The following is a 57671-nucleotide window of genomic DNA, read 5'->3' as shown; positions in this document are numbered from 1 at the left end:
CGGCCGCCGCTAGTTGCCACGGCCGCCGCTAGTTGCCACGGCCGCCGCTTGTTGCCGCGGTCGCTGCCGTTCGTTGCTGGTCGCCGCGGCGGCGAGCCGTCTCTAGGTGAACCCCGCCGCTGCCAGGGACGCGTCCCACAGGCGGGCCGCGCGGGCGGGGCTGGTTGAGCGCGGTGTTGCGGGGAACGGTTCGCGGAGGAAGTAGTAGCCGCCCGGGGTCAGGTCCCGCGCCGGGGCGTCGGCCAGCCACTGCAGGGTGCCGGCGGCGCGCTCGGGCGAGGTGAACAGGACCGGGATGAGTTTGCCCAGCATGAACAGTGGGCTGCTCGATGCGAACCGGCTGCGTACCAGGCCCGGCAAGAACGCGGTCGGCAGCACGCCGTGGGGAGTCCAGCGCCGCGCGGCCTCCAGGGTGAAGAGGAGGTTGGCCTGCTTCGACGAGCCGTACGCCAGCCAGCGCGCCCGGTGCCAGAGTGAGTTCCGCAGCGGGGCGTCGACGTCGAGCACGCCCCAGGCCTCGGCCAGCGACGCGGTGGTGATCAGGCGCGAGGTGCCCGCGGCGCGCAGGTGGTCCAGCAGTTCGTGGGCCAGGACGAAGCCGGCCAGGTGGTTCACGGTCAGGGACCGTGGGCCGCGGTACAGGCCGCCGGCGTTGTTGATCAGGACGTCGATGTGGTCGCAGGTTGCTCTGATCTCGGTGGCGGCGGCTCTCACCTGGGTCAGGTCCGCGAAATCGGCGCGGATCGGCGTGGCGTTCGGGAGCTCCGCGGCTATGGCGGCCAGGCGGCGTTCGTCGCGGCCGAGGAGGATCAAGCGGGTGTCCGGCGCGGCCAGGCGGCGGGCGGCGGCCTGGCCTATGCCCGCGCTCGCGCCCGTGATCACGATCAGGCGAGACATGCGATAAATCCGGAAAAAAGCGGATGTATCACGAGACCTCCCGTACGTGGCGCACCGCAGTCAGGACCACCCACGCCGACACCGCTACCAGGGCCGCCCGCTCCGTCACGCCCGTGAACAGCGAACGGCCGACGAACAGGATTCCGCCCGCCGACAGCAGTAACGGCGGATAAGCGATCAGCACGCCCAGCCAACCCGTCCAGCGATGCGGCGGCGGAAGCAGGCAGTACAACAGTATGGCCAAGGCGCACAGCGACAGCGCCGCGATTGCGGCCGCGGCATGAACCAAGTCCCGAACCGTCGGCGAGTCGTACGGCGGCAGCGGACACCCCGGGCTACAGCGCACCGCCCCCGACGTGGCCGCCATGGGGGCCGCCAGCAGCAGTGACGCCCCGATCAGCCAGCACACCCGCCGCGCGGGCCCGGCGAGGAGGGCCAGGGACAGGGCCAGCAGGACCATGCTCGCCGCATACAGCGTGGCGTGCGGCGCCCCCGGTACCCCCGCCTCCGAGACGTAGGCCGACGGGGATGAGCCCGCCACCGCCGCCGTCAGTCCCGCGGCCCCGAAACAGCCGGACAGCGCCGAACCCAGTGCCGCCCAGCGGATGATCACCGCCCCAGCCTAACCAGGGAGCGGTCCCAGCCTAACCAGGAGCGGTCCCGGCCCGACCGGGGAGCGGTCCCGGCCCAACCGGGAGTGAGGGATTACCCTCGCCCTGCAGAAAACGGCACGCCTCAATATCTCCAGGCCTTCTGCCAGGGGCTCCGCGGCCCTACCGTCTCAGTATGGAACTGGAGCTGCGGCATCTGCGGGTCGTGTGCGCGATCGCCGACGCCGGCAGCGTGACCAAGGCCGCGTCCGTGCTCGGCCTCGCTCAACCGGCGCTCACCGCCCAGCTGCAGCGCATCGAGCGCGCACTCGGCGGGGCGCTGTTCGAGCGGGACCGGCGCGGCGCGCGGGCGACGCCGCTGGGGGAGTTGGTGCTGGCCCGGGCCCGGGTGCTGCTGCCGGCGGTGAAGGGGCTGCAGGACGAGGCGACGCGGCTGGCCAGCGCGGCCGAGCGTGCGGGGCGGTACCGCCTCGGCGCCGTCAACGGGCCAATCCTGGGCGGTCTGGTCCACCGGATCACCAGCAACCACCCGGCCGCGCAGGTCACCACGCACGCGTCGTGGTCGTCCTCCGAGCTGGGCGACCTCGTGCTGGCCGGCAAGCTGGACTTCGTGCTGGTCGGCGCCTGCGGGGACGCCCCGCCGGCCACCGACACCGGGCTGGCCTGGCGCGTCGTCGCGGCCGACCCCGTCTTCCTGCTGCTGCCCGAGGGGCACGAGCTGGCCGGGCGGGACGAGGTGGAACTTTCGGAGCTCGCCGCGGCCCAGTGGGTGGCCGCGCCCGGGGACGGGTGCTTCTCGTCCTGCCACGCGGCGGCGTGTGCGCGGGCCGGGTTCACGCCGAAGGTGCTCTTCGAGACCGAGGTGCGCGGCGCGATCGACCTCATCGAGTCGGGCGACGCCGTCGGGCTGTGCCAGGCGACGTTGCGGCCGATGGCGGGGTTGGTGACGGTACCGATCGCGGGGGCGCCCCTGCATTGGCGGCAGATGGTCGGCTGGCTGCCCGACGGGCCCGCGGCGAACGTCGCCGGGCAGGTGTGGGCTTACGCGATCGAGTCCTACGCGGACGCCGTCCGGCGCAACGAGCGCTACTCGAACTGGCTGGGCCGACACCCCGACCGGCGAGGCCTGGCGTTGTAAAGCAAGGCTCGACCGGCGAGGTCTGGCGTTGTAAAGAGCGAGGCCTGGCGTTGTAAAGCAAGGCTCGACCGGCGAGGTCTGGCGTTGTAAAGAGCGAGGTCTGGCGTTGTAAAGAAAGGCCGGAACGACGAGCTTGCCAACACGGATACGCTCGCACCGTGGAGGAAGCAAGGGGCACGCTGGTGCAGGAGGCGGCCCGCCGCTGGCGGACCCAGCTGATCGATCTCGGCGGCCGCAACACGCTGCTGTACTACCGCGACCTGCGCGCGGGCACCCTGGACCTGAGCGCCACCGACCCGGTCGCCCTGCAGGCCCTGCTCGGCGGCCGCACGCTGCCGCTCGGCCAGCTCTTCGCCGACCGCGACGCGCACGCCGCGGCGATCAAGCGCGCCCGCACGATCCGGAACAAGGCGCGGGAGCTCACCGAGGAGCGGGGCATCGAGACCTGCTTCGCCGCGATCGGCAGCGCGACCTGGACGCCGGCCCCCGGCTCCGGGGCCGCCCCCGCCGCCCCGGTGCTGCTGCGCTCGGCCCAGCTGCGCGCCCGCGGCGCGGCCGAGGACGACTTCGACCTCACCCTGCAGGGCGACCTGGAGCTCAACCCGACGCTGCTGCAGCTGTTCGAGGAGGACTTCGGTGTCCGCGTCGACGCCGACGAGCTCGAGGAGCTGGTCAGCTACACGGCCGGCTTCGACCCGCTGCCGCTGTACGAGCGCCTGACGAAGGAGGCGGCCGGGCGGGTCCGCGGGTTCGCGATCAGCCCCCGCTTCGTGCTCGGCACCTTCTCCTACGCGAAGCTGCCGATGGTCACCGACCTGCGGGCCGGGGCCCGGGCCCTGGTCGAGCACGACGTCATCGCGGCCATCGCCGGCGACCGCGACGCCCAGGCCGCGCTGCGCCCGGCCAGCGGTATCGCCCTTCGGGACCCGGACTGGATCCCGCCGGAGGACGAGTTCCTGGTGCTCGACGCCGACTCGTCGCAGAACTACGCGATAAACGCCGTCCTCGCCGGCGAGCACAGCGTGATCAAGGGGCCGCCCGGCACCGGCAAGAGCCAGACCATCGCCAACCTCATCGCCTCGCTTGTCGCGCGGGGCAAGCGGGTGCTGTTCGTGGCCGAGAAGCGCGCCGCGATCACCGCCGTGACCGACCGGCTGACCCGCCGGGGCCTGGGCAACCTGGTGATGGACGTGCACGACGGTACGACATCCCGGAGAAAGGTCGCGGCCGACCTGAAGGCCGCGCTGGACTCCGCGGCCCGCATCGCCCAGCCCGACCTTCTGGTGCTGCACGAGACGCTGGCGGCCCGGCGGGCGGCGCTCAACGACCACGACGAGGCCATGCACCAGATCCGCGGGCCGTGGGGGGTCTCGGCGTACCAGGCCCAGACCGAGCTGATCCGGCTGGCCGCGCTCGTCACCCCGATGACCGCCGTCCGGCTGCGCGGCCCGGTGCTGGCGAACCTCGACGAGGCCGGCGCCCGGCGCGTCCGCGAGCAGCTGCGCGACTATGCCACGGTCGGCGGGTTCCAGCTGACGGAGCAGGAGTCGGGCTGGATCGGGGCCACCGTCCGCACGCCCCAGGAGGCCCAGGCCGCCTTCGACCTGACCGAGCGGCTGTCGGGGCGCACCCTGCCCGGGGCGCGCCCGGCGCTGGAGTACGTCGCCGCCCAGACCGGCCTGCCCCGCCCGGTCAACGTCACCGGCTGGCGTGCGCTGTTCGCCTTCCTCGACCAGATCGCCGCCACGCTCGGCAACTTCGAGCCGGAGGTGTACCGGGAGGATCTGAGCGCGTTCCGCAACGCCGCCGACCTGGGCTGGTGGGCCCGGCGCAAGCTGCGCAAGCGGGCCGCCCGGCTCTGGCGCGGCCCCGGCCACCCGAGCCCCGAGGAGCTCTTCGAGGGCCTGGCCCGGGCCGAGCGCCAGCGGGAGCAGTGGGGCGGCGAGCCCCGCCTCCCGGCCGACCTGCCCCGCGCCCGCCAGGCGTTCGACGGCCTCGACCGGGAAGTGCAGGAGCTGCAGCGGTACTGCGTGCACATCCCGCTGCTCACCATGGACCTCGACCGCCTGGCCCGGGTGCTGCAGTCCCTGGCCGCGGACGAGCGCACCCTGCGCCGGGTCCCGCGCCTCAACGAGCTCGCCGAGGCCTTCGCCGCCGCCGGCCTGCACCAGCTGGTCGAGGACCTGCAGGCCCGGCGGGCCGATGCCGAGCGGGCCGCGGCGGTCTTCGACGCGTGCTGGTACGCCTCGATCCTGCAGCACCTGAACTTCACCGACCCGCGGGTCGGCGCGTTCGACGGGCCCCTGCACGCGCGGACTGTCGCGGAGTACCGCGACGCCGACCGCCGGCACATCGACGCCACCGCCACCCGTGTGCTGCGCGCCGTCGCCGAGCACATCACCCGGGTCCGCGACGAGTACCCCGACGAGAGCCGCCTCGTCGAGCACCAGGCCAACCTCAAGCGCCGCCACCTGCCGATCCGCCAGCTCTTCGCGACGGCGCCGCACATGCTCACGGCGCTGCGCCCCTGCTGGGCGATGAGCCCGCTCGTGGTGTCCCAGCTGCTGCCGGCCCAGGCCGACCTCTTCGACGTGGTCGTCTTCGACGAGGCCAGCCAGGTGACCCCGGCCGACGCCGTGCCCGCCCTGCTGCGCGGCCGCCAGATCGTGGTCGCCGGCGACGAGCACCAGCTGCCGCCGACGTCGTTCTTCACCGCGGCCGAGGAGGGCGTCGGCGCCGACCCGCTCGGGGTGAACGCGGACGGCTCCATCGACCTGTCCCTCACCTCCGGCTACGAGTCGATCCTCGACGTGCTCAGCGCGCTGCTGCCGGGGTACCTCCTGCGCTGGCACTACCGCAGCCAGGACGACCGGCTCATCGGCTTCTCCAACGCGCACATCTACGAGGGCTCCCTCGTCACCTTCCCGGGCGTCGCGGGGGAGGGCAGCGTCCAGCACGTGCACGTGCCGTTCACCGCCGACGGCGCGACGGAGGAGGCCAGCGACTCGGTCGCGGCCGAGGTGCAGCGGGTCGTCGAGCTGATCCTGCAGCACGCCCAGGTGCGGCCCAACGAGTCCCTCGGCGTGATCACGATGGGCATCACCCACGCCGAGCGCATCGACCTTGCCCTGCGCAAGGCCCTGGCCGCGCGGCCCGAGCTGCACGCGTTCTTCGCCGAGACCGCGGCCGAGCCGTTCTTCGTCAAGAACCTCGAGCGGGTCCAGGGCGACGAGCGCGACGCGATCATCCTGTCCATCGGGTACGGCAAGAACGCCGCCGGCCGCCTGCTGTACCGCTTCGGCCCGCTGCTGCTGCCGGGCGGGGAGCGCCGCCTGAACGTCGCCGTGACCCGGGCCCGGCGGCGGATGACGCTGGTGAGCTCGTTCACCGCCGCGGACATGGACCCGGCCCGCTCGACCAGCGACGGGGTGCGGCTGCTGCGGTCCTACCTGGAGTACACCGAGTCGGGCGGCACGTCGCTGAGCCCGGCGGCCGCGGACCGCCCGGCGCTGGGCGCGTTCGAGGCCGACGTGCGCGACCGCCTCACCGCCGCCGGGGTCCCGGTCACCGCGCGCTTCGGCGTGGCCGGCTACGCCATCGACTTCGCCTGCGCGCACCCGACCAACCCGAACGAGATGGTCCTGGCGATCGAGACCGACGGGGAGACGTACCACTCGGCGAGCACCGCCCGCGACCGCGACCGGCTCCGCCAGGAGCAGCTCGAGCGCCTCGGGTGGCGCTTCCACCGCATCTGGTCGACGGACTGGTTCGCCGACCCGGTGGCGGAGACGGCCCGCGCGCGGGCGGCCTACGACGAGGCCGTGGCCGCGGTGGAGGCCCGCCGCACCGACGAGCCCACGGTGGTGCTGCACCTCGACCCGCCGGCCCCGGACGAGGACGACGACGGCGAGCGCTCCCGGCCCCGCCCGGAGTTCGTGCCGGGGCGCCCGATCGGCGAGTACCCGCACGAGCTACTGGTCGAGCTGATCCGCTGGATCGAGTCCGACACCCTGCTGCGCACCGAGGAGCAGGTCGTGGAGGAGGCGCGGCGGCAGCTGGGCTTCAAGCGGGGCGGCTCGCGGATCAACGCCGCCCTGACGACCGCGCTGGACGAGGCCCGCGGCGAGGCCGGCGAGCGTCCCGAGACGGACTAGTTCAGGGGGACCCGCGCGATCGACCGCTCGGTCAGGCTGCCGAACCACAGGGTGTCGCCGGCCTGGCGGACGCCGGTGAGCATCGGGTACCGCCCGGCCGGGCTGTGTACCGTGCGCAGCACCGTGCCGTCCGCGTCGACCTGGGCCGCGATGGTGTGCTTGCCCGGCTGGGGCTGCATCCACGTCGGCAGGGTCGCGACCACGCGGCGGATGCCCGGGTGGGGCAGCAGGCGCTCCGCGATGGCGACGCGCGGGCTGGCCAGGGCGATCCAGAAGGTGCCGTCGCCGGCCGAGGACATGTTGTCCGGGTACGCCGGCAGGTCGGCCAGCACCGTGGCCGCGCCCGAGGGCAGGGCGATCCGGGTCAGCCGGTGCGCGACCGTCTCGCACACGAGCAGGGCGGACTCGTCCGGGGTCAGGGCCACGCCGTTGGGGAAGTACAGGCCGGCGGCCACGAGCGAGGTGGTGCCCGATGCCGGGTCGTAGGCCAGGACGCGGCCGTTCGGGCGGTGCTCCAGCAGGTCGCGGCGCCAGTGGGAGAGCGGGAAGCGGCTGGAGGAGTCGCTGAAGTACACGGTGCCGTCGCGGGCGATCGCGGCGTTGTTGCAGAACAGGATGGCGGTGCCGGCCGCCTCGCGGGTCAGCTCGTGCAGCTCGCCGTCCGGGGTGAGGCGCAGGAGGCCGCGGTACGCGTCGCAGATGATCAGGGAGCCGTCGCGCGGGTCGTGCTCGATGCCCAGCGGGCGGCCGCCGGTGTCGGCCAGGGCCTCGAACGTGTCGCCGCGCAGGCGCCAGACGACGCCCTCGTGGGTACCCGTGAAGACCGCCCCGTCCGGGTCGACCGCCACGTCCTCGGGGGCGTGGCCCGCGGGGAGCGGGACGAGGACCGCCTGGTCGATGCGGGTGTCCGTGGGGGACCAGGGGCCGGTCAGCGGCGGGGGTGTCGTCGCCGGAAGACTCGCGCCGTCGATGAACCGCGGGACACTCATGGGCTGAGTGTCCCGCGGTCGTCGCTCAGGCGGAAGCGGTGAAGGTGTAGGAGCCGGACGGGAGGTAGTACGTGGCCGCGGCGGTCGGGACCGCCTGGGCCGGGGCGTTGACCGAGGCCGCGTTGGAGGTCGGGACCTTGACCGTCGCCGTGACGCCGGCCGGGACCGTCACCCGCAGGGTGAGCGTGCCGCCGGAGATCGACCAGTCGCTCACCGCGCTGCCGTACGGGGTGTCGTACGACGACTTGGCGGAGGTCAGGCCGCCGCCGGGCTGGGGTGCGATGGTGAGCGCGCCGTAGCCGGGGGTGGCGGGGGCGACGCCGCCGACCTGGCGGTAGAGGAAGTCGCCGACCGAGCCCAGGCCGTAGTGGTTGAAGGAGTTCATGCCGGGGTCGTTGAACGTGCCGTCGGTGCGGATGCCGTCCCAGCGCTCCCAGATCGTGGTCGCGCCCTTGCCGATCTGGTAGCCCCAGCCGGGGAAGCCGGGCTGCATGAGGATGGTGTACGCGGTGTCGGCGTGGCCGTTGCTTGCCAGCACCGGCAACAGGTTCTCCACGCCGAGGAAGCCGACCGAGAGGTGGCCGCCGGTCGCGGCGACCTTCGCGGCGAGCTTGTCGGCCGCGGCCTGCACCCGGTTGGCGGGCAGCAGGCCGAAGGCGAGCGCGAGCACGTACCCCGTCTGGGTGTTGCCGCTGACCGTGCCGTCGGCGGCCACGAACCGGTTCGTGAACGCGGCCGCGACCTGGTCGGCGAGCTGGCCGTAGGAGGCCGCCTCGGCGGTGCGCCCGGTCGCCGCGGCCATCCGTGAGACCAGCCGCGCCGACCACGCGAAGAACGCGGTGGAGATGACGTCCTGCGCGGTGTTGTCGTTGACGTTGAGCCAGTCGCCGTAGGTCGACACGTTGCGGATCAGGTCGCTGCCCGAGGTGCTGCGCAGGTAGTCGACCCACTTGGCCATGGCCGCGAAGTGCTCGTCGACCACGCGCACGTCGCCGTAGCGCTGCCACAGGGTGTAGGGCACGATCACCCCGGCGTCGCCCCACCCGGCGGTGCCGGCCCCGGCGGACACGCCCGGCGCCACGTCGGTGAACGCCCCGTCGGCGTGCTGGGCGTCGGTGAGGTCGTCGGTGAACTTGTCGAGGAACCCGTGCACGTCGAGGTTGAACGTGGAGGTGGCCACGAAGGCCGCGATGTCGCCGGTCCAGCCGAGCCGCTCGTCGCGCTGGGGGCAGTCGGTCGGGATCGAGAGCATGTTGTCGCGCTCGCCCCACAGGATGTTCTTCGCGAGCTGGTTGAGCAGCGCGCTGGACGTGCTGAACGTGCCCAGCTGGGCGCCGCTGGTCCACGCGGCCCGGCCGGCGAGGGTGTCCGCGGTCGGGGTGAAGCCCGACGGCAGGCCGGTGAGCTCCACGTACCGGTACCCGTGCACGGTGAACCGCGGCTCGTAGGTCTCGGTGCCGGAGCCGCTGAAGGTGTACCGGTCGGTCGCCGCCGCCCCGCGCAGGTTCGCCGTGTAGATGGTGCCGTCGGGGTTGAGCACCTCGGCGTGGCGCAGCTGGACCGTGGTGCCGGCCGGGGCGCTCATCGTCAGCCGGTCCCAGCCGGTGAAGTTCTGGCCGAGGTCGAGCACCCACACGCCGGCCTGGGGCTGGGTGATCGCGACCGGCCGGAACTCCTGCTGGACGGTGACGCCGTTGTCGACCTGGGCGACGAGGTTGGGCTTGGCGCCGCCCCGCACCGCGACGGCCGGCCAGGCGGCGTCGTCGAAGCCGGCGTTGTCCCAGCCCGCGATGGCCATGCGGTTGTCGTAGGTCTCGCCGCCGTACAGGTCGTCGGCGCGGATCGGGCCCGTCGTCACCTTCCAGGTGCCGTCGGTCCTGACGGTCTGGGTGGTGCCGTCGGTGAAGGTGATGAGCAGCTGCGCGGAGTACCACGGCTGGGTGCCGTAGAGCTGGCTGCCCGCGAAGCCGACGTTGCCGGAGAACCAGCCGTTGCCGACGTACGCGCCGAGTGCGTTGGCCCCCTGGCGGATCTGCCCGGTGACGTCGTACTCCTTGTACTGCAGCCGCTTGTTGTAGTCGGTCCACCCGGGCGCGAGCACGTCGCCGCCGACCTTCGCCCCGTTGAGCCGGGTCTCGTGCAGGCCGAGCGCGGTGGTCAGCAGCCGCGCCGAGGCGACCGCCTTGCTCACCGTGAAGCCCTTGCGCACCAGCGGCGTCGGCTTGACCACGAGCACGTTGGCGCCCCAGGGCCCGGTGCCGTAGGTCGCGACCGCCTTGGCCGCGGCCCAGCCGGAGTCGTTGAAGCCGGTGGTGTTCCAGCCGGCGGGCGCGGTGGTGTTCGATTTCCAGGCCGTGTCGGTGCTGATCGTCGGCGCGCCGGCCACGGTCAGCTTGGCCAGCACCCCGGCCGGCGACTGGGTGGTGTTCTGCGCCGAGATGGCGATGGTGTTGGTACCGCTGGTGAGCCGCCCGGTCAGGTCGATCGTCGCGGCCTGCTTCCACGAGTCGGTGACCCGCGGCGAGGAGCTGACCTGCACGCCGTTGACCCACACGTCGGCGGTGTCGTCGCCGGTGACCACGAGCGTGGCGCTCGGCGGGGCGGCGGTCAGGCTGAAGGTGCGGCGGAAGTACCGGGTCGCGGCGGGCACGCCGGCGGCGGGGTCGCCCTCGGGGTACCAGATCCAGGTCGCCCCGGAGACGTCGGCGCCGGTCGCCGGCTGCCCGACGAAGTCCGCGGTCCACTCGGTGGCCGGGCTGCGCAGCGCGGTCTCGAACGTCTGGGTCGCGCTCCAGGCGCCCGCGCGGCCCTGCGTGTCCCAGGCCCGCACGCGCCAGTAGTACTTACGCAGGCTGGCCAGGGCCGGCCCGCCGTAGGCGACGTCGACCTGGCTGCTCGAGGCGACCCGGCCGCTGTCCCACACGTCGGCGGTGTTGGCGCCGCTGGTGGAGACCTGGATCTGGTACGCGCCCTGCTCCTGCTGCCCCGAGCCGGCGCCGAGCTTCCACCCGAACCGCGGCAGCGCGGCGTCCACGCCGAGCGGGTTGGCGGCGTGCTCGACGGTCGCGCTCGCGACGCTCAGCGGCGAGGCGGCGTTCGTATCGGGCAGCACCACGGACGTGTTCCACGGCGACGAGCCGTACAGGCCGAGGTCCAGCGCCGCGGGCCAGCCGCCGTCGCCGAAGCCGGGCTGTTCCCAGCCGCCGGGCGCGCTCGTCGCGGTCTTCCAGCTCGCGTCGGTGACGAGGTCGGTCGTGCCGCCGCCGGTGGTGACGTGCACGTGGCCGATCATCCCGGCCGGGCCGGCGGTGGTGTTCCTCGCGGCGATGGCGATGGTGTTGGTACCGCTGGTGAGCGCGCTCTGCAGGTCGACGTAGACGGCGCTCTTCCACGAGTCGGTGACCCGCTGGGAGCCGGCGAGGGGCTTGCCGTTGAGCCAGACGTCGACCGTGTCGTCGCCGGTGACGACGAGCTGGGCGTCGCTGACGCTGCCGGCCGCGACGCTGAAGGACTTGCGGAAGTAGCGGTACGCGGCCGGCGCGGTGACGTGCGGGTCGCCCTCGGGGTACCAGATCCAGTGCGCCCCGGACAGTGCGACCGGGGTGGCGGCCTGGCTCGGCGCGGGCGGGGCGACGAGCACCAGGGCGGCGGCCGAGACGAGCGCGGTTGCGGCCGCGCGCGTTCGTCTGTGTGACGTTCGTTTGTGCGGCATTCGTTTGTGCAGGGGCATGGCGGGCTCCCTAACTCGTGAAACGTTTCATTAAAACGTTTCATATGCACGTGGTGCGCCCACTGTAATGAGACGGTGTTCGATGCGCAATGGCGTTCGGGGCACATCGCCGATCAACACTCGAACATTTTCGAAACCCGGATCGGGGCAAACGACGGACGCCCGGCACCCCCGGTTTGCAAGATGGTGGGTGGAGGTGGGATGGCGGGAAAACTGCTCGTCATCGGGGGCGCCGAAAGCCACGACGCCGGCGATGACGAGATCCTCGAGCGCTTCGTGCTGCTCGCGGGCGGACGGGACGCGCATCTCGTCGTGATCGCCACGGCGAGCGAGAGCCCCGGGCAGCGGGAGAAGGAGTACGCCGAGGTCTTCCACCGGCTCGGGGCCGCGCGCGTCACGGCGCTGCGCCTCGGGTCGCGCGAGGACGCCAACGGTGAGCTGGCCGTGGCCGCGATCGAGCACGCCACCGGCGTCTTCTTCACCGGCGGCGACCAGCTGCGCATCACCACCGTGGTCGGCGGCTCCAAGGTCGACTCGGCGCTGCACGCCCGGCTGGCCGAGGGCCTGATCCTGGCCGGCACGAGCGCGGGCGCCGCGATGATGTCCAGCACCATGATCCTCGGCGGGAGCGTCGCCTCGGTGAGCACGACCAGCGTGCGGACCGGCCCCGGCATGGAGTTCCTGCCCGGCGTGCTCATCGACATGCACTTCGCCGAGCGCGGGCGGCTCAACCGGCTGCTCAGCGCCATCGCCATGTTTCCGCACGAGCTCGGCCTCGGCATCGACGAGAACACCGCCATCCTCGTCGAGGGCGAGATCTTCGAGGTCCTCGGCCGCGGCACCGTCACGGTGATCGACGCCGGCCAGGCGCGCGACATCCACTGCCCCTCGCCCGGCTTCGCCGGGGAGGTCGGCGGCCCGATCGCGCTGTGGGGCGCCCAACTGCACGTCCTGCCGGCCGGGCACCGGTTCAACCTGACCGAGCGGTCCCCGATGAGGAGAGCGGAAGAGGACAATGCGCATTGAGAGCAGCCGCCGCCTGCGCGGGCCCAACTGGTACGTCGCGCGCCCGGTCCAGGTGACCCGGGTGCTGCTCGACGGGCTCACCGGCCGCGAGACCTGCGACTTCCCCGGGCTGCCGGAGCGCCTGCTGGAGCTACTGCCGGGGCTGGCCGAGCACCACTGCGCGGCGGGGGCGCCGGGCGGGTTCGTCACGCGGCTGCACGGCGGCACCTACTTCGGGCACACCGCCGAGCACGTCGCGATCGAGCTGTCCAACCTCATCGGGCGCAAGGTCAGCTTCGGCCGCACGGTCGGCACGGAGGACCCGGCGGCGTTCGACGTGATCATGGAGTGCCCCGTCGACGAGCCGTTGGACTCGGAGATGTCGGAAAAATTACTGCAAAAAGCGATAGATCTGGTCGTACCGCTCACCCGCGGCCAGGCGCCCCCGGCGCTCGACCTCGCCGGGCTCTCGCGACGGTACGAACGCGAAAAACCGGGCCCGTCGACCCGGTCGATCGCCGACGCCGCCCGCGTGCGCAACATTCCGGTCGAGCGCATCGGCGACCTCAGCCTGCTGCGGCTGGGCTACGGCCGCCACCGGCGGCTGGTCTGGGCCGCGCTCACCGACCAGACGTCGGCCATCGGCGTCGACATCGCCGGGGACAAGGAGCTCACCCGCCGCCTGCTCGAAGAGGCCGGCATCCCGGTCGCCGACGGCGGCCCGGCCACCACGGCGGAGGAGGCCCTGGAGCTGTTCGCGGAGCTCGGGCCGCCGGTCGTGGTCAAGCCGCGCGGCGGGCGCCAGGGGCGGCACGTGTACCTCGGCGTCGAGACCCCCGACGCGGTCCGCTCCGCCTTCGCGGCCGCGACCGCGGACGGCGGCGAGGCCGTCGTCGAGCGGCAGGTCGGCGGCCGCGACTACCGCGTGCTGACCGTCGGCGGCGAGATCGTGGCCGCCGCCGAGCGGGTCGCCGCGCACGTCATCGGCGACGGCCGGACCGACGTCGCCGGGCTCGTCGCCCGCGCGAACGAGGACCCCCGCCGCGGGGTCGGGCACGGCCGCGCGCTCACCCGGCTCGCGGTCGACGAGGTCGCCCACACGCTGCTGCACCGCCAGGGGCTTGCGGTGGGCGACGTGCCCGAGGCCGGGCGGACGGTGTGGCTGCGCGACAACGCCAACCTCTCCACCGGCGGTACCAGCGTCGACGTGACGAAGCTCGTGCACCCCTCCGTCGCCGACCTGTGCCGCCGGGTCGCCGGCCTCGTCGGGCTGGACATCGCCGGGATCGACCTGCGGCTGCCCGACATCGCCGAGGAGCTGTCCCTGCGCCGGGGCGGGGTCATCGAGGTCAACGCCGCGCCCGGGCTGCGCATGCACCTGGAGCAGCATGACGTCGGGGCCGCGATCGTCGACGCGCTCTACCCGGCCGGGACGCCGTCGCGGATCCCGATCGTGGCCATCACCGGCACCAACGGCAAGACGACGGTGGCCCGGCTGACCGCGCACCTGCTCGCCGGGGCCGGCCTGCGCGTCGGCCTGACCACGACCGACGGCGTGGTCGTGGGCGGGCGGCTCATCCAGCGCGCCGACGCCACCGGCCCGCGCTCGGCCCGCGTGGTGCTCGGCGACCCGACCGTCGACGCGGCCGTGCTGGAGACCGCGCGCGGCGGGCTGTTGCGCCAGGGGCTCGGGTACGACTGGAGCGACGTCGGGATCATCACCAACCTCTCCTCGGACCACCTCGGCCAGGACGGCATCGAGAGCGTCGACGAGCTCGTCGACCTCAAGTCGGTCGTGGCGGAGCGGGTGCGCGACGGCGGCGCGGTCGTGCTCAACGCCGACGACCCCCGCAGCCGCGAGCTGGAGTTCCCCGGCCGCGAGATCATCTGGTGCTCGCTCGACCCGCGCAACCCGCTCGTGCGCCGGCACTGGGACTCCGGCGGCCGGGCGTACCTGCTCGCCGACGGCTGGCTGGTCGAGCTGTCCGACCGGCGGTGGGTGCCGCTGCTGGCCGCGCACCAGCTCGGCGGCGGGTTCGGCGGCGCGGCCCGGCACCTGATCGCCAACGCGCTCGCCGCCACGGCCGCGGCCCGCGTGCTCGGCGTGACCACCGCGCGGGTCGCCGACCGGCTGCGCAGCTTCGCCGACAACCCGGGCCGCGGGACGCTGCTGCGCTGCGGCGAGGTCGACGTGCTCGTCGACTACGCGCACAACGCGGCCGCCATCGCCGCCGTGAGCGACCTGGTCGAGCGGGTCTGGGGCTGCGAGCGGGCGGTCGCGGCGATCACCCTGCCCGGCGACCGCCGCGACGACCTGCTGCGCGAGTCCGCGGCCGCGGTCGGGGCCCGCTTCGGCCGGGTCGTGCTCTACGAGGACGGCGACCGGCGCGGCCGGGCCCCGGGGGAGGTGCCGGGGATCGTCCGCGAGGAGCTGGCACGGGTCGCGCCGGAGGCCGCCTGCGTCGAGGTGCGCACGATCGACGAGGCGGTGCCGGCGGCCCTGGCGCTCGCCCGCCCGGGTGACGTCGTGCTGCTGTTGTACGAGAAGATCGAGCCCGCCCTCGCGCTGCTCGAGGCCCACGGTGCACTTCGGGCGGGTGAGTTGGGTGTGGCGGAGGTGAATCTGGGCATGACTTTGGCGTGGACCGGTACCGGCTGATCGAACCCCTCGGCACCGGCGGCATGTCCGTGGTCTGGCGCGCCTTCGACGAGATCCTCGAGCGCCCGGTCGCGGTCAAGCTGCTCGCCCCCAAGCTGCTCGACGATCCCGACTCGCGCCGGCGCATCCAGGCCGAGGCCCGGGCCGCCGCCCTACTCAGTCACCCGCACATCGCGCAGGTGCACGACTTCGGCCACGGCCCCGACGGCGCGCCGTACGTCGTGATGGAGCTCGTCACCGGCCGCTCGCTGGAGGAGGCCGGCCCGCTGCCGCTCGCCGCCGTCCTGCGCCTCGGCGCCGAACTGGCCGGCGCGCTCGCCGCCGTGCACGCGCGCGGGCTCGTCCACCGTGACGTCAAGCCGGCCAACGTGATGCTCACCGACGACGGGTCCAAGCTCGTCGACTTCGGCATCTCCGCGGTCGCCGGCGACCACAGCGACAAGATCGGGCAGATCCTCGGCACCCCCGCCTACCTGGCCCCGGAGCGCATCCGCGGGCTGCCCACCACCGCCGCGACCGACGTCTATGCCCTGGGGCTGCTGCTGTACCGCGCCCTCGCCGGCCGTTTCCCCTGGCCCGAGGCCACCACCGGGACCACGATGGTGCTCGAGGCCCACCGCCGCACGCGCCCGGCCCCGCTGCCGGCCGACGTGGTCGACGCGCCGATCGCCGCGGCGATCCACCGCTGCCTGGCCAAGGCGCCCGAGAACCGCCCGTCGGCCGCGGAGATGGCCGCACTCCTGGCCGGCTTCAGCTCGGCCGCGCTGCCCTCCGGCGCTCCCGACGCGCCGGACCTGGAGCCGACGCGCTGGGTCGCCGTCCCGCGCCACCTGCGCGGCCGGATGGTGGCGGGCGGCGTCGTGGCCGCCGCGGCCATCGGCGTGCTGGCCATGTCCGCCTCGGGCAACGCCGCCGAGAACGCGCAGCCGGCCGCGGGCACCGCCGCGGCCGCGGCCCCGCCGCCGGTCGGCTGCACCGTGGAGTACACGGTCCGCACCGAGCAGGCCGGCGCCTTCAACGCCGACCTGCGGGTGATGACGGAGGGCGGCACCGGCGCCTGGAGCCTCACGTTCCGGCTCGCGGACGGCCAGGCGATCGGCGCGATCGACGGCGCCACCTGGCACCAGGACGGCCCGACGGTGATGCTCGCCGGCTCGGACCTGGCCACGGACCTGTCCTCGGGCGCCGACTTCCCGATCGTGGGGGCCTACCGCGACGCGTCCGCGCTGCCGACCGACTTCGCGCTGAACGGGGCCGGGTGCCGCTCGGTGCTCGTGGCCCCCGCGGCCCAGGTCGTGGTGACGACGGTGGCGCCGCCGCCTCCTCCGGCCGCCACCCCGAAGGCTCCCGTCGTGAAGGGCCCGGGAAAGCCTCCGAAGAAGGGCAAGGAGGGCGACTGACCCTTTCGTAGTTCGATCGTCGTTTTGTAGGTTATGGCGTGCAACCTTCCTGACTGGTACACAAGTCTGATCCTCGTGGCGTCCCGTATATCCGCGGCCGCCTCGCCGTAGGGTGTTGGGGTCGAAGGTAGGAGGCGCCGTGCGGTTCGAGATCAGCCGGGTCATGGACACGATCGAGCAGCGGCTGACCACGGACGTGACCTTGGCGCAGGCCGTGGTCGACCTGGCGGAGGTCGCCCGCTTCGTGGCGCTGGACGGCGGCCGCCCCATCAACCTGCTGCGCCTGGGCATGGTGGTCGACGCCCTGAGCCGCTACCTGATCGACGCGGGCGCGATGCTGTACCCGGTCGCGGGCCGCGAGGTCCTCTCCGAGGCCGCGCTGACGTCGAAGGAGCGCATGGTCCTGGGCCGCTGGGCCGACGACGGCCTGATCGAGGTGACCCCGGTCGTAGCCGACCGCCCCGCCGAGATCGCCGACTTCACGGGCCTGCCCCTGATCGTGGTGCGCGACCTTCCGCAGCAGGCGGCCCGCTTCCCGTGGATCACCGACAGCCCCGAGCGACTCCTGCGCCTGACCCCGAGAGCCGGCGGCGCGGTCCTGACCCCCGGCGGCGAGCCGACACCGCCGAAGGACGGCAAGGAGCGCCTGGTCGTGGTGGGCAAGGCGACGCTGCCGATCGTCCCGCCGGACCCGAACGAGCCGGCGACGGAGAAGGAGATGGCCGAGCCGGAGCCCGCGCCCACGCCCGAGCCCCCCGACTCCGAGGCGTCCGAGTCCTCCGCCGCCCCCTCTACCCCTTCGCCTACTGCTTCGCCGTCGCCTTCCCCTGAGGAGCCGAAGGGCGGCCGCCCGGACGGCGTGCAGTCCTTCACCGCGAGAGGCGCCCAGAAGTTCGGCCGCACCCGCGTGGTCCGCCGCCGCTTCACGAGGGCCGACCCGAGCGGCGTTGGCGCTTCCCTGATGGCCCGGGAGTGGCGCTGCAAGGTGCCGGACTGCCCGGCGTTCGGCCCGTCCCGCCGCATCGGCCAGCCGGTCCCGCGCATGCGAGCGGGCCTGCCCGCCTGCCCCCGCCACGGCGAGCCGGTGAAGGACATCGGCCCCCGCCCCTCGGCGTTCGCGGTGGCCGTAGTGGTGGACGACCTGGCCCGTCGCCGCTTCGTGGTGAGCACCGACCACCCGGTAACGGTCGGCAAGGACCCGGCGGACCCGGACGACATCTCGGTGGCAACCTGGCTGCACGAGGCCGCGGCCGCCTGGATCGCGAAGGAACACGTAAAACTGGAGGTGCAGTCGGGCCACCTGCAGGTGACCGACACCAGCGAGAACGGCACCGTGATCTGGAAGCGCTCGTCCCCGGACATCAAGGAGGAGACCGAGCGCATCTACCGCAAGTCGTACCAGCTCAACGGCTGGGACTCGATCGAGCTCTACACGGGCGTCGAACTCGTGGTGGGCGACCACCGCCTGCAGACGATCGTCGGTTCGGAACCGGCCTCGGTACTGCTCGACGCCCCCACGGTCGCCCTCCGCCTGGTCGACTGACTCCCACGCCTCAGCATTTTCATAGGCAACGGTCGCCATTGACGGCTTCCTCCGCGCACCGTCGCCGAGGATCCCCCACGCATGCCGGCGCATGGCCCGACCACCCCACCGGCCACGGCCACCCGTCCAGGGCAATCGCGCACGAGCGCCTCGGCGGCGGCGAACCCGGTCCGCGGCCCACGCTCAGCCCCGCCAGGCGTTGCGTGTTCAGCCCCGCCGGGCGGTGCGCGTGTTCAGCCCCGCCGGGCGGTGCGCGTGTTCGACCCCGCCAGGCGGTGCGTGTTCAGCCCGCCGGGCGGTGCGCGTGTTCAGCCTCGCCGGGCGGTGCGTGTTCGACCCCGCCGGGCGGTGCGCGTGTTCAGCCTCGCCGGGCGGTGCGTGTTCAGCGCCGCCGGGCGGTTCGCGGCTAGCCCGCCCGGCGGTCCGCGGTCGGGCCGTTCGCGGTCAGGCGGTCAGGGCCAACGCGAACGGCAGCACCCCCGACGCCCCCGCCTGCCGCAAGGCCCGAGCCGCCAGGGCCATCGTCCAGCCGCTGTCCGACACGTCGTCGACCAGCAGCACCGGGCCGTCCAGGGACCGCACCGCCGCGGCCAGGTCCGCTGGGACCTCGAACCCGCCGTACAGCGCCCGCACCCGCTGCGCGCTGTTCGTCCGCGAGGCCGTGTCCGTCGAGCGGGCCGCCGGGATCGTTCCGAGCAGCGGCAGCCGGCCCACGGCGGCGATCCGTGCGCCCAGGGACGCCACGAGCTCCGGCGCGTGCTGCGACCCGAGCACCACGACCCCCGCCGGGCGCTGCTCCCAGCGTGCGTCGCCCTTGGCCCACTCGGCCAGGGTCGCCACGACACCGTTGAAGAGCTCATCCGGCAGCGGGCCGTCGGGGCCGGTAAGCACCGCGCGCAGGCGCTCGCCCCAGCCCAGGTCGCTCAGCCGGCCGATCGCGCGCCCCGGCAGCGACTGCTCGCCCGCCGGGATCTTGCCGCTGAGCGGCACGCCGACCGTGGGCAGGCCCGTCGGCCACAGCTTGCGCGGAGCGATCTCGACGCCGGCGCGGCCGAGGTGGGCGCGGGCGGCGTCCAGGGCCTCGGGGGAGACCTCCGTCGCGTACCAGGCCCCGGCGCAACCGTCGCACCGCCCGCACGGCGCCGCCTCCGGGTCGTCGAGCTGCCGGCGCAGGAACTCCAGCCGGCAGGAGGTCAGCGCCGCGTACTGCCGCATCGCCTCCTGCTCCGCCTCCCGCGCGGCGGCGATGCGCGCGTATCGCTCGGTGTCGTGCCGCCACTCGGCCCCCGTCGCCTCCCAGCCGCCGCCCCGCATGCGCCGGACCGCCCCGTCGACGTCGAGCACCTTGAGCATCAGCTCGAGGCGCCCCCGCCGCAGCTCGACCCGCGGCTCCAGCGCCTGGATGGACAGCGGCCGCCCCGAGGCGGCGAGCACGTCGATGACCGCGCGCACCTGGTGCTCGGGCGGGAAGGCGAGCGAGGCGAAGTACCGCCAGATGTCCGCGTCCTCCTTGCCCGGCAGCAGCAGCACGTCGGCCTTCTCCACGGCGCGCCCGGCCCGGCCCACCTGCTGGTAGTACGCGATCGGCGACGACGGCGCGCCCAGGTGCACCACGAACCCGAGGTCGGGCTTGTCGAACCCCATTCCCAGCGCCGACGTGGCCACGAGCGCCTTGATGCGGTTGCCGAGCAGGTCGGCCTCGGCGTCGCGGCGGTCGGCGTCCTCGCTCTTGCCCGTGTACGCCGCGACGTCGTACCCCTGCGAGCGCAGGAACGCGGCCGTCTCGTGCGCGCCGGCGACGGTCAGCGTGTAGATGATCCCGGAGCCGGGCAGGTCGCGCAGGTGCTCGCCGAGCCAGGCGAGCCGGTGCGACGGCGAGGGCAGCGTGAGCGAGCCCATGCGCAGGGACTCGCGGTCGAGCGATCCCCGCAGTACCAACGCGTCGCCCAGCTGCTCGGCGACGTCCGCGGTGACGCGGGAGTTGGCGGTGGCCGTGGTCGCCAGCACCGGCGTGCCGGGGGCCAGGTCGAGCAGCAGCGTCCGCAGGCGCCGGTAGTCGGGCCGGAAGTCGTGGCCCCAGTCGGAGACGCAGTGCGCCTCGTCGACCACGAGCAGCCCGGCCGTCGCGGCGAGCTTGGGCAGCACGTCGTCGCGGAACGCCGGGTTGTTGAGCCGCTCCGGGCTGACCAGCAGCACGTCGATCGAGCCGCCCGCGATCTCGGCGGTGATCGCGTCCCACTCCTCGAGGTTCGCGGAGTTGATGGTGCGGGCCGCGATGCCGGCCCGGGCGGCCGCGTCGACCTGGTTGCGCATCAGCGCGAGCAGCGGCGACACGATCACCGTGGGCCCGGCGCCGCGCGCCCGCAGCAGGGCGGTCGCGACGAAGTACACCGCAGACTTGCCCCACCCGGTGCGCTGCACGCAGAGCACCCGGCGGTGCTGGGCCACGAGCGCCTCGATGGCCGTCCACTGATCTTCGCGCAGTTCAGCGCTGGGTCCGGCGAGCTTCTTGAGTGTTACTTCGGCTTCCTGTCGCACGTTGCCGACGCTAGCCGAGGGGTCTGACAAAAACCGAGTCGATCACAGTGGCCGCCCGTATCCGATCACCGGAGCGTAGTCGGCCAGTCGCATTGAGATACGTTCGCCGGCCCGGGGCGCCTCGGTGGCCCGCAGGGTCGTCCCGGACGGCGTTGTACCGTTCGATGACCCCCTCGAGCTCCTGCCAGGCGTTGGCGAGCAGCCGTTGCCGGTCCGCGGCGGGATCCGGGTGCCCGGTCCCGGGCGCCGCCAGGAGAATGAGTCCCGCGACGACCAGACATGCGGCGCTGCGCAAGTTCTTGCGACAAAACCCCACGTGTCACTAACGTCGCAATCTGAACAAAAGCGACGTATCTTCCCCCGGTAGGGTGGCTCGCATGGTGCTCAAGGGACCGTTCGTGGCGGCCGGGCTGGTCGCGGCCCTGATCCTGGGCTTCGGCATCGCCCGGGCGACGGCGCCGCAGGCCAGCTCGGCGGCCACGTCCGATCCGACGACGATCCCGTCGCACTCCCACGGCGGCGCGGTCACCGGCGACCTGGGCGGCTTCTCACTGAGCGCGGGCGGCTTCACCCTGGCCCCGGCCGAGCCCCCGATCTTCCAGGCGGGCGTCGGTCGTACCTTCGCCTTCAAGATCCTGGCCCAGGACGGCAAGCCGGTCACCAAGTTCGTGCCCAACCACGACAAGCTGCTGCACTTCGTCGCCGTCCGGCACGACCTGTCCGGCTTCCAGCACCTGCACCCGGAGATGGCGGCGGACGGCACGTGGTCGATCCCGCTGACCCTGCCGAGTCCCGGCATCTGGCGGCTGTACACCGACTTCGTGACCCTGGACCCGACCGGCCAGCAGGTCCCGCTCACCCTCGCGATCGACGCCACGGTGGCGGGCGCCTACACGCCGGCCCCGCTCCCGCCGGCCGCGCGCGAGGCCGATGCCGATTCCTTCAAGGTCACCTACGAGGGCACGCCGCAGGCCAACGCCACCCAGCCCCTGAGCTTCCGCGTCTTCGCCGGCGGCGCCCCGGTCACCGATTTGGAGCGCTACCTGGCGGCGTACGGCCACCTGGTCGTCGTCCGCGACGGCGACCTCGGCTACCTGCACGTCCACCCCGAGGACCAGCTGTCGGGCGGCGCGGTCAAGTTCTGGCTGTCCGCCCCCAGCCGGGGCCGCTACCGGCTGTACTTCGAGTTCCAGAAGTCCGGCGCCGTCCACCGCGCGGAGTTCACGGTCGACGTGAAGTAGCCACGCAAAAGGGCGGGCCCGTCCGGACCCGCCCTCTCGCCGAATGCCTGCTGGTTACTCGGCCGCGCTCTCGGCGCCTTCGCCGTTCCCGCCGCGCCCGCGACCGCCCCGGCGCCGACGACGCCGGGCACGCCCGGCCCCGCCCTCGTCCGCCGTCGCGACCACGGCCCCGCCGTCATTGGCGGCGGCGGCCGAAGGAGCCGACCCGGTCGTGGTCTCGGCGTGCTCGGCCGCGTCCACCTCGCCCCGGCGGCGCCGCTGGCGCTGCCGGCGCGGCTCCGTCGACTCCGCGGCCTCGGGAGCGGCCGCCGTGGAGCCGGACGAGCGCCCGCGCCCACGGGTGGAGCCGCTGGTGCGCCCCCGCCCGCGCGGCTTGCCCTCGATGTCCTCCAGCTTCTCCGCCGACAGACCCGCGCGCTTGCGGTCGGCCGTCGGCAGCGAGCCGGTGGTGCCCTCGGGGATGATGATGTCGGTGAGCAGGTGCGCCGAGGTGTGGTACGTCTCCGGCGGCTCCGGCAGCTCCATGCCCAGGCTCTTGTCGATGATCCGCCAGCGGGGCATGTCCTCCCAGTCCACGAACGTCACCGCGACGCCGGTCGCGCCGGCGCGGCCCGTGCGGCCGATGCGGTGGGTGTACGTGTCCGGGTCCTCCGGGCAGTCGTAGTTGATCACGTGCGTGACGCCCGAGACGTCCAGTCCCCGGGCCGCGACGTCGGTCGCGACCAGCACGTCGATCTTGCCGGCCCGGAACGCGCGCAGGGCCCGCTCGCGGGCACCCTGGCCCAGGTCGCCGTGCACGGCCGCGGCCGCGAAGCCGCGGAAGTCCAGGTCCTCGGCGACCCGGTCGGCGGCCCGCTTGGTGCGGCAGAAGACCATCGTGAGCCCGCGATCGGTCGCCTGGAGCATGCGCGCCACGATCTCGATCTTGTTGAGCGGGTGGGTGCGGTACACGAACTGCTTGGTCAGCGGCGAGGGCCCGGTGTTCGCGTCGTGGTGCGCGTGGATCGTCATCGGGTGGCGCAGGAACCGCCGCGCCAGCGTCACGATCGGGTCCGGCATCGTCGCCGAGAAGAGCATCGTCTGACGCTCCTCGGGCAGCAGCGTCAGGATGCGCTCGACGTCGTCGAGGAATCCCAGGTCGAGCATGCGGTCGGCCTCGTCGAGCACCAGCGCGCGCACGGCGTGCAGGCGCAGGTGCTTGCCCTTGGCCATGTCGAGCAGGCGGCCGGGCGTGCCGACCACGATCTCGACGCCGTTGCGCAGCGCCTCGACCTGCGGCTCGTAGGCCACACCGCCGTACAGCGGCAGCACCCGCACGCCGCGGGTCTTGCCGGCCGCCGCGATGTCGCGGGCGACCTGCAGGCCCAGCTCGCGGGTCGGCACGACGACGAGCGCCTGCGGCAACCCGTCGGAGCCTTCGCCGGGGGCGGTGACGCGGTCCAGCAGCGGTACGCCGAACCCGAGGGTCTTGCCGGTACCGGTCGGCGCCTGCCCGATCAGGTCGGTGCCCCGCAACGCGATGGGCACGGCGTATTCCTGGATCGCGAAGGCGCGGGTGATGCCGACCGCTTCGAGCGCGGCCACGGTTTCGGGCCGCGCGCCCAGGTCGGCGAATGTCGGAGATTCGGCGCGCACAGGCGCGCTGGGGGCCACCGTCTCGGCGGCCTCAGTGTTGTCGATCGTCATGTTGAGCTCGGGGTGTCTCTCTCGCGGGAGCGCCCCTGATGTTCCGGGTGCGCTCGATCGGTGTAGGGCGCGGGCCACACGCGACCGTTTGACCATGGTCGCGGGCTACAAGCGCCGGTATGCCTGAGCTAGGGTCCGCCCAGGGCCATCTTTGTTAGTGTACCGACACAAAGCCGGATCCGCGCACGACACCTCGCGGAGCATGTCAAGCGATCCGGCGGGGTACTGTGCCGACGTGTCCGATGTCACCCCGGCCGTCCGGTCCGACGACTCCGCAGCGGTCGTCGATCTGCTGGGCATGCTCGCGTACGGCGAGCTCGTCGCCTTCGACCGCATGGCCGCCGACGCCCGCCTGGCCCCTGACCTGCGCCGCCGCGCCGTGCTCAGCGAGATGGCGGCCCGCGAGATCAGCAACTACGGCCGCCTGGCCGACCGCCTCGCCGAGCTGGGCGCCGACCCCGAGGCGGCCATGGCCCCCTACGTGCAGGCGGTGTCGGACTACCACGAGCAGACCGAGCCCAACGACTGGCTCGAGGGCCTGACCAAGGCCTACGTCGGCGACGGCATCGCCGACGACTTCACCCGCGAGGTCGCCGCGGTGCTCGGCGCCCCCGACCGCGACCTCATCCTCGACGTGCTGCACGACTCCCGCCACGCCGACTTCGCCGCCGACGAGCTGCGCGCCGCGATCGCCTTCGACCCGAAGGTCGCCAACCGCCTCTCGATGTGGGCGCGCCGCCTGGTCGGAGAGGCGATCTCGCAGTCGATCCGGGTGGCCGGCGAGCGCCCGTCGTTCGCGACCCTCCTGGCCACGCAGGGAACCGACTTCCAGGCCCTGCTCAAGCGCCTGACCACGGCTCACACCGCGCGCATGGGCGCGGTTGGCCTCAACAACTGAGCGTTCGCCCGATATGTCGGGCGCTGGCGCGCCACGACATATCGCATTTATCGCCCGACGGGGCATAAGTCGGAAATGTCGCGGCGCGGAGCGCCCGACATTTCGTCCAGCACGTGGAGGATTCGCGCAGGCGATGCGCCCGAGGTGCGCGACAATTCACCCGGCGGGTGGAGGATTTGCGCAGGCCGTGCGCTTGAAACGGTCGCGGCGCGGAGCGCTGGAGAGTCTGGCCAAGCCGGTGCGTCTGAAGCGCCCGACTATTCGTCCGGCACGTGGAGGGTTTGCGCAGGCCGTGCCCTTGAAGCGGTCGCGGCGCGGCGGTGCGTCTGAAGCGCTCGACATTTCGCCCGGCGCAACGGAAAAGGGCCCCCTGACCAGGGAGCCCTCTTTCGTGAAACGGGTTCAGCGCGCCGAAGAGAACCCGACCGGCCGCGGTGATGCTTCGGCGATCTCCACGTAGGCGATCTTGCCGACCGGCACGATCACCCGGCGGCCCTTGTCGTCGACCAGGGACAGAACACCTTTATCGCCACCGTTGATCGCGTCGGTGACCGCAGACTCGACCTCGGACGGCGACTGGGTGCTCTCCAGCACCAGCTCCCGAGGCGCGTACTGCACGCCGATCTTGACCTCCACGTCTTCCTCCTTGATCGGGCGCGGCCGTGCGTCGGCCTGCACACCCAGTGTGTTTGAAGATTAACGCGATCAGGCGTGATCGCCGTGCAGGGGGAAGCTCGCGATGCCGCGCCACGACAATGTGGTCAGCAGGCTCTCCGCCTCGGCCTTGTCCACCTGGCGGCCTCCGGCCAGCCAGAAGCGCGCCGCGATCTCGGCCGCGCCGACCAGGCCCGACGCGAGGAGCTCGGCGCGGGCGCGGCTCACCCCGGTGTCGGCCATGATCGTGTCGGTGATGGCGGCGATGCAGCCGGTCTCGACGCGGTCCACGCGCTCGCGCACGGCGGGGTCGTTGCGCAGGTCGGACTCGAAGACCAGCCGGAAGGCTTCACTCTCGTGGTCGATGAAGTCGAAGTACGCCTGGATCGCGCCCCGCACCCGGTCCTTGTTGTCGGTCGTGGCCTCCATCGCCGAGCGCACCCGCGAGACCATCGCGTCGCAGTGGGTGTCGAGCAGGGCGAGGTACAGCTCCAACTTGCCCGGGAAATGTTGATACAAGACAGGTTTCGAAACGCCCGCGCGCTCCGCGATGTCGTCCATCGCCGCGGCGTGGTATCCCTGTGCCACGAACACCTGCTGTGCCGCGGCGAGCAGTTGCTTTCGCCGAGCCGACCGGGGCAGCCGCACGGGCCGACCGGCCGCCTGCGTGCCGCTCATCGCCGAGGTCATGTTCACCATCCGGATTTGGGTCGAGATTGCAACTTACCCCCTTTCCACCCACACGGTAGCCTCACCTAGGGGCGACGGAGGAGCGTGCGGTGGACGAAACGGGGCAAGCCGGTAGCCCGGAGGCGGGCGGTGCATACCCTGGTGGAAACCTAGGTCCGAACCCGGGCCTGGGGCGTGGCCGCTCCGCATACTCGGACGGGCAGGTCAACGGGGCAACACCGACCGACGACGCGCTCGAAGCGATCGTTTCGGCGTGGCGCGAGCCGGCCACCGGCTCGATCGCCGGGCGGGCCTCCGTGACGGGCGCCTTCAACATCAACGGCCTCAACGGCAACGGCCTGGGTTCGAACGGCGTCAACGTCCACGGCCTCAACGGAGCCAACGGCTCGTCGAACGGGCACGGCACGAACGGTGTCAACGGCACGAACGGTGTCAACGGCACGAACGGGGCGAACGGCACCAACCCGGCCGGTCCCCGCGGCCGGGCCGAGGTGCGCGGCCCGTATTCCGACATGCTCGCCCCGATGAGCCCGCCCGTCTCCGCCCCGCCGCCGGTCCAGCCGCCCACCTCGACGCTGCACTACGGCCACTACGGGCCCGACGGGCAGGGCTGGCCCACCTCGAGCCCGACCGGCGAGACCAAGAGCGTTCCGCCACCGGCGCCCGGCACCGTGTACGGCGCGCTGTCCACCGACCACACCGGCGAGATGCGCCGCCCGGTGTCCGCCCAGCCGTCGTACGGCCAGCAGTCCTACGGCCAGCCCCTGGAGCGGGAGGCCCCGTCGTCCTACGGCCAGCCCGTGGAGCGCGAGGCCCAGCCGGCGGAGCCGCGGCCCACGTACGAGCGCGAGAGCCGGGCGTACGAACGCACGAGCCAGCCGTACGAGAGCCTGAGCCCGGCGTACGAAAGCCCCAGCCCGGCCTACGAAAGCCCGAGCCCGGCGTACGAGAGCCCCAGCCCCGCGTACGAGAGCCCGAGCCCGGCATATGAGAGCCCGGGTTACGAAAACCCCAGCCCGGCGGTCTACGAGAGCCAGGCGCCGTCCGCGCTCGACCGCGTCGCCGAGCATCAGGTCGCCGACCAGTGGGGCTACCGCGGCGGGCAGTACCAGCCCGCGGAGCAGCGCCACTGGGCCCCCGAGCCCGCCCAGCCCGAGTTCGACTGGGCCGCGCCGGGCCAGCACCCGGTCGTCCAGCCGGAGCAGGTACCGCCGCCGCCACCCGCCGCCGTCCAGCCCCAGCAGCTGCCCACCCAGCGCGTTCCGGAGAACGACCCGCTCGTCGGGCCGCTGCCCCCCGTCCTGCTGGGCTCGGCCACCGCGCTGTCGGCCGCCGAGCCGATCATGCCGACGTTCGCCGACGACATGCAGCAGCCCGCCTACGACCCGCCGGACCTGCCCCAGCGCGTGCCCGCCGAGCCCGACGTTCCGCCGGTGCCGGCCGGGGAGCCGCCGACCACCGCGGTCGGCGCGCCCGAGCTCACGCGGATCACCAACTTCCTGCGCGAGGACGAGGACGGCGAGCCCGGCGACCCGGACAGCCGCCCCGACGGCTTCGACGTGCAGAGCGTCCTGCGGGCCGTGCAGACGGTCAGCGGCGTGCACCGGGCCAGCCTGCGCAAGAACGCCGACGGCCTGCACACCCTGCGCCTGGAGCTCGCCGACGAGGCCGACGCCGGGCAGGTCAGCCGGATCGTCGCGCGCATGCTCAACGACACGATGGGCCTGTCCGCCGAGCAGAACCCGCTGCTGCCCGACGGGATGCCCGAGCCGGCCCCGTACGCCGCCGAGGCCCCCGCGTCCGGCCCGGTGATGACCCCGCGGCCGCCCGTGAACGCCCTGCGCAACACGCCGCACAGCGCCCTGCCCGGGTACGGCCGCGACACCCGCCGCCGGCGGCCGGTGAGCGGCGCGCGCAAGCCTGGCACGGCCGTCGAGTCGACCGAGAAGAAGGCGCCCGCGCTCATCCCGAACCCGGGCGCGATCGTCTCGCCGCGGGTCGTCATCGAGTCGGTGGACGTCAACACCCAGGGCATCGACGCGACTGTCGAGGTGCGCCTGACCGCCGACAACCAGCCCGCCATCGGCGTGGCGAGCGGCCCGAACTTCGACGGGTACATGCTGAAGCTGGCCGCCCTGGCCGCCGCCTCCGCCGTCGACCAGCTGCTCATCGACACCGACACGAGCGTGCGCGCCCGCTGTTACATCGAGCACGCCGCCGTCGTCGCCCTCGGCGGTTGCGAGGTGGCGGTCGTGGTGCTGCTGCTGATGTACGACGGCTTCGTCGAGCAGCTCACGGGCTCGGCGGTGGTCTCCGCCGACGGCGACTCCCGCCAGGCCGTGGTGCGCGCCACGCTCGCCGCGGTGAACCGTCGTCTGGAGGCTCTGCTGCCGTAGGGCCCGGTTCCGGGGCACACTTGGTGAATGAAGCGAGCCAGTCTTGTTCCAGAGTTCACCGTCCCGTCATCCGAGCGGCTGCCGGAGCGGTGGCCGGGGCGAGAGGTCGAGCTCGACGGATCGGTGGCCTTCGTCCGCGACACCCCGTCCGCGCGCCCGAACGCCGAGCCCGCGGTCTACGTGCACGGACTCGGTGGCTCGTCGACCAACTGGACCGACCTGGCCGGCATCCTGGCCGCCCGCGAGGACGGCACCGCGCTCGACGGGCAGGCGATCGACCTGCCCGGGTTCGGGTACAGCGGCCGGGCCCGCAGCTACACCCTCGACGCGATGGCGGACCACGTCATCCGCTGGGTCGAGTACAGCGACCGCGGCCCGGTCCACCTCTTCGGCAACTCGATGGGCGGCGCCGCCATCGTCAAGGCCGCCGCCCGCCGCCCCGACCTGGTGCGCTCGCTGACGCTGATCTCCCCGGCGATGCCGTTCCTCGACCCGCGCCGCTCCCTGCAGGGCCGGGTGGTACCGCTGCTCCTGCTGCCCAACGCGGCCCGGCTCGCCGCACGGCACATGTCGTCAATGGAGCCCGAGGTGCTCGCGGACATGGTCATCGACTCCTGCTACGCCGACCCGACCCGCTACCCCGAGCAGCGGCGGCTGGAGGCGATCGAGGAGGCGCGCCTGCGCCATCAGGTTCCGTGGTACGCGGAGGCGTACGTCGGCAGCCTGCGCGGCCTGGTCGGCAGCTTCCTGCGCGCGTACCTGCCGGGGGAGGGCTCCATCTGGCGCGCCGCCGCGCGGATCACCGCGCCGACCCTGGTCATCGCCGGGCGCCAGGACAAGCTCGTGGACATCCGCACCGCACCGCAGGTCGCCCAGCTCATCCCGGACAGCCGGCTGATGATGCTCGAGGGCGTCGGGCACGTCGCGCAGATGGAGGTTCCACGCTCGGTGGCCCGCGCCGTCTTCGGGCTCCTCGACGAGCTCGCCGCGGCGGCCGTGGCCCCGGTTGCGGTCCCGTTGCAGGAGACGGTCCGCCCGCGCGTCGCACAGGTGCGCATGGCAAGCTGAGCATCGATGGTGAGCCGGCTGATCAGTGACCGCCGGCGGGAGCCGGCCCCGCTGCCGAGCGACCCGACGGCCGCTCGTGAGAACGTGCGCGCCGCCCGCCACCGCCGGCGCATGGAGGCCCGCCGCCGCCGGTATCTCATCGCCGGTCTGATGGCCGGGGCCGGGCTGCTCGCCGCGCTCGGCCTGACCCGGCAGCTGTTCTTCGCCGGCCCCGACTCCGACGGCAAGCCGAACCCGGCCGCGCGCCAGGAGGCGCCGATGCTCGCCGCGCCCTCCCAGCCGGCCAGCCCGCCGCCGGAGGCCGGCGCGGCCAAGGGCGACGGCACGTTCTCGTACGCGACGACCGACGGACCCGTCGCCGGCGCGAACGGAGGGCTGAAGAAGTACCGTGTCGCCGTCGAGAACGGCGCCGGGCTGACGGCCGACGCGTTCGCCGCGGCCGTCGAGAAGACCTACGCCGACCCGCGCGGCTGGACCGCGGGCGGTGACCTGCGGCTGCAGCGCGTCAAGGGCGAGGGCGCCGCCGACTTCACCGTGTTCCTGGCCACGCCGGTCACGTCCGAGGCGATGTGCGCCACGGTGGGGCTGCACACGGACGGGTACAGCTCCTGCCGTATCGCCGGCAAGGTCATCATCAACCTGGCCCGTTGGAACACGGCCGTCCCGGACTACGGCGCGCCGGTCGCGGACTACCAGACCTACGTGGTCAACCACGAGACCGGCCACGAGCTCGGCCGCGGGCACGAGGCGTGCCCGGCCGCCGGAAAGCCCGCGCCGGTCATGATGCAGCAGACGTACGGGCTGAAGGGCTGCCGCGCCAATTCGTGGCCCTACGTGGACGGTCAGCTGTTCACGGGCCCCAAAGTGCCGTAGCTCACTCGGGTTCGGCGGTCCCGCGGGGCAGAATGAGAACCATGTCGCTGCCTCCTCTGGTCGAGCCCGCCACCGACCTGTCGGTGGACGAGGTCCGCCGCTACTCGCGCCATCTGATCATTCCCGACGTCGGGGTGGCCGGGCAGAAACGACTCAAAAACGCCAAGGTGCTCTGTGTGGGCGCGGGTGGTCTGGGCTCGCCGGCCCTCATGTACCTCGCCGCCGCCGGGGTCGGCACGCTGGGCATCGTCGAGTTCGACACCGTCGACGAGTCAAACCTCCAGCGCCAGATCATCCACGGCCAGTCCGACATCGGCCGGCCCAAGGCCGAGTCGGCGCGCGACTCGGTGCTCGAGATCAACCCGTACGTCAACGTCGTGCTGCACAACGAGGCGCTCAGCAACGACAACGTGATGGAGATCTTCGCGCAGTACGACCTCATCATCGACGGCACCGACAACTTCGCGACGCGGTACATGGTCAACGACGCCGCGGTGCTGCTCGGCAAGCCGTACGTGTGGGGCTCGATCTACCGCTTCGACGGCCAGGCGTCGGTCTTCTGGGCCGAGCACGGCCCCTGCTACCGCTGCCTCTACCCGGAGCCGCCCCCGCCCGGCATGGTCCCCTCGTGCGCCGAGGGCGGCGTGCTCGGCGTGCTGTGCGCGTCGATCGGCGCGATCCAGGTGACCGAGGCGATCAAGCTCCTGACCGGGATCGGCGAGACGCTCCTGGGCCGCCTGATGGTCTACGACGCCCTGGAGATGGAGTACCGCAAGATCAAGCTGCGCAAGGACCCGAACTGCGCGATCTGCGGCGAGAACCCGACCGTGACCGGCCTCATCGACTACGACGACTTCTGCGGCGCGGTCTCGGACGAGGCCCAGGCCGCGACCGTCGGCTCCACGATCACCGCCTCGGAGCTCAAGGAGTGGCAGGACTCCGGCAAGCCGATGGACCTCATCGACGTGCGGGAGCCGGCCGAGTGGGAGATCGTCCGGGTGCCCGGGGCGCGGCTCGTGCCCAAGGGCGAGATCCTCAACGGCAATGCGCTGGCGGGCCTCCCCCAGGACAAGCAGATCGTTCTGTACTGCAAGAGCGGCGTCCGCTCCGCCGAGGCCCTCGCCGCCGTGAAGGCCGCGGGCTTCAAGGACGCGGTTCACGTACAGGGCGGCGTGGTCTCCTGGGTGAAGACCGTCGATCCGTCGCTGCCGGTCTACTGACGACCAGCGCGGTAGAGGCGGGCGAGCGGTAGCCTACGGCCCATGGTGGACCTTGACGCCGCGATCGGTTACGTCGTCGCCCATGGCGACGCCGTGGACCGCGCCCGCCTCGCCTGGCTGCGCACAGGCCAGGCGCCGACGGCGGACGTGCTGGACCGGGCCGAGTCCGGCCAGGCGTCCACGGGCGGCTGGCCGGCGTACCTCGGCGCCCACGTCGCCTCGGTCGACGCCACCTGCTTCCGCCTGGGCGAGCTCGACGACCTCGGCGCCCTGGCCCGTCCGGCCGCCCGCCGCGCGCTGGCCTGGCTCGGCCACAGCCAGCGCCCCGACGGCATGTGGGAAGAGGACGAGTCCCTGGCCGGCGTCGCCCCGCCGTGGGCCCAGCCCGGCGACGACGAGGCCCGCCTGTTCCTCACCTGCAGCGCCGCGTACTGGCTCGTCGCCGGCGGCCCGGCCCCCGGCGACGAGGACGAGCACGCGGCCCGCATCGCCCGCGCCGCGGAGGCGTTCCGGGCGTCGCTGCGCCCCGACGGCAGCTGGCCGTCGTTCCTGGTGACGGGCTGGCTCGGCTGCGCGGTCCTGTACCACCTCGGTTGGTTCTACGAGTCGGCCCAGATCCAGGTTGCCCTGGCCGACCGCGTGCCGACGATGACGGCCGCGGACACCGCCGGCCTGTACTCCGCCCTGCGCCGCATCGGCATGTCGACGGAGGACTGGCTGCTGGGCGCGGCGCGCAAGCGCCTCATCGAGACCCAGCGCAGCGACGGCGGCTGGACGAGCGACGACGGCGACCAGTTCAACGTGCACACCACGCTGCAGGCGATCCGCGCGCTGCGCTGAGCGGCCGGCCGGGGCTCAGAGAACCTCGGTCAGGGCCGCGTCCAGGGCCACCCGCAGCGCCGTCGAGTCGCCCGTCGCCAGCAGGATGCCGACCCCGCCCTGCACGGCCGCGAGAATGACAAGTCCGGACTTTTCCGGATCCGCCGCGCCGGCCCGCGCGGCCCCCTCGGTGAGCCGCGCCCGCCAGGTCTCGAGCAGGTCGGACACGATCGGCCGCACCTCGGGGTTGGTCGGCGCCAGCTGCCGGGTCAGCGCCGCGAGCGGGCACCGCGTCCCCTGCGCCTCGTAGCGCGCGATCACCGCATCCCGCCAGGCCGCCCACGACTCCGGCGGGCCGAGGGAGGTGAGGTGGGGCTCCTGATCATGCAGTACCGCCGAAGCCTCATGCTGCGCGACGGCCAGCAGGAGCTGGGAGCGTCCCTCGGGGAAGTAGTGGAAGAGCTGGCTCTTGCTCGTGGCGGTCGCGGCCCGGATGTCGTCGAGCGACACCTCGTCGACGCCCCGCTCGCGCAGCAGCGCCGCGGCCCCGCCCACGATTCGTTCCCGGGTCGCGGCCCCCTTCCGCGTCAGCGCCGTGCTCATGAGCACATCCTAGCTTTGTGGACCATCTAGTCCAGACGGTGCTACGTTGGCTGGACCAAACAGTCCATTTAGGAGTTGTACCCCATGAGCCGTCTCGCCCACCGCACCGCCCTCATCACCGGCTCGACGAGCGGCATCGGCCGCGCCATCGCCGAGCGCTTCGCCGCCGAGGGGGCCACCGTGCTCGTCACCGGACGGCGCGCCGACCTCGGCGCCGAGGTGGTCGCCGGGATCACCACCGCCGGCGGCCGCGCGCGCTACCTCCCCGTGGACCTGACCGCCGGCCGCGAGGCGATCGAGGAGTTCGCGGCCCGGGCCGGCGACGTCGACGTGCTGGTGAACAACGCCGCGTACCTGGTCGGCGGCCGTCCCACCTTCGACACCCCCGAGGACGTGGTGGACGCGGCCCTGGCCACCAACATCAAGGCGCCGTACCTGCTGACCGCCGCCCTGGCCCCCAAGATGCAGGCCCGGGGCAGCGGCGCGATCGTGAACATCGGCTCGATCAACGCGCTGACCGGCATGGCGGGCAGCGCCCTGTACAGCGCGACGAAGGCCGCCCTGCACGCGCTGACGGCCGCGTGGGCGGCGGAGTTCGGGCCGTACGGTATCCGCGTCAACACGATCGCGCCCGGCCCCACCGACGTCGAGTGGTCGACGTCCATCCGCCCGCACCTGGAGCGCATCGTCGCGACCGTCCCGAGCCGCCGGCTGTCGAGCCCCGCGGAGGTCGCCGCGGCCGCCGTGTTCCTGGCCTCGGACGAGGCGTCGCACATCCAGGGCGCGACGCTGCCCGTCGACGGCGGCCTGACCACGGTCACGGCCCACGGCGCCTCAAGGCCTGTTTCATGACTCTGGACTCGGCCTCGCTCCCACCCCCAGTCATGAAACAGGCCTTAGCCTGACTCGGGCCACCAGGCCGCGCGGCGCATGTCGACCTTGTCGGCGCGCAGCGGGGTGCCCTCGCTGCGGTGCCGGCGCAGCGCCTCCTGCTCGTGGCCGGGGACCAGCCGCCCGTTCGCGGCCACGACCCGGTGCCAGGGCACCGGCCCGCCGTAGTGCGACATGACGGCCCCGACCTGGCGGGGTCCGCCCTGGCCGAGATATTCGGCGATCGCCCCGTACGACATGACGCGCCCGGGCGGAATCCGCTCCACGAGCGACAGCACCAGCTCGGTGAACTCCTCGTCGGCCACGATATGGGAACCTACCGCGCCGCCGCCCCGGGCACGCGGCAAGATTAGCGGCGTGCGCGAACAGGTCACCGAGGCTCGACGCATCGTCGTCAAGATCGGGTCGTCGTCGTTGACCACCGCGACCGGAGGTCTGGACGAGGCGAGGGTCGACGCCCTGGTCGAGGCCCTGGCCACCAGCCCGGCCGAGGTGGTCCTCGTGTCCTCGGGCGCGATCGCCGCCGGCCTGTCCCCGCTGGGCCTGCTCCGCCGCCCGCACGACCTGGCGACCCAGCAGGCGGCCGCGAGCGTGGGCCAGGGCCTGCTGATGCGCGCGTACAACGACGCCTTCGCCCGCCACGGCCGCGTCGTCGGGCAGGTCCTGCTCACGGTCGACGACGTGACGAGGCGGGCCCACTACCGCAACGCGTACCGCACCCTGCGCCGCCTGCTGGACCTGAAGGCCATCCCGATCGTGAACGAGAACGACACGGTGGCGACCCAGGAGATCCGCTTCGGCGACAACGACCGCCTGGCCGCCCTGGTCGCCGCGCTGGTACACGCCGACCTGCTCGTCCTGCTGTCCGACGTGGACGGCCTGTACACCGGCGACCCGTCCCGGCCGACCTCGAGCGCCATCACGGACGTGCGCACCTTCGCCGACCTGGAGGGCGTCGACGTCCGCCGCCCCGGAAAGGCCGGCGTCGGTACCGGCGGCATGGTCACAAAGGTCGAGGCGGCCCGCATCGCCACGACGAGCGGCATCCCGGTCGTCCTGGCCTCGGCGCCCAACGCCTCGGCGGTCCTCACGGGCCAGCCGGTGGGCACCCTGTTCCACCGCCAGCGGGAACGCCCCCAGGCCCGCCTCTTCTGGCTCGCCCACGCAACGACCCCGCGCGGCCGCCTGGTCCTGGACGCGGGCGCCGTACGAGCGGTCGTGGGCGGCCACGCCTCACTGTTGCCGGCGGGCATCACGGCGGTGGACGGCCGCTTCGCCGCGGGCGACCCGGTGGACCTCGTGGACGGCGGCGGCGTACCGGTGGCCCGCGGCCTGGTGAACTACGACGCGGAGGAGCTCCCACCGCTGCTGGGCCGCTCGACGGGCGACCTGGCCGCGGAACTGGGCCCGGCGTACGAACGAGAGGTCGTCCACCGCGACGACCTGGTCCTGCTCTAGCTTGAGGACGATATGAGATCTGTGGCTCGAACGGCGCCGTCAAAAGGATGTGATCAATGCCCGTGGACGGCGACGGCGCTGGACACCCGCTGCGGAGCCGTACACGTGCGCCGCGCACGGATTACGGACCGGAAGGTCGACCGCTTCGTCGTTGATCAGGCCGCAGTCATCGTCGCAAACGGTACGACCGTTGCCGCCTAACTGCGCTCGAAGCAGGCCGTTGGGGTGATAATTCGTCCAGCGGGCCCTGTAGCACCACGGCCGCGCACCTCGAGGCCGAAGTTCGCGGGCTCGAGCTGGTCGGCGAAGTCGTCGCCACGCCGGCGGTGGTCGGCATCGTCGTGGTCGGCGAGCGGGCGGTGCTGTTGCTCGAAGCCGTCGACGAAGTTCCCGCCGCCCGACGGACCGAGGAGCAGTGGCGCGGCATCGGGCGGGCGCTGGCCGCGCTGCACGGGTGCGAAGGCCGGCAATTCGGGCGGGACGAGGACGGATACTTCGGGCTGCTGCCGCAGGACAACCGGCCGGTCGCGACCAACACCTGGTGGGAGTTCTACGTCGAGCGCCGCGTGCGGCCCCGCCTCCGCGACGCCCAGCTGCCGCCGGAGCTCGCCAAGCACGTCGAGCGCGTCCCGGAGCGGCCGAGTTTCCCGAGGTCACCCCGAGCCTCCTGCACGGCGATGCGCAGCAGAACGACCTGCTCACCACCGCCGAAGGGCCGGTGTTCATCGACGTGGCGCCCTACTACGGGCACGCCGGGGCCGATCTCGCGCTCGTGGACTACTTCGCGCCCGTGCCGAAGGCGTACCTCGCGGTCGTCGCCGTGGACCGACGGGCAGGCTTTCTCCGGCGCATCGCGCGAGTACGCTGTCGCCATGTCGGGAGTGCTGGGTGAGCCGATCAAGTTCGTGCTCAACTGGGGGCGGCGCTACTCGCTGTGGGTGTTCAACTTCGGGCTCGCCTGCTGCGCCATCGAGTTCATCGCCACCTCCATGGGGCGGCACGACTTCATGCGGCTCGGGGTCATCCCGTTCGCGCACGGGCCGCGGCAGGCCGATCTCATGGTCGTGTCCGGCACCGTCACCGACAAGATGGCGCCCGCGGTCAAGCGGCTCTACGACCAGATGCCCGAGCCGAAGTACGTCATCAGCTTCGGCGCCTGCTCCAACTGCGGCGGGCCGTACTGGGACTCGTACTCGGTGACCAAGGGCGTCGACCAGATCATCCCCGTGGACGTGTACGTGCCCGGCTGCCCGCCGCGGCCCGAGGCGCTGCTGCACGGGATCATGCGGCTGCAGGAGAAGATCGCCGGGGAGCAGGCCGGGCTCGGCGGCACCCCGCGGCCCGACGTCAAGGCGCTGACGGCACCCCCGGTGAAGAAATGAGGGGCGAGCTCTCGGAGAGCGGCGGCGGCCGGTTCGCCCGCCCCACCTACGACGTGCCCGCCGACGACTGGGTCGCGGCGGTCGAAGAAGCGAAAAAAGAGGGCTACGACTACTTCGACTGGCTTTCCGCCGTCGACGAGCTGCCCGGCGGCTTCATGGTCGTCGTACACCTCTGGTCCATCGCGCAGAAGAAGGGCGTCCTGATCCGGGCCGAGATCCCCCGCTCGGCGCCGGCCATCGCGAGCATCGTCGGCATCTACCCTGGCGCGGCCTGGCACGAGCGGGAAACGCACGAGATGTTCGGGATCGGGTTTCCCGAGAATCAGAACCTCAAGCCGCTGCTGCTGCCCGAGGAGTTCGAGGGCCACCCGCTGCGCAAGGAGTTCGTGCTCGCCAGCCGGGTCGCCAAGCCGTGGCCGGGCGCGAAGGAGCCGGGCGAGAGCGAGCACACGGTGAGCAAGCGGGCGCCGATGCGGCCGCCCGGGGTTCCGGATCCCAACGAATGGCCGAAATGATGCCGGTCTGGCTGGATGTCGCGATCCGCGTGGTCGGGGTCGTCATCGCGTTCCTCACCCTGCCGCTCATCGTCGGGCAGGCCGAGCACAAGGTCATGGCCCACATGCAGGGCCGCCTCGGGCCCATGTACGCCGGCGCCTTCCACGGCTGGGCGCAGCTCGTCGCCGACGGCGTGAAGTTCGTGCAGAAGGAGGACATCACCCCGCGGGCGGCCGACCGGGCGGTGTTCCGCCTCGCGCCGGTGGTCGCGCTGCTGCCGTACCTCGTCGTCCTGCTCGTCATCCCGCTCGGCCCGCACGGGCTGGTCGCGCAGAAGCTCGACATCGGGCTGTTCCTCGTGCTCGCGGTGGTCGGCGTCGGGGTGGTCGCCGTGCTGATGGCGGCGTGGTCGAGCGCGAACAAGTACGCCCTGCTCGGCGGCCTGCGCGCGGCGGCCCAGCTGCTCGGGTACGAGCTGCCGTTCATCCTGAGCGCGCTGTCGGTCGCGATGGCCGCGGGCACACTGTCGCTGTCCGGGATCGTCGAGGCGTGGCGGCCCTGGTGGCTGCTGTGGCAGCTGCCGGCGATGCTGATCTTCTTCACCGCCGGGCTGGCCGAGATCCGCCGGCCCCCGTTCGACATGCCGATCGCCGACTCCGAGCTGGTGTTCGGTTACATGACCGAGTACACCGGACTGCGCTTCGCCTTCTTCCTGCTGGCGGAGTACGTCGGGATCGTCGTCATCGCCGCCCTTACCACGGTGCTGTTCCTCGGCGGCTGGAAGGGCCCGTTCGGCCTCGACGCGCAGCTCGGCTGGGCCTGGACGCTGATCAAGGTGTTCGCGGTGGCGTTCGTGGTGATCTGGGTGCGCGTGTCCTACCCGCGGCTGCGCGAGGACCAGCTCCAGCGCCTGTGCTGGCTCGTGCTGGTCCCCGCCGCGCTGGCCCAGCTCGTGCTCACGGCCGCCGTGAAGGTCGCTGCAGGAGACTGAGAAAAGCCACGAGCAGCTTCTCTCGTACCGGTGGAGCCGCGGCGTTCAGCAGCGAGTTCACGGCCGCCATGCGCTCCGGCAGGCCCCCGCCCGCGCCCAGCCCGAATGCCGCGGCGAGCTGCTCGACCGGCGCGGTCCCGAGCAGTTCCAGGACGCCGTCGGGCAGCTCGACCGGGCCGTGCGCGCGGGCGGCGGCGACCGCGGCGGTCAGGTCGGCCTCGAACTCGCCCACCCTCGGCGCCACGGCGGCGGTGACCGTCAGGTGTACCGAGGCCGGAATGTCCCCGTGCCGGAACTGCGGCTGCGTGTGCCAGCCGCGCGCGGCGAGCTCGTCGGCGAGCACGAACAGGTCGACGCCCGAGGACATGAAGGCGACGACCGTCGACTCCCGCGGTACCACCGAAAAGTCTTCGATCTTCGAAACGGCGTCCGCGATCGCCCGGGTGGCGTCCCGCGCCTTCGCGGCCAGCGCCAGGTAGCCGTCGTCGCCGATGTGGCGCAGGGTGGCCCACGCCGCGGCGATCGGGCCGCCGGAGCGCGTCGAGGAGATGACCGGGTTGACCATGGTGTACCCGGGCCAGTCGGCGTAGCCGAAGTACTGCGACAGGCGCAGCGACTCGTCGCGGTGCAGCAGCACCGACACGCCCTTGGGCGCGTAGGCGTACTTGTGCAGGTCGACCGAGATGCTGGTGACGCCCGGCACCGACAGGTCGAACGGCGGGACGGGCTCGCCCAGCCGGCGCAGGTACGGCAGGGTCCAGCCGCCGAAGCACGCGTCCACGTGGCAGCGCACTCCCGCGGCCCGGGCCGCCGCCGCGATCGGCTCGACGGGGTCGATCAGCCCGTGCGCGTACGACGGCGCCGAGCAGGCCACGAGCACCGTCTCCGGGGTGATGGCGGCCGCGACCGCCGCCGGGTCCACCCGCAGCGACACCGGGTCGACGGGCACGGTGTCGAGCTCGACCCGCAGGTAGGCCGCGGCCTTGGCCAGCGCCGCGTGCGCCGAGACCGGCATGACCAGCCGCGGGCGCCCGACGTCCGGGCGCCCGTCCCGGGCCGCCTTCACGGCCAGGATCAATGATTCGGTACCGCCGGAGGTGACGCTGCCGACGGTGTGTTCGCCGCCGCCGAGCACCTGCGCCGCCGCCCCGACGAGGTCGTTCTCCATCGCCAGCAGCGACGGGAACGCGGTCGGGTCGAGCCCGTTGACGTGCGAGGCCAGCGCGTGCGCGGCCGCGGCGAGGTCGTCGAGGCCGGCCAGGCCCGGGTCGTACACGTAGGCGAACAGCCGCCCGCCGTGCGTCGGCAGGTCGTGCTCGCGCAGCCGCTGGAGCTCCGCGAGCACGTCCCGGGCCGCAATGCCCTGCTCAGGTAGTGCGCTCAAGTGCTTCACCCTCCCGCGACAGTCGCTCTTCGTCGAGGTCATAGCCTCGCAGAGTGAACAACGCCAATGCGACGACGACGGCGGGTACCACCGTGAAGCCCAGCAGCACGCCGAGCTTCGCGGTGTCCGTCTGGTCCGCGGCCGTGCCGGAGTCGCTGGAGACGTACCCGAACGCGGCCAGGAGGAGCGCGAAGATCCCGGGCCCGAGCGCCAGCCCGAACGTCTCGCCGGCCGTCCACAGCCCGGTGAACACGCCGGCCTGGCGCCGGCCGGTGCGCGCGGCGTCGAACGCGATGCAGTCGGGGAGCATGGCCAGCCCGAAGACCTGCTGGCCGGCGTACCCGCACCCGACCAGCCCGGTGAGCACGTACACGGCCGCGTTGGGCAGGACCGGCGCCAGCCCGATGAGGGCCGCGGCGCCGGCGAAGATGAGGGAGGCCAGGACGTAGGCGCGCAGCTTTCCGATCCGGGCGCCGGCCCGCGACCAGAGCGGCATCACGAGCAGGGCCGGCCCGACGAAGCAGGCGAAGAGCACGGTGGACCCGGTGTCGGGGTCGGCGAGGATCTGGGTCGCGAAGTAGCTGACCCCGGCGAGCATTGTGGCGATCCCGGCGGCCTGGATGATGAAGCAGATGAGCAGCCGGGTGAACGCTTTGTTGCGCCTTGCCGTTTGGAGCTGCGCCCCCAGGCTCGCTTCGCTCTCGAGGACTTTGCCGGTGGGCGCTTTCCGGGTGCCGAGAAAGCTGCCGAGGGTACCGACGACGATGAGCGCCGCCACGAAGACGCCCATGGCGCGGTGGCCCGGAATCCCGTCGCCGAACTGCTTGGTGACCACCGGGGCCAGCGCCCCCGACAATAGGATGGCGACCGCGAGCAGCGCGACGCGCCAGGTCATCAGCCGGGTCCGCTCGCTGTAGTCGGCGGTCATCTCGGCGGGCATCGCGACGTACGGCACCTGATAGAACGCGTACGCGGTGGCCGTGGCGAGAAACGTCAGCGCGACATATACGCCGCTTTTTATTGGTGCGGCGAAAATCGCCGCGAACAGGACGGCCACGGCGAGTCCGGCCCCGAGCAGAAATGGTCGGCGAGCGCCCCAGCGCGTGCGGGTACGATCAGAAACTCGCCCGGCAACCGGGTTGATCAGCACGTCCCATGCCTTTGGCGCCAGCACGAGCAGCCCGGCCACCCCGGCCGCGACGCCCAGGGTGTCGGTGAGATAGGGCAGAAGCAGCAAACCGGGCACGGTGCCGAACGCGCCAGTGACGAGCGAGCCGAGCGCGTATCCCGCCCGCACGCGACCGGGCAGTGACTCCGACGGGTGGTTCATGGTCCACGGATGCTACCGCGAGAATTCTTCATGGAAAGCCCCCGCGGGTGTCGCCGCGGGCCATCCCGCCACCACGGAGGTGGGACTGCGGGTGCTGGAGGACGGCGGCTCGGCCGCCGACGCCGGCGTGGCCGCGATGCTCGCCGGCTGCGTGGCCGAGAGCGTGCTGACCGGCATCGCGGGCGGCGGCTTCGCCACGTTCTACGAGGCGGCGACGGGCACGACGACGTGCCTCGACTTCTTCTGCTCGGTGCCGGGCCTGGAGGCCACCCGCCCCGCGGCGCCGATGGAGCCGATCGCCGTGGCGTTCGGCGGGGTCCCGCAGCGGTACGAGATCGGCGCCTCGAGCGTGGGCGTGCCCGGCGTTCCGGCCGGCGCCGGCGCCATCCACGCCCGCTGGGGCCGCCTGCCCTGGCCCCGCGTCGTGGCGCCCGCGGTGTCGCTGGCCCGCTCCGGCACGCTGCTGCCCCAGCCGCACGCCGCGACCCTGGCCTCGCTGGCCCCGGCGATGCTGCCGGGCCTGGGCGCGCAGGTGTACGCCCCCGCGGGCCGCCTCCTCACCGGCGGCGACCTGCTCTACCACCCGGGCCTGGACCGAGCGCTGGCCATCCTGGCCGACGACGGCCCGGCGGCCTTCTACACCGGCGAGGTGGGCCGGCGGATGGTATCTGCGGTCGCATCGGGCGGCGGCGTCCTGACCGCGACGGACCTGGCGTCGTACCGAGTCCTGAGCCAACCGGTGGCCTCGGCCCCGCTGGCCGGCCTGACGGTCGCGGCCCGCCCGGACCTGAATGACTTCATCGTGACCCTGGGCGCGTTACCCGACCTGGTCGGCCTGCCCCGCCCGGCGCGGGCGGTGGCGCTGGCCGACGCCTTGCGCGCGTACGGCACCCAGCGCCTGGGCGACACGACGAACATCTCGGTCGTCGACGGCGACGGCAACGCCTGCGTGATCACCCTGACCATGGGCATCGGCTCGGGCGTCTGGCTGGACGGCCTGGGCATCCACCTGAACTCGATGCTGGGCGAGGGCGAGCTGATCCGCCCCGGCACCCTGCCGGGCGAGCGCATGGCCTCGTGCATGTGCCCGACCGTCGTGACGGCCCCCGACGGCCCCCTGCTCCTGGCCATCGGCTCCGCGGGCGCGACCCGAATCCGCACGGCCCTGCTGCATGCCCTCATCAACACCGTGATCGACGACGACGACACGGCGACGGCAATCAGCCGCCCGCGCTTCCACGTCGTTTCGGACCTCGTCCACGCGGAGCCGGGGTATCCGGAGGATGAGCTCGAGGCGCTGCAGGAGGCGGGGTACAAGATTCAGCGTTGGGACAGGACGGACCATTACTTCGGCGGGGTGAGCGCAGTGGGCGTGGCGGGCGCCGGGGGCGACCCGCGGCGGGGCGGGATCGGCCGCCTGCTGACATAATGCAGAAGGGCCCGTCAGCAAGGTTTCCCCTGGTGACAGGCCCTTCAGACTTGCCGGTGGCGGGTAGAGGATTCGAACCTCTGTAGCTTTCGCGACGGATTTACAGTCCGCCCTCTTCACGGCATGTGACCTGCAGGAACGTCGGCTACGACGGGTTCTGTGGGGCGCGATTGGGGGCGATGGCTAGTCATGGAACCCCCTGTGCGTGCGTCGATCAACGTAACCGATATCCGCTCTTTCGGATAAAGTTAGCTTTTCGTGTTGCCCATTTCAGCAGCAGGGCCGTCCGGTCCTTATCGAACCCAAATTCACGCAGCGCCTCTTCTGCTCCCTGGTAGGACACGGGCTCAAGCCTGGCGATGAAGGCGGACTCCAGGCGCTGCAGTGGACCGAGTCGAAGGTGTGCAAGCTGATCTTCGCTATCGTCGAATATCGACCAGTGCTCATTCTCGATGATGGCCGCGAGAAGCACCGAAGCTGAAAACGCAGCGTTTAAATTGTCGGGCGGCTCGATCGTGCGAGAGTGCTCCTGTTCTTGTGTAGCGTTGTGTGTGCTCTCCTGGGCTCGGAAGAAAGGTGCGACAACCTCGCTCCCGAGATCCGAATTTCCTATCCAATCGCTGTCGAAGCATCCTTCGCCGAGCTTATCGCTGAGCGCCTCAAGCGCGCTCTCGACGGCTGCGACGCTATCGCCGAAGAGATAAGATCTTAGCATTGAAACCGCCGGCATTGCGTCCTGCCCCGAGTGGTCGGACGCTCGATGGAATACCGGATTACCAGCACATAGGATGCCGTTGGTTAGGCCCGCCGCTACGGCTTGAAGCGGTGAAACCAGATTCAGTCGGGCGGCAACTAATGGCGCCCAAAATGTGACTTTTCCCCAAGGTGTAAGCCTGGCTGCAGCAATTTGCGATCCATCTAGCAGACGGATCATCTCCTGCTGGACCTGCATACTGCCATCCGTCAAATCAGTAGCAACTCCCAAACTCTGCGCAATTTCCCCAACCCGCGAAAAATTCGTTCCGAAGACAAACGCTTTCGCGGAGAGTGCATCTTCGCTGTCGCGGACGTAATCCCAGAGGGCTATCCGAGTTTCGTCGAGAGCTACTTCACCTAGATGTCCCGGGATCTGGAGAAGATCTATTAGCGGCGTCATGAAACGCTCAGGGCCGATTTCTTCATCGGCCTCGTTGTCATCCTCCTCATCTTGTTCCGCCCTGCCGATGTCCGCACCAGATTGCCATTCTCCGGGCATGTAGGCGATGTAATCCTCGTACCGAGGGAATCTCTCGCCGTCAGGTTGACCGTCGATCGCGAAGCGGAGGGCAGTTCGTGTCAGCGATCGACAGTTAGCGGCGGGCGGGTTAAGCGTGCCGAAATGGCGCGCCGCAAAAGACAGGAGGTTAAGGCGCTCGCGTAAATGCAACTTCGGGTCATCTAGCTCCGACGCGATCGAATCGTAGATTTTTCTTCTGGCGCCTCGGTAATTTTCATGTAGAACCTGAATTGCAATCTGGGCGACGATATCCCAGCCGCCCTCTCGAAGGTTTGGGCCAAGGATCCTCCACAATCTACTCGGGCTAGGATTTCGACGAACTATCTCGACCGCGGTAAAGTATTCAAGAAAGGTCCGATGCGTAAATCTATAGAGGCGCTCCCCATCGGCAGTGGTTCCGGCGTCTGTCAGTACCCACGCTCGTCCGTGCCACGACTTATAAAGTGAGATGGCAGCTGCCTCTGCATCCTCCAGCCTCTCAAAGTGCTCCTCCTTCCAAAATCGCGTCAGCTTACTCTTCAGAGCCCTCTCTGGCATGGGATCGAGCCTGCCGTCACTCATGAAAATTGAGTAGGCGACTTCCTGTAGTGCCGCGCGTGCGTCGGCTCTTAATACACGTTGGCTACCGATACCGCGTTGTTCATCCCATCGTTCAAAGAGCATTAGTGCGCATCGTTCATAGAGGTCTGCACGATTCTGAGGGATCCAACGAGCGCCCCGATAAACATTGCATAACAGGCTAAGCATTAGAGGGTTTGCCCGTATATCCGGGATGCTAGACGACTCAATCAGGAATGCAGCCGATACTTCTCTTTGCTCACGGGAAGTTAGGCCCGGCTGAAGAGAAAACCATTTGTTTGCGTACTGCTCCACACTCGATTTATCGAGTTCCACCAGGCGGGCTGTCGTGAATGAGCCGGGATTGAGTGGTGCATCCCAGTACCCGACCTTTCGTGAAGTCACGAACACCTTCGTTGAGGAGAACAACTTCGCAAACGATTCAATACTTTCACTTATCTCGCGGCGTCTGTGTGTGTCCAGAAGTTCATCGAGCCCGTCGAAGAAGATTAGGCATCGACCTAGTGAGAGTAGGTATTCGATTGCGCCTGGCGGCGCTGATAGATGAAAGTCTTCTCGGATCATGGACTCTATATACTCGACCAGCGATACAGATCGTTCTTGCTTGGCCTGTTCGTATTTCCGCAAAGTCACAATAACTGGTATCGGAGTGGGTTCGGTCCGCACCTGATGGCGCGAGAGTAGGTTCGTAAGTCGTTGCGCAAGAGTTGACTTACCTGCACCTGGGTCTCCCAGGACCACCACTCTGTAGCCGTAATCAATTAGATCAAACAACGTTAAATCGACGCGGCTTTGATCACTTTTAGGTAGTACGAAACGGGAGGGATCGTCGCTAATCAGCTGTGGATCGACGTAGATCGCGTCGATTGGAACGAACTTCTGGTTATCCAAAGAGGCAGGCACGATACTGCTAGTCTTAGCGTAGATGGCCTCCCTGTATTGTTCGGTGAAATGGGCGATTGCCGGCAATCCTTCAGGTCTTTGTCGCTGGAGGATTGCTGTGCGATCTAAAATACCCTTCAGGTATCCGCCATTCTTTTCAAGGATTGCCCTATCGATGATGCGGCCATACTCAGACTTGGATTTTGTGCTGATGTCGGTCAGCATTGAGGATGTCAAGCTTGCAAGAGCACTAACTAAGGTTGCAGAGGCTATCTTTGCGTTGCCTGCATCGATGCCGGTTTGAAGAACAAGAATAGCCGACGTTATCTCGATTATGGAATCGCGGCTGCGCTTCCATTCGCCGGTAGCCACGGCCACGGCAATGGTCCGGCCAACCTCTTCGAAGTCGGGAGATTTGAGTGCCGATGCGACTGCCGTTACAACCCCCTGCGGCAGCCGTGCGTCTAGCTGAGTCAGGAGCGCTAGCATTGAACCCTCGACGGGTCTCAGCAAACGATCGGCTAAGGCTTCGGCATGTTGCTGCTCTGTCTTGCTGCGAGCCTTCTTAACTTGCCCAACGGCGCCTCGAACGCCTTGAACTGCTATATTTGCCAGGGTCTTAGCTGATGCTGGGTCCATCGTAGTCTCCCACGCAGGCAACTTTTTGGTCGAAGCGTAGTGGTTCCGTTACTTTTGCGGAAGGCTTAAATCCCGAATGCATGTGGGTATTGGATGCCCGATACGGCGCCATGGTGGACCTAACCCATGTTGATCGGCATCGTTGATGCAGACTGGTCTAGTTAAGTTCTGACAGGAGAGGTAAGCATGGCGGCGTTGGAGCGGACCCTTGTACTGCTGAAGCCGGACGCGGTGGCGCGTGGGCTGGCTGGGCGGATCATCCAGCGATTTGAAGAAGCTGGGTTGAAGATCGTGGGCACCAAGATGGTGCAGATGGACGCTGACCTGGCGAAGAAGCACTACTTCGACTTGGAGGAGCGGTTCGGCAAGTCGGTCTTCGACGTGACCGCGAACTTCATGCAGACCGGGCCGGTCATTGCCCTGGTGCTGGAGGGCGTCGAGGCGGTGCCGACGGTGCGCCGGCTTGTTGGCGTGACGTTCCCGAACCAGGCGAACCCCGGCACGATCCGTGGGGACTTCGCGCACACATCGAAGGCGTACACCGAGGCCAACCACACCGTGGCCGCGAACCTCATCCACGCGTCCGGGAACTCGGAAGAGGCGAAGTACGAGGTTGAGTTGTGGTTCTCCGAAGCGGAGCTGTTCACCTACCAGACCGTGGCTGAGCGGTACCTGTTCTGATGGTCGGCGAGGACGCGGCGCCCGTGGTGACGATCGGGGAGCTGCGGAAGCAGTACGACGAGGAGCGGTTCTACCAGGACGATCGGGCCGCCGCGGAGTATGCCTACGCCCTGGCGGTGCGGTTGCGGGAGTTGGGGGAGACGGAGGAGGCGCGTAAGTACGCGCGCGAGTGTCTCCAGCTTGCCGAGGCGTTGCCGTCGGACTCGATGGACGATGTTGCGTCGGGTCGGCAGGACGTGGGTGGGGTACCGCTGCCGGATCATTTTCATGATGGTGTGGTCCGGGCGCGGTTGCGGGATCTGCTCGACGCGGCCTGAGGCTCAGACGAGCGCGGTGTCGAGGTACTCCTGAACCGGGCCGAAGAAGGGGTACGGGACGTATTCGGTGAGGGTGGCGCGGTCGCACCACGCCACCTCTGCCAGCTCCTCCTCGTCGCCGACCGCAGCGGTGCCGCTCACGCGGTCGCAGGCGACGTAGGCCATGGTGCGGCCCGTCGCTGGGTGTACGCGGCTGCCGAGGGAGCGTGTCGCCTGGACGACTAGCGTGGTTTCCTCGTTCGCCTCGCGCACGGCGGCTTGCTCGTCGGTTTCGCCGGGCTCGACCTCGCCGGCGGGGAACTGCCAAGACAGGGCGCCCTCCTTGACGCGGCGGCGGACGAGGAGCAGGCGGCCCTCTTCGACGATGACAGCGGCGGCGATGGTGGGGCGTGCGGGTTCGGTCATGATTCCTCGCTGAGTGCTTGCAGTGCGGGTGGGTAGATGCGCTCGGGCGCGATGAAGTCGGTGACGCGCTGCCGCGGGATCCAGATGGCGTCGACGTTTTCGTCGGTGTCGCGGTTCTCGACCTGGCCGGCGAGGTAGGCGCAGAGGAAATACTCGGCGAAGACGCCGGTCACGGGGTGCACGCGGCTGCCGAGGTCTTGGACGACCGAGCAATGAATGCCTGTCTCCGCGAGGGTTTCGCGTACCGCGACGGTGCGGGATTTGGCGCCGGGCTTGACGATGCCGGCTGGGAACTGCCAGGTGATGCCGCCGGGGTTGTCCTCGCGGCGGCAGACGAGCAGGACGTCGGTTTCGTTGGTGACGACGGCGATGGCGACGGTGAGCGTCACGCCGGCCGGGGCGGCGTCGACCTCAGCGCGGTCCTCGGCGCGCAGTTGCCGGGCGAAGCGGACCTTTACCGACTCGGGTGCCTGCTCGTACATGGTGTCGAGGGCCCGTTGCAGCTCCGGCCGGATGCGTACGTCCGGGGTGCTGTGCCAGGACGCGATCGTGCGCTTTGCCGCGCCGAGGCGGTCGGCCATTTCGTCCTGGGACATGCGCAGCGCGGCTTGGAGGGCGCAGGCGTGGCGGCCGGTCCACTGGTCGATGACCGTGTCCCGCGCCGGCTGGCTCATCTGCGTCAGGCGACCGTGAGCTTCGTGCCCGCCGGGAACGTCTCGACCTCGCCGGAGGCTCGTGTGACGGTGAGGCCTGCGCTTGAGGTGACGCAGTCGCCGGGTTCGAGTGTCACGTGTGGCGGTGTGTCGACGACGAACGTGCCGTGGCCCGGGCGGATGTCGATCAGGCCCTCCGCGCGCAGGACGGCCATGGCGCGCCGTACGGTCTCGCGGGCCAGGCCGAACTCGTCGTGAAGATCCTTCTCCGATGGCATCCGCCGGCCCGGTGGTAGCTCTCCGTTACGGATGCGGTCACGCAGAACCGTGGCGAGCTGCCGGTATGCAGCACCTTCCCGATCCGGCGTGATCATATAACTACTGTACGTACGGACGTGTAGACATCAGGTGGTGTATGCGTCTAGACGTCTGTACCTTTGAAGGCGAAGGTCAGCCGGAGGGAGAGGTTTGATGGCGGAGGAGCAGGAGCGGTCGGCGGTCACGGACTGTCCCGTCTGGTGCGGCGCCAAGCACCGGACGGGCTCGCCGTACCACGTGCACGGCGTCGGCGAGGTGCGCCTGAAGGTGGGCAACGTTGCGGTCGCGGTGATGGAACGCTTTGAGGAGGCCGGAATCGAAGTCACGTACTCCGTGCGGGGTAGGGCGCCGGCGATCGCGTTCCTCGGCGCGCCGGACGCGCGCCGTCTGCGCGACACCCTCGATGAGGCGTTGCGCAGCCTTGGCGCGGCCTAGCCGCGCACGAAGGAGCCTCCACCGTGGTCCGCGGTGGAGGCTCTTTCGTATGTCCGGGCGGCCAACTGCACCCTAGCTGCATCGGAACTGCATCGACGATGGTGGCTTTATTCATCGGCGCCGCGGCGGTTTCCCGGTTGACTTGTCTTCATCGGAAGACGGGTCGACGGGAGGAGGTGAGGCATCGATGGAACCGCGTCGGGGGCGAGAGGCTTGCCACTCGCGTACGGCGGCCGGCCGCCAGGCCGGGGAACGGCCGAACATGCGATCGGCGGCGGGGGCTTGGCCGCGCGACACGTAGGCCGCCCAGGTCACGCGGCTGATCGGCGCGCCTGCTGAGCGCAGGTACGCCAGGACGTCATCGGTCGTCCACCAGTCAGCGGGCAACTCCTCGCTCATCGTTGGCCAACACTACAGCCCTTTGTTGGCCAAGTCGGCGGCCCCGAGTTGGCCAAGTCCGCCGTCCTGAGTTGGCCACGTCGGCGAAGGGCCCTTGCTCGAATACAACGTCAAGTTGTACGTTGCTCACGCCTGAATACAACGTCGAGTTGTAGAGGATGACCATGAACTGCGTTTCTCCTGACGGCCCCTCGCCCGCGGAGCTTGCCGCGATCCAGCGCGAGTGGCCGCTCATCGAGGCGGAGATGTCCCTCGTCGCCGCCGAGATCCGGGTCCTGACCGCCGAACCCCAGCCCACCGTTCGCGACTGGCACCGGCTGCGGACCGCGGAGCGTCACGTGCTGCGCGAGGCCGCCGCGCTGGTGTACCGCCGAATCTCCGAATCCCTCGACCCCGCTGCATGAAGGGAGTCCGCACATGAGCCTCGGGATCTTCTCGCTGATCCTGCTCGGCCTGCTCGCCACGCTGTTCGTCGATCGCAAGACCCGCGGCCGGATCGCGGTCACCGCGCTGTCCGCGTTCCTGCTCGGCATGGTCGTCGCCGGCTCCAACGGGGTGCTGACCAAACCGTCGCGCGCCGTTGTCGACGGCGTCCGCTCGGGCATGACCGCCATCGGCGACTCGCTCGGCGGTGGCAAGTGAACGAGGACCACCTGATCCGCGTCCGCTGGGGTGTCCGCGCCGCGCTCGTGCTCGGCGTGGCCACCTCGGTCGCGGCGAACATCCTGCACGCCGACCCGAACCCGATCTCGCAGGCGATCTCGGCCTGGCCGCCGCTCGCGTTGCTGCTCACCGTCGAGCTGATTTCGCGGGTACCGGTGCATCGTCGTTCGCTCGCCGCGGTGCGCCTGACCGCGACGGCGGGGATTGCGGGGATCGCCGCTTGGGTGTCGTACACGCACATGGCCGGCGTCGCCGCGCGGTACGGGGAGCAGGGCCTCGCGCCCTACCTCATCCCGCTCTCGGTCGACGGCGTCGTCGTGGTCGCGTCCGTGTGCCTGGTCGAGTTGGCCGGCCGGATGCAGGACGTCCCGCCGGACATCGCGCCGGACACGGCCCCGGACATCGAGCGGACGCCGCCGAAGCCACGCAAGCAGAACACCGCGTCCGCGATTGCCCGCCTGCGGGAACGGCATCCGGACATGTCCGCTGCGGACATCGCGCGCCGCGTCGGCGTCACCGACCGGACCGTCCGCCGCCACCTGAACGCCCAGACAGCCTAGGAGCCCGGCACATGAACCCACTGCACCGAGACCTCATGCACGCCCTCGACGCCCTCGGCACGACCGGCGCCGCAGTAGCCGTCACGCTGCTCCGCGGCCGCTGGACCGGACTACGCCACGACGGGCTCCGCTGCCCGGTGTCGAACTACATCGTCGCCGTCGTCCCGCACGCCGAGGTCGCGTCGGTCACCCGCAACCGCATCACGGTCATCTCCACCGACGGCGAGATGTACGAGGTGCCGCTGCCCGCCGGCGCCACGCAGTTCGTTTCCGAATTCGATGCGGGCGAATACGACGACCTCGCGGCGATCCTCACGGACATCGACGGCGAGGTCATCGACGACCTCGAACGGTAGCTCCGCCCGGGGCGCGGCCTTCCGGCCTCGCAAACCTCCGGCCGCGCCCCGGCCTCCTCGTCAGCCATCACAGACCTCGGTGGAGGAACACCCATCATGGCAAACCCCGAACGCTTCGACTGGGACCGGCATGAGGCAGAGATTCTCGACTTCCCGGTCCCGGTCGACGCACCCGACGCGCTCAAACCGGCCCGGTGGAGCATCGCCGCCCTCCGTACAGCGCAGCGCCGCCCGATCGTGCCCGCGTGGGCGCGGTCGCGGACCGAACTGCTCACCCAGACCAAATGGGTCGTTGCGTACTACACGCATGCGTGCCTGTATCACGTGACGCGCTGCCCGAAGTACACCTGCAAGCTGTTGATCCGAACCCCGCGCGGCGCTGCCCGGTTCGCGGCCGGCACGGGCCGGTGGGTGACCGATGCCGAGGGCGCGCCGGTGCGTGCGGCGGCGGTGCGGCGGGAGAACGCTGAGGAGTACCTCAAGCTCTCCCGCCAGCGCGACGCCCGCGTGCGGCTGCGGACCCTCATCCTGCTGACGTCGAGCACACTCGCGCTCGGCGCCGTGACGTTCGCGTTCCTCGTCTTGCCGCCGGTGTACTCGTACACCGCGCTCGTTTTTGTTGTCGCGCTCCTCGGGCTCGGTGGTGGGCCGGCCGATCGGCCGCTGCTCGACACCGCTGTGTCCGTCGCCCGAGCGCCGCGTCTGACGTCCGATGTGGTGCTCGCCGCCCTGGGCGCCATCGGGGTCGCGGGGATCAACCAGGCCATTGCCAAGCGGGGCGCCAAGGACGCCATCCGGTTCGCGGAGCCGATCAGCCGTGACGGGCCCGGGTGGCGCGCTGTCGTGGACCTGCCGCCCGGTACGACCGTTGACCAGGTTGCCGACAAGCGCAAGGAACTGGCGTCGGCGCTCGGGCGGCCGCTGGGTTGTGTGTGGCCGGAGGGCAATCTCGACGTACACCCGGGGCGGTTGATCCTGTGGGTCGGCGACGAGGATCTCTCCAAGTCGCGTCAGCCGGCGTGGCCGCTGCTGAAGTCGGGGACGGTCGACCTGTTCCGCCCGATCCCGTTCGGTACCGACCAGCGCGGCCGGCCCGTCACGCTCACGCTGGCGTTCGCGTCGATGGTCGTCGGCTCGATCCCGCGGGTGGGCAAGACGTTCGCCGCGCGGCTGCTGCTGCTCGCCGCCGCGCTCGACCCGCTCGCCGAGCTGCACGCGTACGACCTCAAGGGGATGGGCGACCTCGCCCCGCTCCAACCGGTCGCCCACCGCTACCGGGCCGGCGACGACGAGGACGACATCGCGTACTCCTTGGCCGACATGCGCGACCTAGCCAAGGAACTGACCCGCCGCACGAAGGTCGTGCGGGAACTGCCGCGTGAGCTGGCACCGGAGTCGAAGATCACGCCCGAGTTGGCTTCTCGGAAGGCGTACCGGCTGCATCCGGTCGTGCTCGTGGTCGACGAGTGCCAACGGTGGTTCGAGCACCCGGAGTACGGCGACGAGCTGTGCGCCATCGCCGAAGACCTCGTGCGGCGCGGGCCGGCCGCGCTCATCATCGCCGTCTTCGCCACCCAGCGCCCCGACTCCAAGTCGCTGCCGACCGGCATCTCCGGCAACGCCGTACTCCGGTTCTGCCTCAAGGTCATGGGTCAGATGGAGAACGACATGGTGCTCGGCACCAGCGCCTATCGCAACGGCATCCGCGCCACCATGTTCAGCCGCCGCGACCTCGGCATCGGCTACCTCGCTGGCGAGAGCGACGAACCGCAGATCGCGCGCACGTACTACGTGGACGTACCGGCGGCCGGGGCGGTGGTCACCCGGGCCCGCGCGGCGCGGGAGAAGGCTGGCACGCTCACCGGGCACGCGCTCGGCGACCAGTTCGCCCCGGCCGCTGTCGCGTCGGTGTCGCTGCTCGACGACATCGCCGCGGTGCTGCCCGTGAGCGAGGCGAAGGTGTGGTGCGAGACCGTCGCCGCCCGCTTGGCCGAGCTGCGGCCCGACGTGTACGGCGGGTGGGACGGCGAGCGGGTCACCGTGGCCCTGAAGCCGTTCAAGGTCAAGGTCTCACAGACCTGGGGGACCGACCCGGCGACCGGCAAGGGCGCCAACCGGCGCGGGTTCGAACGCGCGGCGGTCATGGCTGCACTGACCGAACGTAACCGCCGTCGCGACGCCGCCTGACCGCGAACGGTGCTAGGTCTAACAGCCCCGCGCCGCTAGATCTAGCACCCCCGCTAGCACCTGAACCAAGCCGCTGCCTGCCTCCTAGCGCCCTAGCGGCCCCTCGCCGCACGCGCTGACGTCGCCCCTGGAGGGCCTTGTGAACCCCCTCGACCTGCTAGCCATCCTGCTCTGCCTCTGCCTGCCGCTCGTCACCGGCGGTTACCTCGCGCTGTGCCGGATCGCGCCCTTTCGCCGCTGCCGCACCTGCGGCGGGACCGGCCTCGCACGCCGCCAGTTCGGCCGTGTCAGCCGCCCATGCCGCCGCTGCGACGCCACCGGGCTGCGCATCCGGTACGGCATCCACCTCATCAACGAACTGCGCCGCATCCACCGCGACGGCAACCGCTGAAGGGAGGCAACGACTCGTGCACGACAACGCCGCCGAGCAAGCTGTCATCGGCGCCGCCCTGCTCTCCCCGGCCCTCGTCGCCGACCTGAACAACATCGTGACGACGGAGGACTTCTACCGTCCCGCCCACGCCTCTCTGTGGCGCACCCTTGTCGAGCTGCACACGGCCGGCGAACCCGGCGACCCGGTCTCCGTCGCCGCGCACCTCGCCGCAATGGGAACGCTGGCGCGGGTCGGCGGCGCGGCCTACCTGCACACCCTCGTGGCCGCGGTGCCCATGCTCGACAACGCCCCGCACTACGCCCGGATCGTCGCCGAGCACGCCCGACGGCGCGCGATCGTCGATCTCGGCGCACGGCTGACCCGCGTCGGTTCCGGCGACCCCACTGAGGTTCTGGCGGCCGGACGCGCACTGCTCGCGGACGCCGCGCCAGTGTGGCCGCCGCCGATCCCCCTCGCCGCGCGGCACGGCGCACCGCCGTACCCGGTCGAAGCGCTGCCGGCGTGGCTCGCCGACATGGTCTCAGCCGTCGCCGAGTTCACCCAGACACCGACTGACCTCGCCGGGTGCCTGGCCCTCGCCGCCCTGTCGACAGCGGCCGGCGGCCGGGCCTGCGCCGAGGTACGGCCCGGCTGGCGTGAGCCCTGCAACCTCTTCACAGCCGTCGTCCTCCCGCCCGGATCGCGGAAGTCAGCGGTCTTCGCCACCATGACCCGGCCGCTACTCGCCGCCGAGCGAACACTCATCGACCGAGCCAAGCCCGCGATCGTGGAGGCGGAGCTCGCGCGGCGCGTGGCGAGCAAAGCCGCCGAACGTGCGGCGAACGCGGCCGCGCACGCGGACAGCGGCGCCCGGGATCGGCTGCTCGCCGACGCGGCCGGCGCGACGATGAACGCCGACGCCATCACGGTTCCGGTACTGCCGCGCCTGATCGCCGACGACGTCACCAGCGAACAAGCCGCATCGCTGCTCGCCGAACAGGGCGGCCGGCTCGCCGTGCTGTCGGCCGAGGGCGGCATCTTCGCCACCCTCGCCGGCCGCTACAGCGGCGCCCCCAACCTGGAGGTCTTCCTCAAGGGCCACGCCGGAGACATGCTCCGCGTCGACCGCCGCTCACGCCCGGCCGAGCACGTCGACCGACCCGCGCTCACCCTCGGCCTCGCCATCCAGCCGGAAGTCCTGCGGGACATCGCCTCGATGCCGGGCTTCCGCGGCAAGGGCCTACTTGCGCGCATCCTGTTCGCGGTTCCGGAGAACACGGTGGGCCGCCGCCGCATCGGCGCCGATCCTGTGCCCACGGCGATCGCCGAGGCTTATGCGACCAATCTCGGCACCCTGGTCGCCGCGCTCGACGGCTGGACCGACCCCGCGGTGATGCCCCTCACCAGCGCGGCGAACGCTCGGGTGCTGGACATCGAGCGAGACGTCGAACCTCGACTCGGTCCGTCCGGCGCGTGGGCCCACATCGTCGACTGGGGGAGCAAGTTCACCGGCGCCATCGTCCGCATCGCCGGCCTGCTCCATCTCGCCACGCACGGCGGCAACGGCTGCACACGGCCGGTCGAGGTCGACACCGTCGACCAGGCCGCCGCACTCGGCCGCTACTTCGCAGAACACGCCCTGGCCGCGTTCGACGACATGGGCGCCGACCCGGTCATAGACGACGCACGACACATCCTCGGCTGGATCGAGCGCACCGTATCCCGCCGCTTCACCAAGCGCGACCTGTTCAGTGCGCTGTCCCGAGGCCGGTTTCGTAAGGCCGCCGACCTCGATCCCGCGCTCAACCTGCTGCAGGCCCATGGCTACCTCCGCGCCGAGCCGATACCGGAGCGCGTCGGCGCTGGCCGGCCGCCGTCGTCGGCGTGGCTCACTCATCCCGAGATCACGCGACCCGCGGCGACGGTGTACCCGCTCTCGGCGGTGGCCGGATGAGCCGTCCACGCAATCCGCAGAAACCGCACAACGTCACGCCGCTGCGTACTCCCGCGGATAGCGCGGATTCCGCGGCGCGCCCGAAGCGGAACTTCCTCACCCTGGCCGAGTTCCTCGCCGAACTCGACGTCCCGAAGTCGACCTTCTTCCGCTGGAAGGCGCTCGGCGAAGCACCCCGCACCTACAAGTTGCCGAACGGGCAACTGCGAATCCGACGGTCCGACTTCGAGGCATGGCTTGCTGATCGAGAGGAGCCGAGGGCGGCATGAGCACCTACGACTTGCGGGTATGGGCCATCGAGGAGCATAGGGGCAAGGACCGGAAGACCCACAAGCCGAAGAGCACCTTCCGGGTTCGCTGGGTCGTGGCCGGCAAGCGATTCGGCGACGTGTTCGCCACGCGCCCACTCGCCGAGAGCTTCCGGTCCAAGCTGTTGATCGCGCAGCGCGAGGGCGTCGCGTTCGATGAGTCCTGCGGGCTGCCCGAACCGATGGCGCGTGAGCTGCGCACGAAGTCGTGGTACCAGCACATCGTCGAGTACGTCGACATGAAGTGGCCGCATGCGTCGCCAAATCACCGTAAGGGCATCGCCGAGACGCTGACCGACGTGACGCCCGTCCTACTGACGAACGACCGGGGGTCGCCGGGGGAGGAGACCTTGCGGGCTGCCCTCTATCGATACGTGTGCAACGTCGGGGCGCGAGAGGCCGGGGAGCCTCCCCAGGAGCTGGCGGCTGCCGTCGAATGGCTGGCTCAGAACACGGTCGACTTGGCCGCCCTCAAGGATGCGGCTCTCGTGCGCAAGGTGCTGGACACCATGGCGATCCGCCGCACGGATGGCAAGCCGGCGGCGGCGAAGACCATCGCCCGGAAGCGGGCCGTGTTCTCCAACGCCCTGCGGTACGCCGTGGAGCTTGGCCGGCTGGAGGTTCACCCCATGTCGGTGGTGTCCTGGTCCCCGCCGAAGATGTCGGAGGGCGTCGACCGCGCAGTAGTGGTCAACCCGACGCAGGCCGAATCCCTGCTCGCCGCCGTCGCTGAAGAGACTCCCGAGCTGGCGGCGTACTTCGGCTGCCTGTACTACGCCGGGCTACGGCCCGAGGAAGCGCTCCATCTGGTCGACGCCGAGTATGAGCGGCCGGCAACTGAGGGGGGCTGGGGGTGGTTGCACCTGTCGGGCGCGACAGCACAGCCCGGTCGAGACTGGAGCGACGACGACCAGGCGACCGAGGATCGTGGCCTGAAGCACCGGGCACCCAAGGCCACGAGGCCAGTGCCGGTCGCACCGCCGCTCGCCGTTCTGCTCGACCGCCACATCGAGCGCTTCGCTCCCGCTGGAAACGGCCGGCTGTTCGTGACGCGCCGCGGACCGGGCGGCCGGCTCATTGGGCACCCCCGCGGTACGCCCGTGCCGCGCAACGCGCTCTCCACAGCCTGGAAGAAGGCGCGCAAGCGGGCGCTGACTGCGGCACAGTTCGCTTCGCCGCTGGCCCGCCGTCCGTACGACCTGCGGCACGCGTGCCTGTCGACCTGGCTGAACGCGGGCGTGTCGGCCCCACAGGTCGCCGAGTGGGCCGGCAACAGCGTCAAAGTCCTGCTCGACTTCTACGCGAAATGCCTGGACGGGGGTGTGGATGCAGCGCTTCACCGGATCGGCCTAGCGCTTGGGGTAGAGGTCGCGGCCCGGTAGGCACCCGCAGTCTTACGGACGGACGGCCGCCACCGAGGATGAACTCGGTGGCGGCCACGGGTGGTGCGGTTAACGCCGCGGAAGGGCCAAGAGGTTGTCGGTCCATTTGCCGTCAGCGTGCGTACGCAGGTACTTCGCTCCGGACGCTGGCTTCACGACGCCAACATCGGCGCGGTTGCCGCTGGCGTCCTCGACGTAGGCCTTGCCGTTCTCCTCCTCGATCCACGCGACGATCTCGGCGCGGGAGTTTTCGCCCGTCTTCCCCGTCGAGGGGTTCGTCCACCAGAGCCTCACGATGTGCTCGTGGGACGAGCCACCCGACTGTCGGATGGCGGTGATGCGGATTGCCACTTGCTTCTCCTTACATTCGAGCCAGCTTGTCTGGCTGTGTGTAAGGGCCGTACGCTTCCGATAGGTATGAGGTCGCGTAGCGGCCCAGTTTGGGGTGGGCACGCCAATGCCCACCCCAAACGCTTATGGGTCGGGGGTTACTTGCGAGCGCCTTCTGCCTCACGCGGGCTGTGACGCTTCGTCTTCGAGTGGTAGGGGATCCTGCGGCAGTGCCGCATTAGGCTTCAAGCCCAGGATGACTGTCGTAGGGTCGGACGAGTACGTGCAGTCGCAAGCGAGGCTGATGCGCGTCGAAGCGAGCCATTGAGGTCCCGACTCCGTCTCGCTGGCCTCCTCGGGCGTCCACGCGACGGCGAAGCCGATCGTTGTGTCCCGGTTGCTCATCTTCGCTCGCGACCCGTCCTTGAACACGATGATCATCTTGTCCCGGCAATCGGCGCAGGCTCCACCAATCAGGACATTCGTGATGACCCGGGGGACAGCGACGGAGCCCTCGATCGAGGTGACGTGTTTGCGGGCCACATACTCAAGCTCGCCGATGTCGAGCTCATGGGCATTTCGCGCCCTGATGAGGACCTTCCAAACCGGCAGTAGTTCGCGCAGCGTGTCGATTGGAAGTCCCTGCGCCCGCGCCTGGAGAATCCAGGTCATCAGCTCCACGACGATGGCGGGGTAGGCGCCGGCGCGAGAGCCGACGCGGACGCTCTTCGGCATGAGGTTTTCGGTCACGTAGAAGGTCAGCTGCCGGTCGCTGAGCGAGTAGCCCCGCGCGCGGACGGCG

50 protein-coding genes and 1 pseudogene (1 of these 51 cut by a window edge) are annotated in these 57671 nt (G+C 71.0%); 33 read left to right on the top strand and 18 right to left on the bottom strand.

Going from position 1 to position 57671, the window contains the following annotated elements; all coding sequences use genetic code 11:
* Positions 1-102 precede the first annotated feature (102 nt).
* Complete coding sequence (locus tag AB0B76_RS15005; protein WP_360374808.1) at positions 103-897, bottom strand: SDR family NAD(P)-dependent oxidoreductase; 795 nt, start codon at positions 895-897, stop codon at positions 103-105.
* Between the two features lie 28 nt (positions 898-925).
* A complete protein-coding gene (locus AB0B76_RS15000; protein ID WP_360374806.1) occupies positions 926-1510 on the bottom strand; it encodes a DUF998 domain-containing protein in 585 nt (194 codons plus the stop codon).
* Positions 1511-1683: 173 nt separating this feature from the next.
* On the opposite strand from AB0B76_RS15000, the gene AB0B76_RS14995 reads away from it, so the two are divergent.
* Positions 1684-2646 (top strand): LysR family transcriptional regulator, encoded by a 963-nt coding sequence (locus tag AB0B76_RS14995; RefSeq protein ID WP_360374804.1) that lies wholly within the window; start codon positions 1684-1686, stop codon positions 2644-2646.
* 158 nt (positions 2647-2804) lie between these two features.
* A complete protein-coding gene (locus tag AB0B76_RS14990) occupies positions 2805-6800 on the top strand; it encodes an AAA domain-containing protein (protein ID WP_360374802.1) in 3996 nt (1331 codons plus the stop codon).
* Here the strand turns inward: AB0B76_RS14990 and AB0B76_RS14985 are convergent.
* Complete coding sequence (locus AB0B76_RS14985) at positions 6797-7789, bottom strand: SMP-30/gluconolactonase/LRE family protein (RefSeq protein ID WP_360374800.1); 993 nt, start codon at positions 7787-7789, stop codon at positions 6797-6799. The genes AB0B76_RS14990 and AB0B76_RS14985 overlap by 4 nt on opposite strands.
* 25 nt (positions 7790-7814) lie before the next feature.
* Positions 7815-11519 carry a family 78 glycoside hydrolase catalytic domain gene (locus AB0B76_RS14980; protein WP_360374798.1) on the bottom strand — a complete coding sequence of 1235 codons (3705 nt, stop codon included), beginning with the start codon at positions 11517-11519 and terminating at the stop codon, positions 7815-7817.
* A 201-nt stretch (positions 11520-11720) separates the two neighbouring features.
* Here AB0B76_RS14980 and AB0B76_RS14975 point away from each other — a divergent pair, with 201 nt between their 5' ends.
* From AB0B76_RS14975 to AB0B76_RS14960, 4 genes are all read left to right on the top strand, one after another.
* Positions 11721-12545 (top strand): cyanophycinase, encoded by an 825-nt coding sequence (locus AB0B76_RS14975; protein ID WP_360374796.1) that lies wholly within the window; start codon positions 11721-11723, stop codon positions 12543-12545.
* Positions 12535-15183, top strand: a complete 2649-nt coding sequence (gene cphA, locus AB0B76_RS14970) for a cyanophycin synthetase (protein ID WP_360374794.1) — start codon at positions 12535-12537, stop codon at positions 15181-15183. Before AB0B76_RS14975 ends, cphA begins: the two co-directional genes overlap by 11 nt.
* Positions 15165-16583 (top strand): protein kinase, encoded by a 1419-nt coding sequence (locus tag AB0B76_RS14965; protein WP_360374792.1) that lies wholly within the window; start codon positions 15165-15167, stop codon positions 16581-16583. The genes cphA and AB0B76_RS14965 overlap by 19 nt, the downstream gene beginning before the upstream one ends.
* Before the next feature lie 139 nt (positions 16584-16722).
* Entirely contained in the window at positions 16723-18126 is a 1404-nt protein-coding gene (locus AB0B76_RS14960) for a hypothetical protein (RefSeq protein WP_360374790.1), read from the top strand.
* Positions 18127-18570: 444 nt separating this feature from the next.
* Here AB0B76_RS14960 and AB0B76_RS14955 read toward each other — a convergent pair whose 3' ends face one another.
* Positions 18571-20664: a DEAD/DEAH box helicase gene (locus tag AB0B76_RS14955; RefSeq protein ID WP_360374788.1), complete on the bottom strand. Its 2094-nt coding sequence runs from the start codon at positions 20662-20664 to the stop codon at positions 18571-18573.
* Between the two features lie 377 nt (positions 20665-21041).
* Between AB0B76_RS14955 and AB0B76_RS14950 the strand changes: the two genes are divergently transcribed.
* Positions 21042-21905: a hypothetical protein gene (locus AB0B76_RS14950; RefSeq protein ID WP_360374786.1), complete on the top strand. Its 864-nt coding sequence runs from the start codon at positions 21042-21044 to the stop codon at positions 21903-21905.
* A gap of 54 nt (positions 21906-21959) precedes the next feature.
* Here AB0B76_RS14950 and AB0B76_RS14945 read toward each other — a convergent pair whose 3' ends face one another.
* Positions 21960-23591 carry a DEAD/DEAH box helicase gene (locus AB0B76_RS14945; protein ID WP_360374784.1) on the bottom strand — a complete coding sequence of 544 codons (1632 nt, stop codon included), beginning with the start codon at positions 23589-23591 and terminating at the stop codon, positions 21960-21962.
* A gap of 235 nt (positions 23592-23826) precedes the next feature.
* On the opposite strand from AB0B76_RS14945, the gene AB0B76_RS14940 reads away from it, so the two are divergent.
* Entirely contained in the window at positions 23827-24489 is a 663-nt protein-coding gene (locus AB0B76_RS14940; RefSeq protein WP_360374782.1) for a ferritin-like fold-containing protein, read from the top strand.
* A gap of 402 nt (positions 24490-24891) precedes the next feature.
* On the opposite strand, the gene AB0B76_RS14935 is transcribed toward AB0B76_RS14940, so the two are convergent.
* Entirely contained in the window at positions 24892-25125 is a 234-nt protein-coding gene (locus AB0B76_RS14935; protein ID WP_360374905.1) for a DUF3107 domain-containing protein, read from the bottom strand.
* A gap of 69 nt (positions 25126-25194) precedes the next feature.
* Positions 25195-25833, bottom strand: a complete 639-nt coding sequence (locus tag AB0B76_RS14930; RefSeq protein ID WP_360374780.1) for a TetR/AcrR family transcriptional regulator — start codon at positions 25831-25833, stop codon at positions 25195-25197.
* A gap of 296 nt (positions 25834-26129) precedes the next feature.
* On the opposite strand from AB0B76_RS14930, the gene AB0B76_RS14925 reads away from it, so the two are divergent.
* Genes AB0B76_RS14925 through AB0B76_RS14905 form a run of 5 tightly spaced genes read left to right on the top strand, consistent with a single transcriptional unit; the run spans position 26130 to position 32230 of the window.
* A complete protein-coding gene (locus AB0B76_RS14925; RefSeq protein WP_360374778.1) occupies positions 26130-28229 on the top strand; it encodes a hypothetical protein in 2100 nt (699 codons plus the stop codon).
* Positions 28230-28256: 27 nt separating this feature from the next.
* Positions 28257-29297: an alpha/beta hydrolase gene (locus AB0B76_RS14920; protein ID WP_360374776.1), complete on the top strand. Its 1041-nt coding sequence runs from the start codon at positions 28257-28259 to the stop codon at positions 29295-29297.
* 6 nt (positions 29298-29303) lie between these two features.
* Entirely contained in the window at positions 29304-30170 is an 867-nt protein-coding gene (locus tag AB0B76_RS14915; RefSeq protein WP_360374774.1) for a DUF3152 domain-containing protein, read from the top strand.
* A gap of 41 nt (positions 30171-30211) precedes the next feature.
* Positions 30212-31390: an adenylyltransferase/sulfurtransferase MoeZ gene (gene moeZ, locus AB0B76_RS14910; protein ID WP_360374772.1), complete on the top strand. Its 1179-nt coding sequence runs from the start codon at positions 30212-30214 to the stop codon at positions 31388-31390.
* A gap of 42 nt (positions 31391-31432) precedes the next feature.
* Positions 31433-32230: a squalene--hopene cyclase gene (locus AB0B76_RS14905; RefSeq protein WP_360374770.1), complete on the top strand. Its 798-nt coding sequence runs from the start codon at positions 31433-31435 to the stop codon at positions 32228-32230.
* 15 nt (positions 32231-32245) lie between these two features.
* Here AB0B76_RS14905 and AB0B76_RS14900 read toward each other — a convergent pair whose 3' ends face one another.
* Positions 32246-32812 carry a TetR/AcrR family transcriptional regulator gene (locus AB0B76_RS14900; RefSeq protein WP_360374768.1) on the bottom strand — a complete coding sequence of 189 codons (567 nt, stop codon included), beginning with the start codon at positions 32810-32812 and terminating at the stop codon, positions 32246-32248.
* Between the two features lie 84 nt (positions 32813-32896).
* Here AB0B76_RS14900 and AB0B76_RS14895 point away from each other — a divergent pair, with 84 nt between their 5' ends.
* The gene (locus tag AB0B76_RS14895; protein WP_360374766.1) at positions 32897-33664 is read left to right on the top strand and encodes an SDR family oxidoreductase; all 768 of its coding nucleotides are present in this window, start codon (positions 32897-32899) and stop codon (positions 33662-33664) included.
* A 44-nt stretch (positions 33665-33708) separates the two neighbouring features.
* On the opposite strand, the gene AB0B76_RS14890 is transcribed toward AB0B76_RS14895, so the two are convergent.
* A complete protein-coding gene (locus tag AB0B76_RS14890; RefSeq protein ID WP_360374764.1) occupies positions 33709-34008 on the bottom strand; it encodes an MGMT family protein in 300 nt (99 codons plus the stop codon).
* 52 nt (positions 34009-34060) lie between these two features.
* On the opposite strand from AB0B76_RS14890, the gene proB reads away from it, so the two are divergent.
* The 6 genes and pseudogenes from proB (at position 34061) to AB0B76_RS14860 (ending at position 38029) form a co-directional block, all read left to right on the top strand.
* The gene (gene proB / locus AB0B76_RS14885) at positions 34061-35161 is read left to right on the top strand and encodes a glutamate 5-kinase (RefSeq protein ID WP_360374762.1); all 1101 of its coding nucleotides are present in this window, start codon (positions 34061-34063) and stop codon (positions 35159-35161) included.
* Between the two features lie 269 nt (positions 35162-35430).
* Positions 35431-35739 (top strand): annotated as a pseudogene (locus AB0B76_RS14880) (fructosamine kinase family protein); the annotation flags it as partial.
* The gene (locus tag AB0B76_RS14875; RefSeq protein WP_360374760.1) at positions 35703-36053 is read left to right on the top strand and encodes a fructosamine kinase family protein; all 351 of its coding nucleotides are present in this window, start codon (positions 35703-35705) and stop codon (positions 36051-36053) included. The pseudogene AB0B76_RS14880 and the gene AB0B76_RS14875, both read left to right, overlap by 37 nt.
* Positions 36034-36543: an NADH-quinone oxidoreductase subunit B family protein gene (locus tag AB0B76_RS14870; RefSeq protein ID WP_360374758.1), complete on the top strand. Its 510-nt coding sequence runs from the start codon at positions 36034-36036 to the stop codon at positions 36541-36543. The genes AB0B76_RS14875 and AB0B76_RS14870 overlap by 20 nt, the downstream gene beginning before the upstream one ends.
* Positions 36540-37058 (top strand): NADH-quinone oxidoreductase subunit C, encoded by a 519-nt coding sequence (locus AB0B76_RS14865; protein WP_360374756.1) that lies wholly within the window; start codon positions 36540-36542, stop codon positions 37056-37058. Before AB0B76_RS14870 ends, AB0B76_RS14865 begins: the two co-directional genes overlap by 4 nt.
* A complete protein-coding gene (locus AB0B76_RS14860) occupies positions 37058-38029 on the top strand; it encodes a complex I subunit 1 family protein (protein WP_360374903.1) in 972 nt (323 codons plus the stop codon). The genes AB0B76_RS14865 and AB0B76_RS14860 overlap by 1 nt, the downstream gene beginning before the upstream one ends.
* Here AB0B76_RS14860 and AB0B76_RS14855 read toward each other — a convergent pair.
* Both AB0B76_RS14855 and AB0B76_RS14850 read right to left on the bottom strand, forming a co-directional pair.
* Entirely contained in the window at positions 37995-39422 is a 1428-nt protein-coding gene (locus AB0B76_RS14855) for an aminotransferase class V-fold PLP-dependent enzyme (protein WP_360374754.1), read from the bottom strand. The two genes, AB0B76_RS14860 and AB0B76_RS14855, sit on opposite strands and share 35 nt — an antisense overlap.
* The gene (locus AB0B76_RS14850; protein WP_360374752.1) at positions 39397-40743 is read right to left on the bottom strand and encodes an MFS transporter; all 1347 of its coding nucleotides are present in this window, start codon (positions 40741-40743) and stop codon (positions 39397-39399) included. Before AB0B76_RS14850 ends, AB0B76_RS14855 begins: the two co-directional genes overlap by 26 nt.
* Before the next feature lie 79 nt (positions 40744-40822).
* On the opposite strand from AB0B76_RS14850, the gene AB0B76_RS14845 reads away from it, so the two are divergent.
* Positions 40823-42172 carry a gamma-glutamyltransferase gene (locus AB0B76_RS14845; protein WP_360374750.1) on the top strand — a complete coding sequence of 450 codons (1350 nt, stop codon included), beginning with the start codon at positions 40823-40825 and terminating at the stop codon, positions 42170-42172.
* Positions 42173-42386: 214 nt separating this feature from the next.
* Here AB0B76_RS14845 and AB0B76_RS14840 read toward each other — a convergent pair whose 3' ends face one another.
* Positions 42387-45548 (bottom strand): NACHT domain-containing protein, encoded by a 3162-nt coding sequence (locus tag AB0B76_RS14840; protein WP_360374748.1) that lies wholly within the window; start codon positions 45546-45548, stop codon positions 42387-42389.
* A 186-nt stretch (positions 45549-45734) separates the two neighbouring features.
* On the opposite strand from AB0B76_RS14840, the gene AB0B76_RS14835 reads away from it, so the two are divergent.
* Both AB0B76_RS14835 and AB0B76_RS14830 read left to right on the top strand, forming a co-directional pair.
* Positions 45735-46229: a nucleoside-diphosphate kinase gene (locus AB0B76_RS14835; protein ID WP_360374746.1), complete on the top strand. Its 495-nt coding sequence runs from the start codon at positions 45735-45737 to the stop codon at positions 46227-46229.
* Positions 46229-46546: a hypothetical protein gene (locus tag AB0B76_RS14830; RefSeq protein ID WP_360374744.1), complete on the top strand. Its 318-nt coding sequence runs from the start codon at positions 46229-46231 to the stop codon at positions 46544-46546. The genes AB0B76_RS14835 and AB0B76_RS14830 overlap by 1 nt, the downstream gene beginning before the upstream one ends.
* 3 nt (positions 46547-46549) lie before the next feature.
* Here the strand turns inward: AB0B76_RS14830 and AB0B76_RS14825 are convergent, their stop codons facing one another.
* The 3 genes from AB0B76_RS14825 to AB0B76_RS14815 are packed head-to-tail and all read right to left on the bottom strand — an operon-like array spanning position 46550 to position 47978.
* Positions 46550-46951: an NUDIX hydrolase gene (locus AB0B76_RS14825; protein WP_360374742.1), complete on the bottom strand. Its 402-nt coding sequence runs from the start codon at positions 46949-46951 to the stop codon at positions 46550-46552.
* Positions 46948-47625: an NUDIX domain-containing protein gene (locus AB0B76_RS14820; protein WP_360374740.1), complete on the bottom strand. Its 678-nt coding sequence runs from the start codon at positions 47623-47625 to the stop codon at positions 46948-46950. Before AB0B76_RS14820 ends, AB0B76_RS14825 begins: the two co-directional genes overlap by 4 nt.
* A 5-nt stretch (positions 47626-47630) precedes the next feature.
* Positions 47631-47978, bottom strand: coding sequence for a winged helix-turn-helix domain-containing protein (locus tag AB0B76_RS14815; protein WP_360374738.1), 348 nt, complete (start codon positions 47976-47978; stop codon positions 47631-47633).
* Positions 47979-48075: 97 nt separating this feature from the next.
* Here AB0B76_RS14815 and AB0B76_RS14810 point away from each other — a divergent pair, with 97 nt between their 5' ends.
* The 10 genes from AB0B76_RS14810 (at position 48076) to AB0B76_RS14765 (ending at position 56539) form a co-directional block, all read left to right on the top strand.
* Positions 48076-48357, top strand: coding sequence for a hypothetical protein (locus AB0B76_RS14810; RefSeq protein ID WP_360374736.1), 282 nt, complete (start codon positions 48076-48078; stop codon positions 48355-48357).
* A gap of 557 nt (positions 48358-48914) precedes the next feature.
* Positions 48915-49160: a DUF6284 family protein gene (locus AB0B76_RS14805; RefSeq protein WP_360374734.1), complete on the top strand. Its 246-nt coding sequence runs from the start codon at positions 48915-48917 to the stop codon at positions 49158-49160.
* Positions 49161-49173: 13 nt separating this feature from the next.
* Positions 49174-49398, top strand: a complete 225-nt coding sequence (locus AB0B76_RS14800) for a hypothetical protein (protein WP_360374732.1) — start codon at positions 49174-49176, stop codon at positions 49396-49398.
* Positions 49395-49979, top strand: coding sequence for a DUF2637 domain-containing protein (locus AB0B76_RS14795; protein WP_360374730.1), 585 nt, complete (start codon positions 49395-49397; stop codon positions 49977-49979). The genes AB0B76_RS14800 and AB0B76_RS14795 overlap by 4 nt, the downstream gene beginning before the upstream one ends.
* 11 nt (positions 49980-49990) lie before the next feature.
* The gene (locus tag AB0B76_RS14790) at positions 49991-50335 is read left to right on the top strand and encodes a hypothetical protein (protein ID WP_360374728.1); all 345 of its coding nucleotides are present in this window, start codon (positions 49991-49993) and stop codon (positions 50333-50335) included.
* Positions 50336-50431: 96 nt separating this feature from the next.
* Positions 50432-52522, top strand: coding sequence for a cell division protein FtsK (locus AB0B76_RS14785; RefSeq protein WP_360374726.1), 2091 nt, complete (start codon positions 50432-50434; stop codon positions 52520-52522).
* Positions 52523-52661: 139 nt separating this feature from the next.
* Positions 52662-52913: a hypothetical protein gene (locus AB0B76_RS14780; RefSeq protein WP_360374724.1), complete on the top strand. Its 252-nt coding sequence runs from the start codon at positions 52662-52664 to the stop codon at positions 52911-52913.
* Positions 52914-52929: 16 nt separating this feature from the next.
* Positions 52930-54849, top strand: a complete 1920-nt coding sequence (locus AB0B76_RS14775) for a DUF3987 domain-containing protein (protein WP_360374722.1) — start codon at positions 52930-52932, stop codon at positions 54847-54849.
* A gap of 41 nt (positions 54850-54890) precedes the next feature.
* Positions 54891-55118, top strand: coding sequence for an excisionase (locus AB0B76_RS14770; RefSeq protein WP_360374901.1), 228 nt, complete (start codon positions 54891-54893; stop codon positions 55116-55118).
* Positions 55115-56539: an integrase gene (locus AB0B76_RS14765; protein ID WP_360374720.1), complete on the top strand. Its 1425-nt coding sequence runs from the start codon at positions 55115-55117 to the stop codon at positions 56537-56539. The genes AB0B76_RS14770 and AB0B76_RS14765 overlap by 4 nt, the downstream gene beginning before the upstream one ends.
* 69 nt (positions 56540-56608) lie before the next feature.
* Here the strand turns inward: AB0B76_RS14765 and AB0B76_RS14760 are convergent, their stop codons facing one another.
* Both AB0B76_RS14760 and AB0B76_RS14755 read right to left on the bottom strand, forming a co-directional pair.
* Positions 56609-56890 carry a DUF3892 domain-containing protein gene (locus AB0B76_RS14760; RefSeq protein ID WP_360374718.1) on the bottom strand — a complete coding sequence of 94 codons (282 nt, stop codon included), beginning with the start codon at positions 56888-56890 and terminating at the stop codon, positions 56609-56611.
* Positions 56891-57049: 159 nt separating this feature from the next.
* Positions 57050-57671, bottom strand: the 3' portion of a protein-coding gene (locus tag AB0B76_RS14755; protein WP_360374716.1) for a hypothetical protein. The gene runs 86 nt beyond the window's last position; 622 of the gene's 708 nt are visible here — the last part of the coding sequence; its start codon lies beyond the right edge, outside the window; it ends in the stop codon at positions 57050-57052.

Source organism: Dactylosporangium sp. NPDC049140, from assembly GCF_040648435.1.
The sequence above is the reverse complement of the archived record's forward strand: the minus strand, read 5'-3'. Positions and strand labels throughout refer to the sequence as shown.

Excerpts from the sequence above, each read along its gene's own strand:
- AB0B76_RS14980 (WP_360374798.1), bottom strand. The coding sequence starts at position 11,519 with ATGCCCCTGCACAAACGAATGCCGCACAAACGAACGTCACACAGACGA.
- AB0B76_RS14860 (WP_360374903.1), top strand. The coding sequence starts at position 37,058 with ATGCCGGTCTGGCTGGATGTCGCGATCCGCGTGGTCGGGGTCGTCATC.
- AB0B76_RS14905 (WP_360374770.1), top strand. The coding sequence starts at position 31,433 with ATGGTGGACCTTGACGCCGCGATCGGTTACGTCGTCGCCCATGGCGAC.
- AB0B76_RS14915 (WP_360374774.1), top strand. The coding sequence starts at position 29,304 with ATGGTGAGCCGGCTGATCAGTGACCGCCGGCGGGAGCCGGCCCCGCTG.
- AB0B76_RS14950 (WP_360374786.1), top strand. The coding sequence starts at position 21,042 with ATGGTGCTCAAGGGACCGTTCGTGGCGGCCGGGCTGGTCGCGGCCCTG.
- AB0B76_RS14820 (WP_360374740.1), bottom strand. The coding sequence starts at position 47,625 with ATGAGCCAGCCGGCGCGGGACACGGTCATCGACCAGTGGACCGGCCGC.
- AB0B76_RS14870 (WP_360374758.1), top strand. The coding sequence starts at position 36,034 with ATGTCGGGAGTGCTGGGTGAGCCGATCAAGTTCGTGCTCAACTGGGGG.
- AB0B76_RS14995 (WP_360374804.1), top strand. The coding sequence starts at position 1,684 with ATGGAACTGGAGCTGCGGCATCTGCGGGTCGTGTGCGCGATCGCCGAC.
- AB0B76_RS14895 (WP_360374766.1), top strand. The coding sequence starts at position 32,897 with ATGAGCCGTCTCGCCCACCGCACCGCCCTCATCACCGGCTCGACGAGC.
- moeZ (WP_360374772.1), top strand. The coding sequence starts at position 30,212 with ATGTCGCTGCCTCCTCTGGTCGAGCCCGCCACCGACCTGTCGGTGGAC.
- AB0B76_RS14840 (WP_360374748.1), bottom strand. The coding sequence starts at position 45,548 with ATGGACCCAGCATCAGCTAAGACCCTGGCAAATATAGCAGTTCAAGGC.
- AB0B76_RS14785 (WP_360374726.1), top strand. The coding sequence starts at position 50,432 with ATGGCAAACCCCGAACGCTTCGACTGGGACCGGCATGAGGCAGAGATT.
- AB0B76_RS14815 (WP_360374738.1), bottom strand. The coding sequence starts at position 47,978 with ATGATCACGCCGGATCGGGAAGGTGCTGCATACCGGCAGCTCGCCACG.
- AB0B76_RS14835 (WP_360374746.1), top strand. The coding sequence starts at position 45,735 with ATGGCGGCGTTGGAGCGGACCCTTGTACTGCTGAAGCCGGACGCGGTG.
- AB0B76_RS14865 (WP_360374756.1), top strand. The coding sequence starts at position 36,540 with ATGAGGGGCGAGCTCTCGGAGAGCGGCGGCGGCCGGTTCGCCCGCCCC.
- AB0B76_RS14825 (WP_360374742.1), bottom strand. The coding sequence starts at position 46,951 with ATGACCGAACCCGCACGCCCCACCATCGCCGCCGCTGTCATCGTCGAA.
- AB0B76_RS14830 (WP_360374744.1), top strand. The coding sequence starts at position 46,229 with ATGGTCGGCGAGGACGCGGCGCCCGTGGTGACGATCGGGGAGCTGCGG.
- cphA (WP_360374794.1), top strand. The coding sequence starts at position 12,535 with ATGCGCATTGAGAGCAGCCGCCGCCTGCGCGGGCCCAACTGGTACGTC.
- AB0B76_RS14975 (WP_360374796.1), top strand. The coding sequence starts at position 11,721 with ATGGCGGGAAAACTGCTCGTCATCGGGGGCGCCGAAAGCCACGACGCC.
- AB0B76_RS14985 (WP_360374800.1), bottom strand. The coding sequence starts at position 7,789 with ATGAGTGTCCCGCGGTTCATCGACGGCGCGAGTCTTCCGGCGACGACA.
- AB0B76_RS14945 (WP_360374784.1), bottom strand. The coding sequence starts at position 23,591 with ATGACGATCGACAACACTGAGGCCGCCGAGACGGTGGCCCCCAGCGCG.
- AB0B76_RS14930 (WP_360374780.1), bottom strand. The coding sequence starts at position 25,833 with ATGACCTCGGCGATGAGCGGCACGCAGGCGGCCGGTCGGCCCGTGCGG.
- AB0B76_RS14810 (WP_360374736.1), top strand. The coding sequence starts at position 48,076 with ATGGCGGAGGAGCAGGAGCGGTCGGCGGTCACGGACTGTCCCGTCTGG.
- AB0B76_RS14900 (WP_360374768.1), bottom strand. The coding sequence starts at position 32,812 with ATGAGCACGGCGCTGACGCGGAAGGGGGCCGCGACCCGGGAACGAATC.
- AB0B76_RS15005 (WP_360374808.1), bottom strand. The coding sequence starts at position 897 with ATGTCTCGCCTGATCGTGATCACGGGCGCGAGCGCGGGCATAGGCCAG.
- AB0B76_RS14920 (WP_360374776.1), top strand. The coding sequence starts at position 28,257 with ATGAAGCGAGCCAGTCTTGTTCCAGAGTTCACCGTCCCGTCATCCGAG.
- AB0B76_RS14800 (WP_360374732.1), top strand. The coding sequence starts at position 49,174 with ATGAGCCTCGGGATCTTCTCGCTGATCCTGCTCGGCCTGCTCGCCACG.
- AB0B76_RS14790 (WP_360374728.1), top strand. The coding sequence starts at position 49,991 with ATGAACCCACTGCACCGAGACCTCATGCACGCCCTCGACGCCCTCGGC.
- AB0B76_RS14805 (WP_360374734.1), top strand. The coding sequence starts at position 48,915 with ATGACCATGAACTGCGTTTCTCCTGACGGCCCCTCGCCCGCGGAGCTT.
- AB0B76_RS14765 (WP_360374720.1), top strand. The coding sequence starts at position 55,115 with ATGAGCACCTACGACTTGCGGGTATGGGCCATCGAGGAGCATAGGGGC.
- AB0B76_RS14850 (WP_360374752.1), bottom strand. The coding sequence starts at position 40,743 with ATGAACCACCCGTCGGAGTCACTGCCCGGTCGCGTGCGGGCGGGATAC.